This window comes from Kribbella sp. NPDC051936 (assembly GCF_040680955.1).
Taxonomy (GTDB): Bacteria; Actinomycetota; Actinomycetes; order Propionibacteriales; family Kribbellaceae; genus Kribbella.
The window spans coordinates 55,276-109,251 of sequence record NZ_JBFAXS010000014.1 but is presented as its reverse complement, the minus strand read 5'-3'; the positions used below and the strand labels follow the sequence as shown (position 1 = coordinate 109,251).

Below are 53,976 nucleotides of genomic sequence, written 5' to 3'. Positions count from 1 at the left end.
CGGAGTTCGGTCTCGAGGCCGTTGCGGCCGCCTTTCCCGCCCGACAGCCGGACGGTGTAGACCATGCCGTTGTCGGCCTCGGCGGCTTGCTCGCGATCGCACACGACCGTCGTCCTCCGTACCTGCGCGAGGCCGACCGGTCACCTGCACCAGTTCGGCATGAATCACCCGGACCGGATGAGGCATCTGCCCGGTACCCGCGATTCCATCGAAGGCGGTGATGACGACAGCTACGGGTCGCGCGCCCGCGACCAGGGAGGGAGAGCTCAGCTCATGGACGACCAGGCCGCGACGCCAATCCTCGACACCCTGACTGCGATGACGGCGGCATCGCTCATCGAGTCCAACCTCGACCCGCACACCCTGATGGTGGCGCGACTGGCCGCTCTCGTCGCCGTCGACGCACCCGCCGAGTCCTACCTGCTGAACATCGGCCCAGCCGCCGAGGCCGGCCTGACCGTCGAGACCGCCCAGTCGGTGCTGGTCACCGTCGCACCCATCGTCGGCGCGCCCCGCGTGATGTCGGCAACCCGGAAGATCGTCGACTCCCTCGGCGTCGTCGCGCTTGCTCTCAGCGACGCCGTCCTGACGGCCGCCGCCGAGGACGCCGCCAAGTCCCGGGCCGCACAAGCGGACGGGTCCAACGAATAGTCCCCGTTCACAGCACCCGTGTTGACCGGAAATCCCCGAGCTCCTCGGCGCTGTCAGCCAGCAGGACCTCGAGACAGTGCACGCCGTAGACAACTGCGCCAAGGTCACCCCCAGGCCCAGCGGGGGGACGCCAGTCGTCGCCTGCGAGGCGATCACCTGGGTCCACTTGAGCCCGGGCGGTGGCCCGCCGGTTCGGTGAGCGCGACAACGCCGAGGACGCCGCCACGGACGAGGGCGACTGTCCGACCAGCATCTTCGGTGGTCCGGGGGGTGCCCGTTCGGGCCGACTATTGCCCCGTCCCAGCGACAGCGCGAGTCAGTCCAGAGCTGGGTTAACGGCCCGCTGCGAGGCCGCCTCCGACCTTGCTCAGTGAAAGTAGCCACTGCAGATGAGTACGTCGGTCCGGTGGTTAGTCGTCGCGATGGGTGTGAATCGGCCGGATGCCGGCCGGGCGCTGTGCGTTGTCGAATATGTCCTGGTCGTTCAGCCAGGAGGTGATCACGTACGCGAGTTGACTGGAGTGACTGAAGTTGACGGCGTGAGCAGCTTGGTCGATCTGGACCACGCTCACGTGACCGGGTGCGGCCTGGCCAACCTCGCGTACTCGGCGCGGGGGTGGCATGAGGGGATCTCGTCCACCCAGTACGGCAAGGGTGGGAACCGGTGTGTGGAGCAGCCGCTCCAAGGACGGGAAGCGGGTGAGCTCATGAAACAGCCTGAGGCCATTGATCGGCCCGAACCGCAGATAGTCAGGCAGCGCGACCGGGATCATCCTCGGGCTCTCCCGGACTACGTCGAGAGCGAGTTGGCCGATGGCACGCGCGAGCGGCTGATTTTGCAGGCCGCCCGCAGGAGAGACCAGGACCAGGCGGTGCACCCTGTCCGGCGCCGCGTGAGCGACCTCCAGGCCGATTGGACAGCCCATGGAATTGCCCACCAGCACGGCTTGATCGACACGCAACCGGTCGAGGATGGCGATCAGCGCATGGGCTAGTTCCGGGATGTCGAGCACATGATCACGCCGCTCGCTGCGCCCGTAGCCAGGGAGATCGGGCACCACGTTGACCCAATGGTCTACGAGGAGGCGGGCTGTCGGCATGAGATAGCTGCCAGAGATGCCGAAGCCATGGACATGCACGATCGGCGGTCCACTCGCCTCGACGCTGCGGCGGCAGCGGACCGCGCAGCCCTGCACTGACAAGTACTCGTCAACCCAGCAATCCCTGCTCGACGAGTCCGACAGCCTCCTGCGCACCGGCCTACTCCTCCGATATCCCTGGTCCCCATTGAAGCCCAGCATCGGTGACCGGCTCCGCTGATGCGGTGCGGCCGATCCGTGGCGCCTTTCCACGACCAGAACTGACGCCGTCCGCTCCTCGCCCTGGCGGCGTGGAGCGGACGGCGGTCGGGTGGATCATTTTAGGACCTCAGCCAGCGTTTCGCTGTGTCGGCCCGTACTGCAAATTGAGGATTCGCGACCGAGGCTGCACTCATGACGGAGCAGTCTGAGACTGGCGGGATGCCCGAACGACGTGGGCTCGAACCGGAGATCGTCTGGCGAGTGTTGGCGCCCTCGCGGCGGCTCCGCCTCGCGCCAAGCAGGAGGGTCGCGCGCACGCCTGCTGGACCGGCTCGAGAGCTCGGTCCCGTGGCTGAGGTCCGATCAGGCGGGCGATGTGTCGCCAGGAAGCGATTACCGGAACCTGCGCAATTCCAGGCCGAGGCTGCGCAGGTCGCTCGCGTTGACTTCGCCCGCACGCGACCGTGCGTATTTCGGTGCCGTGGCAAGCCACAGAGTACAGACAGGGCCTAGGCCTTCAGGTAGGCATCGATCTTCGGTACCAGTTCGGCCAGGGGGCGGTGCATGTCCAGTTCGAGGTATTCGGTCGCCGGACGCTCGATCCGGGTCATCCATTCGTGGAACAGAGCTTCGCCGTCCACCGGATCGCCTGCCACGTCCTTCGGTAAGTCGTTGAGCGAAGGGCGGTGGCTTCTCAACCGTGGGCGTCGGCGGAGTCGCTCGTCGACGACCTGGAGATCGGTGACCTGGCACTCGATGTACTTGTACGTCGCGCCCTGGGCAGCGGCGATCGACATCCCCTCGGTGAGGATGCGGGGCCAGAAGCAAGGGCTGTCCATGACCACGTGATGACCCTGCGTGAGCAGATGCCGCGCCATCCCGTACATGGTCTCGTACGCCGCCTTCGTGCTGGCGGCAAGATCGAAGCCGGCGTCCAGGATGGCGCTCTTGATGACGTCGTAGTCGACGGCGACCGCTCCGTGGGCTGCCACGACGTGGGCGGCGACCGTGGACTTTCCGGAACCAGGGACGCCGGACATCTGCAGCAGAAACATAATGACGAACCACCCTAGCAACGGCGGAACCTGGTACCCCTCGCCGAGTCGTTGCGCAGTCCCCGGAGCCGACCGATCATGGGGCATCGATCGGGCGGTGCGTCGTCACCGCCTTGGGGGAAGGGGAATCGGAATGAGAAAGTTCGTGCTGCTCGTGGGGGCTGTGCTCGCGCTGATGCTGGGGTTGATCACTCCAGCGGCGGCCGCCACCCCGGGCGCCTTGACGCCGGCACAGGCGTCAGCCAACTGCGCTGCCTTCTTCGGCGTCGCGCAGGGCCCCGAGCCGTTGTCGGCCTGTCAGTGGGACATGCGGCGGATCGGGGTCGGTGCGGCGTCGTACGCCAACGCCACGGGTGCCGGCGTCAATGTCGGGGTGATCGACGGTGGCGTCGATCTGACCCATCCCGACCTGACCGGGCATCTGGACGTCGCCCGTTCCTGCTCGTTCATCTTCTCGACCACGCCGACAGCCGATCCGCAGGAGATCGCGAACGGGAACTGCGCCAACAAGGCCGCCGTCCAGGATCTGCAGGGCCACGGCACCCATGTGGCCACCACGATCGCGGGACGGCTCAACGGCACGGGTATCGCGGGGGTGGCCCCCGACGCCACGATCGTCGCGATCAAGGCCTGCACGATCGCGGGCTACTGCTTCGCCGACTCGGTCGCGGCCGCGCTCCGGTACGCCGGTGACCAGCGTCTCGACGTCGTCAACCTGAGCCTGTTCGCCGACCCGTGGCTGTACTTCTGCGGCAACGACGCCCAGCAGCGGGCGCTCCTGCAGGACCTGCAGAGCGCGTCGCGGTACGCACAGCAGCGCGGTGTCGTGATCGTGGCAGCGGCCGGCAACGAGGCGCAGGACCTCGGACACCCGACGACCGATGTCATCAGCCCGGACTGGCCGCCGGACGCGGCAGTCGAGCGCATCGTGCACAACAACTGCCGCGTCGCGCCGGCTGAACTCCCCGGTGTGGTTGCGGTATCGGCGTCCGGCGTGAGCACGCTTGCCAGCTACTCCAACACCGGCGGTCCGACCGTCGACGTCACCGCGCCAGGTGGCGACGCGGCTCAGACCCCGGGTACGACGTACGGCCGGATCCTCGCCGGCTGGTCGAGCACCGACGGAACCGGCCAGTGGGAGGCTCTGGCCGCTGCAGGACGCGGGGTCGAGGACGCCAGCGGAAATCGCTGGGTCTGGATCAGCGGTACGTCGATGGCCTCGCCGCACGTAGCCGGCGTGGCGGCCCTGATCCGGGAGTTGCACCCGAACTGGAGCCCAGGTGCCGTGGCGGCGCAGATCCGCCGCACTGCGACACCGACCGCTTGCCCGGCCAACTGGCCGGCCGATGACGTCCGCCAGTGCACCGGCGGACCGTCCAGCACCACCTTCTACGGCGCCGGAATGGTGAACGCCCTGGCGGCCACCTCCTGACGTCAGCCCGGTCAGCGGGGCGGGACATGTTCCCGCCCCGCTGTCATTCGGGGAGACCGGCCAGATCGGCCATCAGGTGCATGTGGTGGTCGAAGTAGCCGGAGCGGGCTTCGATCATGCCGTCGAGGCGGCCGAACACCTCGAAGTTGAGGACGCCGTACAAGTGCGTCCAGGCGACCAGCACGCGGTCTAGCTGATCCTCGGGTATGGCGCCGCCGCGGCCCGCGATGAGGCGATGCAGATCATCGTGGAGCGCCGAGGGCAGGTCGGCCGACGGCGGGTCGGCGTCGGCGACGATCGCGGCCAGCAGCAGGATCACCTTGGTCGCCGGCTCGACGGTGTCCGGTGGCGCCGCGTACCCGGGCACAGGGCTGCCGTAGATCAGGCCGTACTCGGCCGGATGCGCGAGTGCCCAGTCACGGACGCCGGAGCACACGGCGAGCCACCGGCCGCGGAGGTCGTCGCGCGGTACGGCGGACTCGGCGGCGCCCGCGGCATCGGCGAGGTCGTCGTAGGCGTCTATGATCAGCGCGGTGAGGAGCGCATCGCGGCTCGGGAAGTACCGGTAGAGCGCCGAGGCGACGATGTCGAGGTCGCGGGCAACCGCGCGCAGCGACAGGTTGGCGCCGTCGGTCGCGAGGTGCCGACGGGCGACCGCCTTGATCTCCTGACTCATCTCCGATCGGACGCGGGCGCGGAGCGACGGTGCTGACATGGCCTCAGTCTGACACAGGCCGAGAACGCTGGTGCGTAACGAGAACACTGTTCTTGACAAGACCCGCCGCAGTGCAGTGAACTGTTCCGAGAACAGTGTTCTCCACACGGAGGGGTCCCATGTCTCTGCAGATCGTCGTCGGCGCCGGGCCGGTCGGCACGGCCACCGCTCGCAGGCTCGCCGAGCGGGGCGAGCAGGTCCGCGTCATCACCCGCTCCGGCAGCGGCCCGGAGGGCGTCGAGCGGATCGCGGCGGACGCGACGGATGCCGCTCTGCTGGCCCGGTACGCCGAGGGCGCGTCGACGATCTACTCGTGCGCCGGCCCGCCCTACCACCGCTGGCCGACCGACTGGCCCCCGCTCGGAGCGGCGCTGGTCAAGGCGGCCGAAGCGAGCGGGGCCGTGCTCGTCACGACCGGAAACCTCTATGGGTACGGCGCCGTGGACCGGCCGATGACCGAGGACATGCCGTTGCGTCCGAACTCGATCAAGGGACAGGTGCGGGCCAAGCTGTGGACCGACGCCCTCGAGGCGCATCGCGCCGGGCGGATCCGGACCGCGGAGGTGCGGGGCTCGGACTACCTGGGCGCCGGTGCGCTGACGACGTTCAGCGTGATGGTGCTGCCCAAGGTGGTCGCCGGCAAGCGGGCGTCCGTACCGGCCGATCTGGACGCGCCGCACACCTGGACCTACGTCGGCGACGTCGCGCGCACGTTGATCGCGGTCGGCGACGACGAGCGCGCGTGGGGTCGCGCGTGGCACGTGCCGAGCGCGGAGCCGGTATCGGTCCGGGCCCTCGCGGCCCGCGCGGCCGACCTGGCCGGCGCACCGCCCGCGCGGATCGCCGCGATGCCGGTGACCGCGTTGCGTCTGGCCGGACTGTTCAACCCGGCAGCGCGCGCACTGGTCGAGACGCAGTACCAGTGGCGGCGCCCGTTCGTCCTCGACTCGACCGCCGCGACTGTTGCCTTCGGCATCAAACCGGCGCCGGTCGACGACGCACTCCGCGAATCCGTCGAGGAACTGCGGCGCTAGTACGGCGGAGAACGTCAGCGTCCGGTCGTACCGCGCTCGATGCGGTACAGCACGTTCGGACGCAGCGGACCTTCGGATGCGGAAGGGTTGTCGAAGTCGTCGGCAGGGTCGCGGGTCATGCCGATCCGGCGCATCACCGCCTGGGAACGATGGTTGAGAGCCGTCGTCACGGCAAGGATCTCGGGGAGTTCGAGAGCGTCGAAGCCGTACGTCAGCACCGCCAGCGCGGCCTCGGTGGCGTAGCCGTGGCCCCAGGCCGATCGGGCGAGCCGCCAGCCGATCTCCACTCCGGTGAACGGCATGTCGTCGTCCACCCGGTCCAGGCCCGCGAAACCGATGAACTCGCCCGTGGCCTGCACCTCGACGGCCCACCAGCCGTAGCCTCGCTGGTCGAACTCGGCCTGGAACGCTGCCACCGAGGCATCGCTCTGTTCGCGGGTCAGCAGGTCGCCCAGGTGCTCACGGACCTCGGGATCGGCATTCATCGCCGCCCATGGTTCGAGGTCGGAGTCTCGCCATCGGCGCAGGACGAGGCGATCGGTACGCAGTTCAGCCATGCCGTCCAGCCAACGCGAGCCGTGCCCCTCGAGGCAATCGTTTTTTCTGGAGCGGCGCCGGCGCCAACCGGGTGACGCCGGCCGGAGTCTCACCACCGGGGGCCTAGGCTGTGCGCGTCGACCGGAGAAGGGCAGTGATGAGTTCCAGGAGACCAAGCCGGTGGTTCCGCCGGCTCGTCGTCACGCTGGTGGTGCTGGCGGTCTTGGCGATCGTCGTCGATCGCGCCGCCGCGTACGTGGCGGAGAACCAGCTCGCGTCGATGGCCGACAAGGAGGCCAAGCAGTACGACGTACGCTCGGCCGGCACGTCGGTGAAGATCGGCGGCTTCGGGTTCCTGCCGCAGCTGGCCAAGGAGGACTTCTCCAAGGTCACCTTGACGATGGAGAAGCCGACGTTCTCCGGCGTCCCGGGTGAGGACCTGAAGGTCGAGCTGCAGAACGTGCACGTGCCGCGATCGCTGCTGACCCAGCAGTCCGGCGCGGTGACGATCGATACGACAGATCTGCAACTGCAGCTCTCGCCGCGCGAGTTGGCCCGGCTCGCCGTTCGCAGTACGGGGCTCGAAGGGCTGTCGCTGGCCGTCGTCGACGGCAGGCTGCACGCGAAGGCTTCGATCCGCGGCTTCAACCTCGACGTACCGATCACGCCGCAGGTCACGGACGGCCGCGTCGCACTGGCGCTCGGCCAGATGTCGGACTCGATCCCGTCGTACGTCCAGGACGCGATCCGCAGCCAGCTCGCGACCGGTATCACGCTGCCCGAGCTGCCGTTCGGCGCCCAGCTGACCGGGATCCGCGTCGTGGACAACTCGGTCGTCGTGACCGCGGCCGCGAAGGACCTGAAGTTCAACGGATGAGTCCCTTGGGTTGCGATGGTTCGCGATATATCGTCGAACTATCGCAATCACTTTTCGTGAGGGACGGGTGGTCCAGATGACCGGATCGGCGTACGCCGCGGGCTGGCCTTGGGCGCAGTTCGCGCGGCACTGTTCAACCTTCGACGACATCTTGGACGAGTTGCGCGCGGCGATGAGCGGTCACCGCGGGCACCAGGGGCATCGGGGGCATCAGCAGAACTTCGGGCCGCCGTGGGGCATGTTCGGCGGCGGCGGGCAGATGTTCGGGCCGCCGTGGGGACCGCCGCCGCGCTGGCGTGGACCGAAGGCGCGCCGCGGCGACGTCCGGGCGGCGATCCTCGCCGTGCTCGCGGAGCAGCCGATGAACGGCTACGGGATCATCCAGGAGATCGCCGAGCGCAGCGGCGGCGTGTGGAAGCCGAGCCCGGGCTCGATCTACCCGACGCTGCAGCAGCTCGAGGACGAGGGCCTGGTGACCGCGGACGCGGAGGTCGGGCGGCGGACGTTCCGGCTGACCGACGAGGGCCGCACGTACGTCGCCGAGCACCAGGACGAGGTGTCCGCGCCGTGGGAGGCGATGAGCGCTCCGTCGGGTGACGACGAGAACGGGTTCAAGCCGCTGTTCGGGCAGGTCGCGACGGCGATGTGGCAGATCCTGGCGAGCGGTACGCCGGAGCAGCAGGCGAGGGCCCGCGAGGCGGTCGCCGACCTGCGCCGGAAGCTGTACGGCATCCTCGCCGAGGAGGACGACGGCAACGAGCAGGACCGTTCATGAGCTCCGCCGATCGGGACCGCCCCCGGCGAGGCGGTCCCGGTGGCCGGCCACGCAGGCGCGGTCAAGGCTGGGACGGACAGGTCTGGAACGGGCAGGGCTGGTTCGGTGAGCCGGGCGGTCGTCCGCAGCAGCACGGCTGGGGCGGAGACTGGCACGGCCGCGGTTGGAGCGGCGAGTGGCGAGCCGCCGCCTGGAACACCGACCGCCCCGACGACGCCTCGGACAATGCCGGCCGCGACGCACGCTGGGCCGACGCCGGCCGCGACGACCCGTCAGGTGCGCAGACCCCGGAGCGGCCGCGAAGCGACGTGAAGCGGGTGCGCATCGGCGACGCCGAGCGGGACCGCGCCGTCTCGATGCTGAGCGAGCACTTCGTGGCCGGCCGGTTGACCCAGGCCGAGTTCGAGGAGCGGAGCGAGGTAGTGACACGGGCACGGTACGCCGACGACCTCGAGCCGCTGTTCGACGACCTGCCGGCATCGACGGAACTGCAGGTCGCGCCAGCCCCGGCCGCTCTCCGCCGTCGTACCGGTCCGCCGCCGCCGTTCCTGATGCTGGCGCCGTTCCTGATGATCGGCCTGGTGGTCACGTCGGTCGCGCTCACCGCGCCCTGGCTCCTCTGGGGCATGTTCTGGATCATCCTCATCAGCGGCATGTCCCGCAGGCGTCACTACCGCTGACCGACCCTGACCTAGAGCCGCCCCCGGGTCCGCGGGATCTCCTCCGCGAACTCCACGACGAACCCGTCCGGGTCGGCGACGTGGACCGTCCGGTGTCCCCACGGACGGTCCGCCGGCCCGCTCAGCACCGGTACGCCGGCCGCCCGCAGCCGCTCGGCGTACGCGTCGACGTCCTCCACCGGCACCACCACTTCCCCGCCCGCGCCCGGCGTCACCGCCCGCCCGGTCAACCACTCCGCCCGCCGGCGCTCGTACAACGCGAAACGCACTCCGCCGGCGTCGAACTCGGCGTAACCCGCATCCGTGAACTTGTACGCCAGCCCGGCCACGTCGCGGTAGAACCGCACGGACACGTCCAGGTCCTCGACGTACAAGATGACGTACCCGATCTCCATACCGCCAATTGTCGGCGCCGCGCCGTATCTTCGCGCGCAGATGATTGGATGACCTGTATGGCGACTGTTCTCCGCTACGCGGCTTTCACGTCCGACCCGGCCGGGGGGAATCCGGCGGGTGTGGTGCTCGACGCGGGTGGGCTCGACGACGCTGCGATGCAGGCGATCGCGGCCGAGGTCGGGTACTCCGAGACCGCGTTCCTCACCGGCGAGGGCGACGTCCGCCCGGTGCGGTACTTCTCCCCCAAGGCCGAGGTCCCGTTCTGCGGTCACGCGACCGTTGCGACCGCCGTCGCGCTGGCGGAGCGGACCGGCCCCGGCGAGATCGTCTTCGCGACACAGGCCGGTGAAGTCCCGGTGACCGTCGACGACAACCTGCGCGCCACACTGACCAGCGTCGAGCCGTACGTCGAGCCGGCCGGCGAGCTCGGCGACGTGCTCGACATCCTGCGCTGGTCACCCGACGACCTCGACCCCGCCCTGCCGCCGCGGATCGCGTACGCCGGGGCGCGGCATCTCGTGCTCAGTACGGCGACCAGGCAACGACTGGCCGACCTGGACTACGACTTCGACCGCCTGCTCGCGTACATGCTCGACCGCGACCTGACCACGCTGCAGCTCGTCTGGCGGGAATCGCCGGCCGTCTTCCACGTGCGCGACCCGTTCCCGGTGGGCGGTGTGGTCGAAGACCCGGCGACCGGCGCCGCCGCGGCCGCGTTCGGCGCCTACCTGCGGGAGCTCGGCGAATCGCGGCCGACGATCACCCTGCACCAGGGCGCGGACCTCGGGCGGCCGAGCCTCATCACGGTCGAGCTCCGCCCGGACGACAACCGCGTGCGGGTGAGCGGCAACGCCGTACCGATCACGGCACCCGCGTGAGCCACTCCTCGGTGCCGAACTTGGCGCCGACCCGCTCCTCGGCCTGCGCGACGGTGCCGGCCGAGATCACGCCGTCCGCCAGCCCGTAGCGGTTCCGGAAGGTGCCGACCATCCGCGAGATCACGTCCGCACGGTCGAGACCGGTCTGGCTGCGCAGCGGGTCGACGCGCTTGTTCGCGCTCGTGGTGCCCTTGTCGGACAGTTTCTCCCGCCCGATCCGCAGGACCTCGAGCATCTTGCCGGCGTCCATGTCGTAGGCCATCGTCACGTGGTGCAGCACCGCGCCGCCGGCGAACCGTTTCTGCGCGGCACCGGCGATCTTGCCCGCCGGCGAGGTGATGTCGTTGATCGGCTGGTACGTCGCCGCGATGCCGAGATCGTTGAGCGCGCCAATGACCCAGTCGTCGAGGAACGCGTACGACTCGACGAACGACAGGCCGGACACGAGCGACTCCGGCACGTACAGCGAGTACGTGATCGTGTTGCCCGGCTCCACGAACATCGCGCCGCCGCCGCTGATCCGCCGGACGACGGTGACGTCGTGGCGGGCCGCGCCCCCCAGGTCGACCTCGTTGCGCAGCGACTGGAAGCTGCCGATGATGACCGCGTTCGACGCCCATTCCCAGACCCGCAATGTCGGCGGCCGCTGCCCCGACCCGACCTCTTCGGTGAGCACCTCGTCGAGGGCCATCTGCAGCGCCGGATCCCGCGGTACGTCGTGCACGAACTCCCACTCGTGGTCGCGCCAGCCGGTCGCGCCGGTCACCGCCCGCCGGACCGCGACCGCGACGGCCTCGGGCGAGAACCCGAGCATCTCGACGCCGTCGCCGAGCGCGCCGCGCACCCGGGCCGCGATCTGGGCCGCGGACGTGTCCACCTGCAGACCGGCCAGCGCCCCGTTGATCCGCTCCAGCGCGTCGTCGGGCTCCAGGAAGAAGTCTCCGGAGATCTGCGCGTTCCGCACGTGGTCGTCGACCAGATCCAGGTCCGCGACGACGAGCTTCCCGCCCGGGACCTTGTACTCACCATGCATATTCAGCACCAACTTGCTCTGGTCAACAGTTGTTCCCGGGACGGATACTCCCACCCATGGGGGAGATGAGCATGAACAAGGCGATCCATGCCGCTGTCCGGCGGGATCTGGATCGGTTCCTGGACGCACTGGAACGGTTCCCGGCCGGGGACCGCACGCGGGCCGTGCAGCTGGCCACGGCCTGGCAGAACTTCGACAGTCAGCTCACCCGGCACCACGAGGGTGAGCACGAGATCGCGTGGCCGGCGCTGGAGAAACTCGGCGTCAGCCCGGAGTTGCTGACGCAGCTGGACGCCGAGCACGACACGATGGCGGCCGCGCTGGCGGCGTCGCGGACCGCGATGGGTACGTTGCGACGCACGGCGAGCGCGGAGGACGCCGCGGCCGCACACGCAGCGATCCAGGAGCTGCAACGGGTCACTGTCGAGCACCTCGAGCACGAAGAGGCCGAGATCGAACCGGTCTACCTGGCCAACGAGGGCTCGCCCGAGCTGAAGGCGATGGGTCGCGAGTTCGCGAAGGTCGGCCCGGCGCAGGGCGGAACCTTCTTCGCCTGGGCGCTCGACGGCGCCACCCCGGCGGAGTCCGCCGCCATCACCGGCACGGTCCCGAAGCCGGTCCTGGCCGTGATCGCCGGCGTCTTCGGCCGCTCCTACCGCAAGACGGTGGCCCCGACCTGGCGCGCCTGACGACGGACGGCTACGCGGCCGGCTTGAGGCGTACGGCGACCTGCCAGACGCGGGCGCGGACCGTGTCGATGTCGGCGGACGCGTCGACCTCGTGGTGGATGCCGCGGCCGGCGTAGAACTCGATCAGCGGAGCGGTCTGCTCGTGGTAGACCTCGAAGCGCCGGCGGATGACGTCCTCGGTGTCGTCCGAGCGGTGCTCGATCTCGGCGCGCCGGAGCAGCCGGTCGACGAGCGCGTCGGGCTCGACCTGCAGCACCAGGGCCGCATCGAGTGAGCGGCCCTGGCCGCTGAGGATGTCGTCCAGGACGCCGGCCTGCTCGAGCGTGCGCGGATACCCGTCCAGGACGAAGCCCGGACGGGCGTCCTTCGCGGCGAGGCGGTCGCGGACCATGGCGTTCGTGACCTCGTCGGGCACGTACTCCCCGGCGTCGAGGTAGCGCTGCGCGGTGCGGCCGAGTTCGGTGCCGTCCTTGATGTTGCGGCGGAACAGGTCACCCGTGGAGATGACGGGCACGCCGAGATGTCCGGCCAGGTGACCCGCATGCGTCCCCTTGCCCGCGCCCGGCGGTCCCATCAACAAGACAGTCGTCATGGCGCCCCTCCTGACCCCTGGTGAGTCCCCCAGATTATGGGACCGGCCGCGCCCGCGGTACGGCGTACGTCACTCCAAAATCCCGTCCTACGTCACATCCGCGCGTTACTGTCCGCAATCGTCGTCAGAACTCCATTTCCGGGCGCAGCTCGATGACGTCGCCCGGACCGGCGAACTTGGCCGCCAGCTCCTCGGCCCGGGCCCGGGTGGCGCAGTCCAGGACGAAGAAGCCGGCCAGCTGCTCCTTGGACTCGGCGTAGGGGCCGTCGGTGTTCACCGGGCGCTTGCCCTCCCAGCGATAGGTCCGGGCGGTCGATGGTGCGTCCAACGCCAGACCGGTGACCAGCTCGCCGGACGCGGACAGCTCGGTGAGCATCTCGTCGAACTCCTTGCCCATCGCGGCCCGCTCGTCCGCCGGGATCGCGCGGCCGACCTCGGTGAAGTCGATCGTCGGGTGACCCCACGGCTGCGGGTTGGAGTGGATCAGGACCACGTACTTCATGACAGAACCTCCTGTGTCGGTATCCCGTGCACCCCGGACGTCGGAGGCGCCGGCAGGCCCTCGACATTCTGCCCCGATGTATTCCAGCTCACATTCGGTCACACTCCGCCCATCGGGCTCCGTCAGCGCTGCAGAGGCACAACGAGGAACGGAGAAGCTGATGATCCTGGTGACAGGCGGTACCGGAACGATCGGCCGCCGGGTGGTCCCGCTACTGCAGGCGGCCGGCAGCAAGATGCGCGTCCTCAGCCGGCACGCGGACGACCGCGGCGACGGCGTCGAGTATCTGGCCGTCGACCTCCTGACCGGGGAAGGGCTGGACCGGGCTCTGGACGGCGTGGACGTCGTCCTGCATCTGGCCGGCGGCCCGAAAGGCGACGAGATCGGCACCCGGAACCTGGTCGCGGCAGCCGAGCGCGCGAAGGTCGGGCACCTGGTGCACATCTCGGTGACCGCGGTCGACCAGCTGCCGCTCACGTACTTCACGTCGAAGCTCGGCGCCGAGCAGGCGGTCCGCGGGTCCTCGGTGCCGTGGACCGTGCTGCGAGTCGCCCAGCTGCACGACTTCGCCTGGAACGCCGTACGGACGATGGCGAAACTGCCCGTCCTGCCGGTGCCCGGCGGCCTCCGGTTCCAGCCGGTCGACAGCCGGGACGTGGCCGAGCGGCTCGCCGAACTCACGCTCGGTGAGCCGCAGGGTCTCGTCCCCGATCTGGTCGGACCGAAGGTCTACAGCCTGGCGGAGCTGGCCCGCGACTACCTGCGAACCACCGGGCGGCACCGGTTGTCAGTGCCGATCCGCGTCCCGGGCAAGGCAGGCAAGGTGTACCGCGCGGGCGGCAACCTCACGCTCACCGGCGCCACCGTCGGCACTCACACCTGGGAGGAGTTCGTGGCGGCGCAGGTGTAGGGCTCCAGCAGTTCCACCAGGTCCGGCGTCCGCCGGCGCGCGATCCCGGCCAGGAAGTCGGCGACCTGGACCCGTGGATCAGATCTGGAGTCGACCTGGACGAACGACCGCAGCGGTCCCGGCTCCGCACCCGCGGCGAGGAACGCGCCCAGCCTGGCCACCCGGCCCGGTGTGAGCGCGCTCTGCTCGTCGTGCACCACGGCGACCTGGCGACCGTCGGCGCTCCAGTACAGCACCGTCTCGGCGAGTGCCGGGACCAGCGGCTCCAACGGCGGCGGAAGCTCCGGGTCCTCGTCGATCAGCCGCTGCATCACCTCCTCGACGCGGGACCGCGTCAGCCCGCCCAACGCCGGGACGTCGGCCGGCATCGTCGCGAAGAACCGGTCGACGGCGGCGTGGTCCATCAGCCGCACCCGCTTCGTCCGGGCCAGGTCCACGAAGGCGGCCAGGAACCCGGTCCGGCGCCGCAGCGCCGCGACGAGCTCCGAGTGGTCCGTACCGAGGCTGGTGCCGGCGCCGTACGACGGCTCCTCGGTGAACAGCTCGACCACCCGCGCGGCGACGTACGCGGTCTTGTCGATGACGTGGACATGGGCGTGCCCCTGCAAGGTGGTGAGCAGCCACTCGAGGGCGGGCCGCTGCTCGGGCCGCAGCAACTGGTTGGACTTGTACTCCGTCCGGCGGTGCAGCCGGGTTCGCAGGACGTCGATCACGTCGGCGGCCGCGGGGACGGACAGATCGACACTGGCATGGGTGATGACGGGTGAGGCGGGGTCGAGCAGGTTGGTTCCGGAGAACCCCGACTCGTCACACGCGACCTCGACCCAGGACTGAGACGTCATGGAAAGACCGGCTCCAAGGCTGATGGACTGCACGCTGAGGGGCCCGTCCACGGGACGGGCTTGATCGGACGCGCCGGGAGTCATCGGGCGCGGTGACGATCAGTGAGCGGCAGCAGCCTTGGCAGACATGCGACCCATCATGGTCCGGGTGCTCGCCGGACACCAGCGAATTCCTACGGTTTGCGGGCCAGGGCGACCAGGACGAGCCGGCCGGTACCGGACGCGTTCAGGGTCCGCTCGCCGTCCGGCCACCAGGAGGCGAGGTCGACCAGGCCTGGCCCGACCAGGTCGAGCCCGGTGACGAGCTCCGCGATCTCGTCGCGGGTCCGGAACCGGATGTGCGGGAACGCGTCGCGCAGCTTCTCCTCGATCGCGGTCGCGAACTCCGCCAGCCGGCCGCCGTCGCGCGGGTTGAGCGGATGCGTGAGCGCCAGGTAGGAGCCGGACGGCACCGCGGCCAGGTAGTCCGCGACGACACCGGCCGGGTCGGGGATCGAGTGCAGCACCAGGCCGAGCAGGATCCCGACGGGGCGGGTCAGGTCGAGCGCCTCGGTCACAGCGGGATGGGTGAGGACCGCGGCCGGGTCGGCGACGTCCGCGTCGGCGAAGAAGCTGCGCCGGTCGTCGGCGAGCAGCGCCTGGCCGTGCGAGACCGCGGTCAGGTCGTTGTCGACGTACACGACCTTCGCCGCGGCGTCGGCGCACAGCGCGATGTCGTGGGTGTTCAGCGCGGTCGGCAGGCCGGCGCCGAGGTCGAGGACCTGGTCGATCCCGCCGTCCGCGCTCATCCGGCCGATCGCGTCGGCCAGCCAGCGGCGGTTCTGCCGGGTCAGCTCGGAGATCTCGGGCGCGATCTTCAGCAGCTCCTGGACGAACTGCCGATCGACCTCGAAGTTGTTCTTGCCGCCGAGCAGCAGGTCGTAGACCCGGGCCTGGGAGGCGCGGGCGAGGTCGATCGCGGCCGCTTCGTCGGCGCGCGGCGGCCGGCGCGTGTCGTCGTGTCGGGGCATCGCCGCACCGCACCTCGATCCGTCAGCCGTGATCCGGAAAGCTGGATTCTCGGAAGGCTATCCATCCAGCCGTCCGCGGACCGCACCGGGGCCGCCGCCGATGAGTTTTACCCGCCTCGTTCGTCTCAACACCACCCGAACGAAAGGAACGACGATGGCGAAGGTTCTGTACTCGGTGACGATGTCGGTGGACGGCTTCATCACCGGCCCGGGCGGAGACATGCAGTGGATGCGCCCGCACCTCGGCCCCAACCCGGAGGTCGACGCCCTGATCCCCCGGATCGGGTCGCTACTGATCGGGCGCCGGTCGCACGACGGCGACGATCCGTACAAGGGCGAGGCCGGCGAGGGCGAGGCGTTCGGCGGTGGCTGGAGCGGACCGGCGTACGTCGTCACGCACCGGCCGCCGCCCGCGCCGGACGCCGGCGTGACGTACGTCGACGACTTCGCGAAGGCACTCGCCGAGGCCCAGGAGGCGGCCGGCGACAAGTACGTCAACGTCATCGGCGCGAACATCGCCAAGCAGTGCATCGAGGCCGGCGCGCTGGACGAGGTCCTGCTCCTCTACGCCCCGGTCATGCTCGGCGACGGCACCCGCCTCTTCGACCACCCAGGCGGCCGCACCGTCCGCCTGGAACGCCTCAGCACCACCGAGACCCCGCTCGCCACCAGCCTCTGGTTCAAGGTGCTCAGGTAATCCCTCAGAAGTCGGCAGCGGTGGAGTGCATGACGGCGCGGATCTCGACCGAGCGGCCGCTGGCTCGGCTGTCCGGTAGCAGGCGGGCGAGTTCGACGGCGCGGTCGCGGTTCTCGACGTCGATCACGTAGTACCCGTCGATCCGGTTCGGCTCGGCAGCCGGTAGGCAGACCGACAGTTGGCGGTCCGCGAGCAGTTCGCCGCCGACCAGTTCACCGGCGTCCTGGGCGACCCGCTCGAACTCGTCGCGCTGCAGCCGCGGCTCGCCCTCACCCTGCAGGATCAGTAAGAACTTCATCGGCGCTCTCCTCTCACAGGTACGACGGAGTCGAGCGCGCGGTCTTGACATGATGACCGGATGTTCGTGCAGACCGACCGGCTGATCCTGCGCCGCTTCACCCCCGCGGACGCCGAGCAGTTCGCCGCGTACCGCTCCGATCCGGCCGTCGCCCGCTTCCAGTCCTGGGACGCACCGGTGCCGCTCGACGACGCGCGGCGGACGGTCGAGCGGTTCGCGGAGGGCGATCCGGAGGAGCCCGGCTGGTTCCAGTACGCCGTCGACCTGAACGGCGTACTGATCGGCGATCTCGGGCTGAACCTGTCCGAGAACCTGATGCAGGCCGACCTCGGGTTCACGCTCGCGACGCAGTACCAAGGTCAGGGCTACGCGTCCGAAGCCGTGCGCGGGCTGCTGCACCACCTGTTCGTGGACCGCGAGCTGCACCGGGTGTCCGCCGAGGCCGACGCCCGCAACACCGCGTCGGCCCGGCTGCTCGAGCGCGTCGGCTTCACCCGCGAAGGACTGCGGCTGTCCAACTCCTGGTTCAAGGGCGAATGGACCGATGACGTCCTGTTCGGCCTGCTCCGCGACGACTACCTCAGCCGGCTGCCGCCCACGCCCGGGCCGTCAGCTTGACGGACCCGTCCGCCTCGATCGGCAGCCGCGCCCGGACCGCCTCCCGCAGTGCCTCCTGGTCCGCGGGATCCAGGCTGCGCAGGTACGCCGGCGCGACGCCCTGCCCGCCGAGGAACGGCTGCCAGTAGTCGTCGAACGACGCGAAGTCCGTCGGTACGACGATCTCGCGCGTCCGCACGTCGGCGAATCCGGCCTCGCGGAACATCCCCTCGAGGCCTTCCGCCGTACAGAACGGGAACCGGCGGCCCTCGTCGTGGTCCCGGTCCTGCGGCCGGACGTCGAGCATCCCGTCGAAGAAGTACCGCATCAGCTGCATGCCGCCCGCGTAGTCCCACACGTACGCGGCGACCGTCGTACCGATCTCCCGCATCCGGCGCAGCGCCTCGACCCGCTCAGGGACGAAGTTGAGCACCAGGCCCGCGACCACGACGTCGAACGGGCCATCCGGCAGCTCGGCCGCGGACCGGACCTCGAAGGACGCTCGCGGGTCCTGGACAGCCTGCCGGGCGTAGCCGATGAAGCCCTCCGACGGGTCGATCCCGAGCACCGACGCCGGATCGGCCGTCCCGAGGATCGTGCTGGTCAGCGCGCCGGTGCCGCAGCCGACGTCGAGCCAGCGCAGTCCGGCCGGCTGCTCCAGCCAGCCGACGAACTGCGGTGCGACGAGCCGGCTCCAGCGCCCGACGTACGACTCGTAGATTCCCCCGCTCGACCATTCAGTCACTTGCGCAGGATAGACGGCAGCGAGACCCCCGTCAGTCCTTCCGAGACCTGCCACAGCCGGGCGTTGAGCTCGGGATCCGTGGCGCTCTTCGGGTTGCGGACCAGCGTGGTCGGGCCGACCAGGCCGAAGCGTCCGGCGGGTCCGTAGTACTCGCCCGACTTGGCCGCGGGGTCGGCGGCGGCGTACAGCAGCGGCTCCGTGCCGATCTCGACGTCCTGCTTCGGAAGCGGGTTGTAGCGCATCATCAGCCGGTTGAGCAGCGAAGGGCGCTCGCGGCCGAGGGCTGCGCCGGCGGTCTGCAGGTTGGTGCGCGTGTAGCCGGGGTGCGCCGCGACGCTGACCAGGCCCCAGTCCCGGTCGACCGACAGCTTGGCGAGGTGGTTGCTGAGCATCAGGTCGGCGAGCTTGGACTGCGCGTACGCCGAGGTCGGGCGGTAGCGCCGCTCCCACTGCAGGTTGTCGAAGCCGATCCTGCCCAGGTACGCCGCGCCGCTCGACATGGTCGCGATCCGCGGGGCCGGGGCGGCCAGGATCAGCGGCAGCAGACGGACGGTGAGCGCGAACGGGCCGAGGTAGTTCGAGCCGAACTGCAGCTCGAAACCGTCCTTGGTGGTCATCCGGGCCGGCGGCGTCATCACGCCGGCGTTGTTCACCAGCAGGTCCAGGTGCTGCTCGTCGGCCGCGAGCTTCTCGGCGAACTCCTGGACCGAGGCGAGATCCGCGAGGTCGATCCGCCGCACCTCGAGCTGGGCGTCCGGCTGCTCGGCGAGGATCTCGGCGCGCGCCGCCGCACCCTTGGCCGGCGTCCGGACCGCCAGCACCACCCGCGCACCGGCGGCCGCGAGCCGCTTGGCAGCCTCCTTGCCGGTCCCGCTGTTGGCGCCGGTGACGACGACGAGCTTGCCGGACTGGTCGGGGACGTCGTACATGATCCACACTCCATAAAAGACTGATGGTCTGTTATGACTCGACGTTATCAGACCGATGGTCCGATAACAACAGACCATCGGTCTGTAGACTGTGGGCATGACTTTCCAGCGCGCCCGGAGTGCCGAGCAGCGAGCCGAGCGGCGGCGGGCGATCCTCGCCACCGCAGCCGCGATGCTGACCGAGATGCCGGTCGCGGACGTCAGCCTGAACGAGCTGAGCCGGCGCGTCGGTCTGGCGAAGTCGAACGTGCTGAACTACTTCGACTCCCGCGAGGCCGTCCTGCTCGAGCTGTCGAGCAGCGAACTGGCGGCCTGGGTGGAGGATCTGGCGAGCGCGACGGCGGACCTCTCCCCCGCCGCGGAGACCAGCGAGCGGGCGGAGCGTCTGCTCGCGACGATCGTCGGCACACTGGCGAAGCGGCCGGTGCTCTGCGACCTGATCAGCTCACAGGCGGCGGTGCTGGAGCGCAACATCACGACCGGGACCGCGCTCGCGTTCAAGCGCGCGGCCGCGGTCGCGTTCGAAAGGATGATCGCGGTGATCGCCGGCGTCCTGCCCGAACTGGGGCCGGACGGGGCGGGCCGCTTCATCGCCCACGCGAGCCTGCTCGCGGGCGCGCTGTGGTCCCACTCCCATCCGGTCCCGGCGATCCTGGCCGCCTACGAGGCCGATCCGGGCCTGGCCGCACTCCGGCTGGAGTTCGAGCCGGCCCTGACCGACGGCCTTCGAACCTTGCTGTACGGCGCGCTGCCGCGTCAGGGCAGGTAGTAGTTCGGGTTCGGCAGCTTGAAGGTGCGGTCGGCGTAGCCGCCCTTCAGGTCGGAGAACTGGTCGCCGAAGTTCGCGACGATGTCGTAGCCGAGGGACTCGATGTGCGCGCGGGTGGCCGACTTGTAGTGGATCGTCGTGCACGCGCCGTTCGGGTCGTTCGCGCAGGCCTGCTTGAGGTAGTCCGGGTAGTTCGCCACGGCGGGCTTGGTGAACAGGCCGTCCTCGCCGTTGCTGAGCGTTGTCGGCTTCGGGTAGCCGGCGTCGATGCCGATACCGTCCGCGGTGAGGTTGCCGAGGGTGGCCTGCTCCTGCGCGGCGCCGCGCCCGGTCAGGAAGAAAATCGCGTATCCCTCACGTTCGGCGGTCTTCACCATGTCGACCATGCCCGGGACGGCCGGGAACCGCTGGTTCAGCACGTAGTCGGCGTTCGTGGCCGGGTTGAACGCCCAGTTGCTGAAGATCTCGTAGTTCCAGGTGGCCAGCGTGGTGTCGTCGACGTCGAGCACGATCGCCTTGGTCTTTGCGCCGGTGTGATGCGAAGCGGAGATCCAGTGCGTGCCCGCCGCGGCCGCCTTCTGCGCTTCCTTCGCGTAGTTGCCGTCCGCCGCGAACGTGCCGGAGCCGAGCGGGTCGCCGTAGTAGTTGCGCAACTGCTGGCGCAGGACGTCGATGTTGGTGACCTGCTTCTCGCTGTGCGGCGTCGACGTCTGGATCGCGGGCTGCTGCGTCGCGACACCGGCCGAGTACGCGACCCCGCCGACGACCGATGTCATCGCGACCGCCGCGACGCTGCTCAGAACCATGCGGCGGGACGGCCGGCGCCAGGTACGGGATGCCCGGAATGCCCGGAATGCCCGGAATGTCATGGTGACCCCTCCAAAACCGGAAAAGCTTGCGAGAGGCACGCTAACTCCATCCGTGGCCGATGTACCTGCCGCACGCCGCAACTCCAGGGGAAACCTGCGTTCAGACAGACTTCACGTAGCGGTGGCACGGGACCGGGATGCTGCCGGTGCCGACGGTCGCCGGGTAGTCGAACGCGCCGCCGTCCCGCCAGCCGTTGCGCTCGTAGAACCGGCGGGCCCGCGCGTTACCGGTCGCGACGGCGAGCCAGGCTTCTTGGTGGCCCGCTGCGCGCACCTGGCGCTCGGCTTCGGTGAGTAGCTTCCCGGCTACGCCCGACCCGCGATGCGCGCCCGCGACGTACACCTGCTCGACCTCGTCCCCCACCACCATCACGAATCCCGCGACCTCGTCCCCGGCGACGGCTACGGTGGTGTCCCCGATCCGTTCTGCCGCGCGGGTCCAGAACGATTCCTCGGTCCGTACGGCGACCAGTTCGTCCGGCACATGCCCCAGGTGCCCGTCACGCCAGCCGGCGTACCAGATCGCCGCCACCGCCTCCGCGTCCCCGGCAACAGCAGGTCTCACAGTCATGCCGTCAGGGTAAGCACCAGCGAGGCGCACGCCATGCCCAGGAAGAAGACCGCGAGGAAGAACTGTGCCGTGAAGTCCGCGACGCGCACATGCGTGTACAGCGCGCAGACGAAGAACAGCACCAGTCCGATCGCGGCGGCGGCCGTCAGCGCCGGCGACCCCACCAACAGACCGGCGAGCAGGCCCAAGGCACCGGCCGTCTTGAGGGTCCCGATCGGGAAGCTGAGCCAGGACTCCGGGACACCGGCCTTCACCATCCCGGGCAGGATCGCTTTCCAGTGCAGCAGAGCGGCGGTGCCGGAGAACGCGTTGATCGCGACGGTCACCAGGACGACGAGCCGTAGCGTCATCAGATCTCCACGTGGGTGAGCTTGTCGGGGTTGGTGATCGCGTAGATGCCGGTGACTTGGTTGCCCTCGACATCGAGTACGACGACGGCGAACGGCGTGTCGCCGGACAGCAGCAGGGCGGACGGATCGCCGTTCACCCGTCGGTAGCGCACGTCGAGGGACGGCACCGGGCGCCGGACCCGGTCGCCGATCAGCAGTGGGCCGATCCGGTCCCGGCCGAGCACCGGGTGCAGCCCGGCCGCGCGTGCCTTGCCGCCGCCGTCGGCCCACAGCGTGACGTCCGGCGCGAGCACCTCCAGCAACGCGTCGAGGTCGCCGCCGACGACCGCGTCGACGAACCGCTGCGTCACCTCGAGCCGCACCTGCGGATCCGCGACGAACCGCGGCCGTCGCGCCTGGACGTGCTCGCGGGCGCGGTGGGCGAGCTGCCGTACGGCGGCCGGTGTCCGCCCGAGGATCTCCGCGACCTCGGTCAGCTGGTACCCGAACACCTCGTGCAGCACGAACACCGCCCGCTCCAGCGGCGACAGCGTCTCCAGGACGACGAGCACCGCGAGCGACACCGCCTCGCTGCGCTCCACCGGGTCGATCGGCGTCACGACGGGCTCGGGCAGCCAAGGCCCGACGTACTCCTCTTTGCGGCGGCTGATCGACGTACGCCGGGCCAGTGCGGCGTTCACCGCGACGCGCACGAGGTACGCCCGCGGGTTCTGGACGCCGGACCGCCCCGACCAGGCGAGCCAGGTCTCCTGCAGCACGTCCTCGGTGTCCGCGACGCTGCCCAGCACGTTGTACACGATCGAGAACAGCAGCTCCCGGTGCTCGAGGAACTCCTCCGTTGGGTTCATACCGCTTATGAGGTTTCCGGCCGGCGAAGTGTGACATCGCCCCGGTGAACCCGGCGCGACCCTACGCTGACTGCGCCGGGCTCATCGAGGAGAACAATGGCTACTGGTCTGATCCACCCCGACGATCCGTGTTTCTCCTGGACGGACTCGGTCGCCGAAGCCGTCAGTGAGACCACGAACCGCCCCATCCGCTGGCGCGGCATCGACATCGTGCAGAAGCCGGCGGGATGGACGCCGCGCGACCCCAAGGACGACCTGCGGCAGCTGAGCATCCCGCTGTTCCTGCCCGAAGACCAGGCCGACTCGATCCGCGACGCACACGCCCGCAGCGCGGCAGGGCTTCCGGTGCGGGACCAGGCGAAGCTGGTGCAGGCGACTGCGTACATGACGGCCCAGTCGGCCGGACTGAGCAGCCCGGAGCCCGACCACATCGGCGGGATCTGGGAGGTCGAGGCCGCGCTCGACACCGGTCTGGCCGACGTCTGGACGCAGGAACGACTGGCCGAGGTCTGGCCGAAGACCGAGTCCGCGAAGTTCCTCCCGGCCGACCAGGTGCCGGACCTCACCTTCCCCGGCCGGGATCCGGCGGCCGCGGCGGCGGCCCGGGCGCTGCTGACCGAAGTCGTCCGGCAGCAAGGCGGTACGCCGGCCGGACCCGAGGACTTCGCCGCACTCTCCGACTGGATGCTGTCGGTGAAATCCGACCAGCGCTGGGAAGCAGTGATCTCGCTGCTTCCGGGCACCGACGAACTGTCCGAGGGCGAGCACTGGCGAGCGCTCGGCACTCTGCGGCGCGACTTCTCCGCGGCCGTCGAGCAGGGCAAGCCGGAACTCGCGGCCGACTCCGTCCGGACGGTCGCAAAGAAGGTGGATCCGCTGCTCAGGCGGCTCACTCAGGACCCGGCGATGACGCCGCTCACTCCGGGTCGTACGCCAGGTTCGGCCGCAGCCAGCGTTCCACCTCCGCGACCGGGAGCCCACGACGGACGGCGTAGTCCTCGATCTGATCGCGGCCGAGACGTCCGACGCTGAAGTACCGCGACGCCGGGTGCGCGAAGATCAGCCCGCTCACCGCGGCGGCCGGCGTCATCGCGAACGACTCGGTCAGCCCGAGCCCGATCTTGTCCGCGCCGAGCAGCTCGAACAGGTCCAGCTTCTCGGTGTGGTCCGGGCTGGCCGGGTAGCCGAGCGCCGGCCGGATACCGCGGAACCGCTCCGCGTGCAGGTCCTCCAGCACCGGCTCCGCGTCCGGCTCGAACCACGCCCGCCGCGCCTCCAGGTGGATCCACTCCGCGAACGCCTCGGCGAGCCGGTCGGCCAGCGCCTTCACCATGATCGCCCGGTAGTCGTCGTTGCGGTCCTCGTACGACTTCGCGAGCGCCTCGGCGCCGTGGATCGCGACACCGAACCCGCCGAGGTGGTCCCCGGCCGGTGCGATGTAGTCCGCCAGGCAGCGATTGGCCCGGCCGGCGGGCTTCTCGGTCTGCTGGCGCAGCATCGGGAACGACCTGTCCAGCCCGTCCAGGACGATGTCGTCGCCCTCGCTGTGCGCCGGCCAGAACCCGTACACGCCCTCGGCGGTGAACGACCCGTCGGCGATGATCTCGTCCAGCAGGGTGTTCGCGTCGTCGAACAGCTCCCGCGCGACCGGCTGCTCCAGGATCGCCGGGTACTTCCCCTTCAGCTCCCAGGCCAGGAACAGGAACTGCCAGTCGACCATCTCCCGCAGGGTCTCGATCGACGGCGACACGTGCCGCAGCCCGGTGAACGCCGGCACCGGCAGCTCGCCGTACTCGACCGGCTCCTTGTTCGCCCGCGCCTCGGCCAGCGTCAGCATCGGGGCGCGCTGCTTGTTCGCATGCTGCTCCCGGAGCCGCTCCTGCTCGATACTGTTGCTCTTGGCAAGCTCTACGGCGCGGTCGGCGTCGAGCAGGTCGGACACCACACCGACCACCCGCGACGCGTCCAGCACGTGCACCGTGGTGTTCTCGTACGCCGGGGCGATCCGGACCGCGGTGTGCTGCTTGGACGTGGTCGCGCCGCCGATCAGCAGCGGCAGCTTCAGCCCGCGCCGCTGCATCTCGTCGGCCACCGACACCATCTCGTCGAGGGACGGCGTGATCAGCCCCGACAGGCCGACCGCGTCCGCGCCCTCGGCCACCGCGGTGTCCAGGATCCGTGCCGCCGGCACCATCACGCCGAGGTCGATCACCTCGTAGTTGTTGCAGCCGAGCACCACGCCGACGATGTTCTTGCCGATGTCGTGGACGTCGCCCTTCACGGTCGCGAGCACGACCTTGCCCTGGCCGCGGACCATCTCCGCGCGCCCCTCGCGGCGGGCCTGCTCCTTCTCCTCCTCCATGAAGGGCTCGAGGTAGGCCACCGAGCGCTTCATCACGCGCGCGCTCTTCACCACCTGCGGCAGGAACATCTTGCCCGCGCCGAACAGGTCGCCGACGATCTTCATCCCCGCCATCAGCGGACCCTCGATGACCTCCAGCGGACGCGGCAGCTGCTGCCGCGCCTCCTCGGTGTCGTCCTCGATGTAGTCGACGATGCCGTGCACGAGCGCGTGCGACAGCCGCTCCTCGACCGAGCCCTCCCGCCAGGTCAGGTCGATCTCGCGCTGCTTGCCCTTGCCCTTGACGTTCTCGGCGAAGGCGACCAGCCGGTCCGTGGCGTCGTCGCGGCGGTTGAAGATGACGTCCTCGACCAGCTCCAGCAGGTCCTTCGGGATGTCCTCGTAGACCGCGAGCTGGCCGGCGTTCACGATGCCCATGTCCAGGCCGACCTTGCCGGCGTGGTACAGGAACGCGGAGTGCATCGCCTCGCGGACGATGTCGTTGCCGCGGAACGCGAACGACAGGTTCGAGATCCCGCCGCTGATGTGCACGCCCGGACAACGCGCCTTGATCAGCGGCAGCGAGTCGATGAAGTTCTTCGCGTAGTCGTTGTGCTCGGCCATGCCGGTCGCGACGGCCAGCACGTTCGGGTCGAAGATGATGTCCTCGGCCGGGAACCCGATCCCGGTCAGCAGGTCGTACGCCCGGCCGCAGATCTCCACCTTGCGCTCGACCGTGTCGGCCTGGCCCTGCTCGTCGAAGGCCATCACGACCGCGCCGGCGCCGTAGTCGCGGATCTGCCGGGCGTGCGCGAGGAACTCTTCCTCGCCCTCCTTCAGGCTGATCGAGTTCACCACGCCCTTGCCCTGCACGTGTTTCAGCCCGGTCTCCAGCACCGACCACTTCGAGCTGTCGATCATGATCGGGATCCGGGCCACCTCGGGCTCGGTCGCGATCAGGTTCAGGAACGTGGTCATCGCCTGCTCGCTGTCCAGCAGGTCGGCGTCCATGTTCACGTCCAGCAGGTTCGCGCCGCCGCGGACCTGCTCCAGCGCCACGTCGACCGCGGCCTGGTGGTCGTCGCCCTCGATCAGCCGGCGGAACTTCGCCGACCCGGTGACGTTGGTCCGCTCGCCGATCATCACGAACCCGGTGTCCGGCCCGATCCTGAACGGCTCGAGCCCGGAGAACCGGGTGGTGTGGTCGGTCCGTACGACGTCGCGCGGCGCGAGGCCGCGCACCGACTCGGCGATCCGCTCGATGTGCGCGGGCGTCGTACCGCAGCAGCCGCCGACGATGTTGACCAGGCCGGACTCCGCGAACTCCTGCAGCAGCGCCGAGGTCTGGTCGGGCGTCTCGTCGTACCCGCCGAACGCGTTCGGGAGGCCCGCGTTCGGGTGCGAGGCGACGTACGTGCCGGCGAACCGCGCGAGGTCGGCGACATGCGGGCGCAGCTGCGCGGCGCCGAGCGAGCAGTTGACGCCGACGACCAACGGGTCGGCGTGCTCGACCGAGCTCCAGAACGCCTCGACGGTCTGCCCGCTCAGGGTCCGGCCGCTCAGGTCGACGATGGTCACCGAGATCCACAGCGGCAGCTGCGGCGCGACCTCGCGGGCCGCGGCGACGGCGGCCTTCGCGTTCAGCGTGTCGAAGATCGTCTCGATCAGCAGCAGGTCGACACCGCCCTCGGCGAGCGCCGCGATCTGCTCGGCGTACGCGTCCTTCACCTGCTGGAAGGACACCGCACGGTACGCCGGGTCCTCGACCCGCGGGCTCAGCGACAGCGTCACGTTCAGCGGGCCGATCGACCCGGCGACGAACTTGTTGCCGGCCTCGTCGGCGGCCTGGCGGGCCAGCCGCGCGCCGGCGACGTTCATCTCGCGGACGTAGTTCTGCAGGCCGTAGTCGGCCTGGCCGATGCTGGTCGCGGTGAACGTGTTCGTGGTGGTGATGTCGGCGCCGGCCGCCAGGTACTGCCGGTGGACGTCGAGGATCAGATCCGGCCGGGTCAGGTTCAGCAGGTCCGGGTCACCGGTCACGTCGTGCGTGTGGTTGCCGAACCTATCGCCGGTGAAGTCCGCGGTCTGCAGCTTGGCGCCCTGCAGCATCGTGCCCCAGGCGCCGTCAAGGACCGCGATCCGCTGATCCAGCAGCTCCCGCAGCGCGGTTTCACTCATCTGCCAACCCCTCCAGAAGAAGAACTCTCCGGAGGCGCCCTTGCAGTCGGTGACCCAGGTCGAGCGTGGCGGACCTGGGTCCGTTGCAGCGCCTCTCGGCCTGGATGCTCCATGTTAGTGGCGTCACACCTGACGCCAAGCGCCCTGTCCACATTCTAGGACGGGTGTTCAATCAGTGGATGAGACGCTGGACCGCCGGCGCGTAGAGGGCGACGACGATTTCCAGGCCGGCGGCGGCGATCGGGCCGGTCTTGTCGATCGCGAGCGCGGCGCCGAGGCCGAGCAGGTGCGCGGTGATCAGGCCGGCCCGCAAGTCGGCGTCCGGGCCGGTCAGGCGGGCGGCGAAGGCCCGGGTCACCTGATCGCGGAAGTGTTCTCGGATCAGCGCGCGTTCGTCGCCCTTGCCGGCCGCGAACACGACGCGGACGAGCAGGTCCTGGTCGTTCTCGCGGCGGTACCCGACCAGGGTGCGGACGGCGTGCTCACCGAGTCGCTCGTTCGGCGCGCCGAGCAGCAGCTGGGCCGCCTCGGTGAAGTCCGCGACCCGCTCGAAGAGCGCTTCCTTGCCGCCGAAGTGCTTGACGATCAGGGCCGCGCTGACACCCGCTTCGGCGGCGACCCCGCGCAACGTGACCGCGTCGTACGGCTCCCGCGCGAACGCCTTGCGGGCCGCGCGGAGGATCGCCGTCCGCCCGGGATCGGTCACGGCGTCGTGACCTCGTACGCCGGCGCGGGACGCCGGACCGGGATCAGCAGCACCAGCCCGGCGGCGACCAGGGCCGCGGCACCCGCGATCACGAACACGATCAGGTAGGCCGACAGCGCCGGCGCGACCCGGCCCGCGTTCGTGAGCGTGATGTTGGCGAGCACGGTCGCGACGATCGTGCTGCAGATCGCCTGCCCGATCGTGCGCATCAGCGTGTTGAGTCCGTTCGCGGCGGCCGTTTCGGTCACCGGCACAGCATGCATGATCAACGCCGGAAGTGCCGAGTACGCCACGGCCGTTCCGGCGCTCACCACCGTCGCGCCGACGACGATCCCCGCGACGTTGCCGCTGGTGAACAGCCGCACGACGTACCCGGCCGCCATGATCACGGACGCGATCGCCAACGTGAACCGCGGCCCGCGAGCGGCGGAGATCCGTGCGGACACCGGCGACAGCAGCACCATCGCGACACCGCCGGGCAGCAGACACAGGCCACTGACCACGATGGATTCGCCCAGCCCGTACCCCGTCCAGGTCGGCTCCTGCACCAACTGGGCCGTGGACAACGAGTTGGCGTAGAACGCGAAGCCGATCAGCAACGCGCCGAGGTTCGTGAACAGCACCTGGGGTCGCGCGGACACCCGGAGATCGACGAGTGGGCTGGTGGTCCGCAGCTCGTACCAGCCCCACAACGGGATCAGCAGCACCGCGGCGCCGTACAGACCGACGATCGTCGGCGTACTCCAGGCGCTGCTCTTCGACACCGCGAGCAGCAGGCAGACCAGGAACCCGCTCAGGCCGAGCGCGCCGACCACGTCGAAGCGGCCGCTGGTGCGAACGGCCGACTCCGGCACGATCAGCAGCACCAGGACGATGTCGAGCAGGCCGAGTCCGAGGTTGATCCAGAACATCGTGTGCCAGTTCGCGTACTCGACGACGAGCGTCGCGGCCGGGATGCCGAACGCGGCCCCGATGCCGAGGGTCGAGCTCATGATCGCGATCGACGGGATCACCCGGCGCGGCGGCAGCTCGTCGCGCAGGATGCTGATGCCGAGCGGTACGACCGCGACCGCGGCGCCCTGGAACGCGCGGCCGACGATCAGGACGCTGAGGTTCGAGCTGCTCGCGCAGAGCAGGGAGCCGACGACCATCGAGGACAGGGCGATCAGCAGCACGCGGCGTTTGCCGTACATGTCGCCGGCGCGGCCGAGCAGCGGCGTGAACACCGCGCCGGTGAGCAGCGTGACCGTGATCAGCCAACTGACGTCGGACGCCGGGCTGTGGGTGATCGCGGGCAGTTCGGGGAGCAGGGGGACGACGATCGTCTGGCTGATCGAGACCAGGACGCCGCAGAACGCGAGCGCGGCGAGGATCAGGCGGGGGCGAGCGGGCACGGTCGGCGGAGTCCTCACGGTGGTGAACAGTTGTTTACTCGAGGCATCGTAAACGCTCGTTCACCCCATCCGGAAGTGGACCGGGAAACCGCTCACCGATTGGACCAGGGTGAGCGGTGAACAGTTACCTACCGTGGTGCGCATGAGGATCTTCGTCGCCGGCGCGACCGGCGCAATCGGCCGCCGCCTCGTCCCGCTCCTGGTCGCCCACGGGCATCAGGTCACCGCGCTCAGCCGTCGGGCCTCGGCTGTCGACGGCGTGACGACCGTCGCCGGCGACGTGTACGACGCGGAGCGGCTGCGGGAGTTGGTCGTGGCGGCGCGGCCGGAGGTGGTGATGCACCAGCTGACCGACCTCGGGTCGCGGGACTTCGCCGCGAACAGCCGGCTCCGCCGCGAGGGCACCCGCACCCTGGTCGACGCCGCACTCGATGCCGGCGTACGGCGGATCGTCGCGCAGAGTATCGCGTGGGCCTACGAGCCCGGTCCGACGCCCGCGACCGAGGCCACCCCGCTGGACCTGCACGCCACGGACCCCCACCGCCGCACGACGGTCGAAGCCGTCGCCGCTCTCGAGACGATCACCGCCGAAGCGCCCGAGTGGGTCGTCCTCCGCTACGGAATGCTCTACGGGCCCGGCACCTGGTACACCAAGGGCGGTCTGATGGCCGACCTGGCCGCGGCCGGAAAGCTCCCCGCCGGGCCCGACGTGACGAGCTTCCTCCACGTCGACGACGCCGCCGGCGCGGCTGTCGCCGCCTTGTCCTGGCCGTCCGGCCCCGTCAACGTCGTCGACGACGAGCCGGCTCCCGCCGATGCGTGGGCCCCGGCGTTCGCCGAATCGGCCGGCGCGCCCACACCGACGTACGCCGGTCCACGAACCCCGTGGGCCCGCGGCGCCTCCAACACCCACGCCCGCACCCTCGGCTGGACCCCCACCCACCCCACCTGGCGAGCCGGGTTCGTGTAACGGGCGCGAACGAGAGATCGGGCCCGGCGCTCCGAGGGGGAGAGAGCGCTCGGGCCCGATCTCGACGGTCCGCTGCAGCGAGGGGAGCGCTGGGGTCAGCGGACCGGGCCGGTGATGAGTTCGATGGTTGCCTTGTGGGTCTGGCCGGCCTGGTCGGTCCAGCCGACCTCGACCTTGTCGCCAGGGTGCTGCTGGTTGAGCAGCTCGGACAGGGCGTCCGGCGACTCGACGGTGTGCCCCGCGAACGAGGTGATCACGTCGCCCGCCTCGATCCCGGCCTCGTCCGCGTGGCCGTTCGCGACCACGTCGCCGACGACGGCACCGGAGGCACCGGTGGTCGGCACGACCGAAATCCCGAGCATCGCCGAGTCACCGATGTGGACGTCGGCCGACGCCTTCCCGTTCTCGATCTGGTCGGCGATGTCGAGCGCCTGGTTGATCGGGATCGCGTACCCCTCGGTCGTCGTCCCGCTGCCGTCGCCCTGCCCCGAGCCGTTGCCCTGCCCCGAGCCGTTGCCCTGGCCCGATCCGTTGCCGGACCCGTCGCCCGAGCTGTCACCCGGCCCGTTGCCGAAGCCGTTGCCGTTACCGAAGCCGCTGCCGTTGCCGGTCCCGTCGCCGTTGCCGAACGGGAAGCCGTTGCCGTCGCCGGTGCCGCCGTCACCCCAGGCCGCGAGCGTCGCGGTGGCGCCCTGTGCGGTGGACGCGGCGGTCTGTCCCGGCCGGCCCTGCCCGCCGTTGTTGCCGCCGTTGCCGGCCACGTCCACGCCGACCACCTCGCCGTTCGCGTTCGCCAACGGCCCGCCGGAATCGCCGGCCTGGATGTTCGCGTCGGTCTGGATCAGGTTCGTCAGGTTCTCCGGGTCCTGCCCGTTCTCGTCGGTCGCGGTGATCGCCTGGTTGAGTCCGGTCACCTTCCCGGCCGCGTAACTCGGCGTCCCGCCGACGCCGCCCGCGTTGCCGACGCCGACCACCTGGTCGCCGAGCTTCACCTGGTCGGAGTTCCCGGTCTTCGCGGTCTGCAGGCCGGACGCGTCCTTCAACTTCAGGACGGCGATGTCGTGCGCCTCGTCGTACCCGACGACGCTCGCGTTGTACGTCTTGCCGTTGCCGATGTCCGTCACGGTGATCGACGTCGCACCCTCGATCACGTGGTGATTGGTGAGGACCTCGCCGTCGGAGGTGAGCACGATGCCGGTACCGGCCGCCCGCGCGTTCTCGTAGCCGAGGACGGTGTTCACGTCGACCAGTCCCGGTGACACCTGAGCTGCCACGGCCGCCGCGTCGAACGCCTTCTGGGACAGCTGCGAGCTGTTCGTGCCGGCCCGCTGGTCGAGGCCCCAGGCAACCGAACCGGCGACGAGCACCGCGGCCAGCCCGAGCGCCCCGGCACCGAGCAGCCGCCGTCCGCGCTTCTTCGGCGCCGGAGGCTGCCCCCCGAACGGGTACTGCGGCGGCCCGTACTGCGGCCCGTACTGAGGCCCGTATTGAGGTCCGTACTGGTACTGCGGTCCGTACGGCTGCCCCTGCTGCGGCACCTGCTGGTACTGCGGGTACTGCTGCCCGCCGTGCTGCGGCCCGTTGTACGCTCCCGGTCCAGCGCTCTCGTTCATCTGCTGTCGCCCTCCTCGGCCAGTTCCCTCTGCCTTCGAGTAGAGCTCGCCAGGCTGAGAACTCCATCGGGCCGGCCAATGAATCAGCTGAGAATCTGCTGCACCGCCGTCACCACCGCGCGCCGCCGCAGGGCCGGGTCCGGCAGCTCGACGCCGAGCTCCGGATTCATCGACGACCAGCTCGTCGCGATCGCCTGGATCAGCGACAGCAGGCTGACCGGGGTGAAGCGCTTCGGCACCGCCCGCCGGCGCATGCCGCGCTGCAGCTCGTCCAGCCGGCTCCGGTTGACCGCGACGATCGCCTCCAGCGGACGACCGTCCGGCCGCTCGAGCCGGTACCAGACCGAGAGCCGCAACCGGTCCGGGTGCTCCTCGAAGTAGTCGAACACCCGCCCCGCGTACGCCGGCAGGTCGTCGACGTCGAACCCGACCTCGTCCAGGTACTTCTCCAGCGACGCGCTGAACACCGCGTCGAACAGGTCGTCCTTGTTCCCGAAGTACGCATAGAGCATCGCCTTGTTGCAGCCGGCCACCTCGGCGATCCGGCTCACCCGGGCGCCGGCGATCCCGCGCGCCGCGAACTCCTCGGTGGCGGCCTCCAGGATGCGGGCCCGGGTCCGGTCTGCGTTCCGTTGCTGCATACCGCGAGCTTACCAACCAACTGGTTAGTTGATTTCCAACCAACCGGTTGGTTAGATAGAGGTCATCCAACCGAACGGTTAGTTAGGAACGGAACATGAGCAAGATCTGGCTGGTCACCGGCAGCTCGCGCGGCCTGGGTCGCGCGCTGACCGAGGCGGTGCTCGCAGCCGGCGACCGCGTCGTCGGCACCGCACGCAAACCCGAGCAACTCGACGACCTGGCCGCGAAGTACGGCGACCAGCTCCGGGCGGTCGCCCTGGACGTCACGGACGCCGGCGCCGCACGGGCCGCCGTCCGGACGGCGGTCGAGGAGTTCGGCGGGCTGGACGTGGTGGCGAACAACGCCGGCTACGCGAACAGCGCGTCGATCGAGGAGATGGCCGACGACGACTTCCGGGCGCAGGTCGAGACGAACCTGTTCGGCGTCGTGAACGTGACGAAGGCCGCGCTGCCGGTGTTCCGCGAGCAGCGCAGCGGGCACTTCCTGCAGTTCTCGTCGATCGGCGGCCGCGCCGGCGGGACACCGGGGATGGGCGCGTACCAGACCGCGAAGTTCGCCGTCGAAGGCTTCTCCGAGGTGCTGACCAACGAGGTGCGCCCGTTCGGCGTGAAGGTGACGATCGTCGAGCCGGGCGGCTTCCGGACCGACTGGGGCGGGTCGTCGATGGAGCTCGCCGACGTCCACCCCGACTACGAGACCACCGTCGGGGAGATGCACCGGCGCCGGATCGAGATGGACGGCAAGCAGCCTGGCGACCCCGCGAAGGCGGCCCAGGCGATCCTCCAGGTCGTCGCGCTCGACAACCCGCCGCTACGGCTCCTGCTCGGCACCGACGCCCTCACCCTTGCGGACAGCTCGTCGCGTTCCCGCGCCGACGAGGCCGCCACCTGGGCCCACCTCAGCACGTCGACCGACTTCAGCTGACGCATCTGCTGGGTGGGCGTCCGCGGGTCAGCCGCGGAGGTCGTGGAAGAAGGCCCGGACGTCCGCGACCAGCTCCTCCGGGACTTCGAGCGCCGCGAAGTGCCCGCCGTGGTCGAGGTCCGTCCAGCGGGTGACGTTGTTCGACGTCTCGCAGTACCGACGGATCGCGACGTCATGGGCGGTTGCCAGGACAGCGGTCGGGACGCCGGAGCTCGGGCGCGGTGCCCAGGAGCGCGGCTGGGCGTAGCCGATGTACGCCGCCGAGCCTCCGGTGCCGGTCAGCCAGTACATCATCACGTTGGTCAGCAGCCGATCCTTGCTGATGATCTTCTCCGGCAGGGTCTCGGCCGGATACGTCCAGGCCTTGAACTTGTCCATGATCCAGGCGAGCTGCGCCACCGGTGAGTCGACCAGCCCGTACGCCACTGTCTGCGGCCGGGTCGACTGGATGGAGATGTAGCCGAACTCGTCCTTCATGAACTGGCCGATCCGCGCCATCTTGTCCTGCTCCAGCGGAGTGAGCGTCTGCAGTTCCTCCTCGGACATCTGCAGCGGCGGCAGGTTCGTCCCGCCGTTGGTGTGGACGCCGACGACGTGCGACGGCGCCGCCCGCCCGACCTCCGGCGACACCGAGCCGCCCAGGTCGCCGCCCTGTACGCCGTACCGCTCGTAGCCGAGCTCCGCCATCAGCGCCGCCCAGACGCGCCCGATCCGCGGGAACGTCCAGTCGCCGTCCGCCGTCGGCCCGGAGAAGCCGAACCCGGGCAGCGACGGGATCACCACATGGAACGCGTCCGACGCCTGGCCGCCGAACGAGACCGGGTCCGTGAGCGGCCCGATCAGGTCGAGGAACTCGACGATCGACCCCGGCCAGCCGTGCGTGAGCACCAGCGGCAGCGCGTCGGGCTCCGCGGACCGGACGTGGATGAAGTGGATCCGCTGGCCTTCGATCTCGGCCGTGAACTGCGGATACGAGTTCAGCTCCTTCTCGGCGGCGCGCCAGTCGTACGACGTACGCCAGTAGTCGACCAGCGACGCGAGCCAGGAGACCGGGACGCCGGTGTCCCAGTCGTCGCCGGGCAACGGAGCGGGGAGGCGGACGCTCGCCAGCTTGGCGGCGAGGTCGTCGAGGGTGCTCTGCGGGATGTCGATGCTGAACGGCTTGATCATGTCTCCACCCTGACAGCCGATTAGGACAGCTTCAGTCCTAGCTGGCTGGCAGACTGACAACATGATCGAGACGTCCGCGCGACTGCTCAAACTGCTGAGCCTCCTGCAGCAACCCAAGGAGTGGAGCGGCGCCGCCCTGGCCGGCGAGCTCGGCGTCGGAGTCCGGACGGTACGGCGCGACGTCGACAAGCTGCGCAACCTGGGCTACCCGGTCGACGCCGTCCCCGGGGTGGCCGGCTACCGCCTCGGCGCGGGCGCTGCCCTCCCCCCGCTGCTGCTCGACGACGAGGAGGCCGTCGCGGTCGCGGTCGGACTGCGCGCGGCCGCCCAAGGAACCGTGGCCGGCACCGAAGAGGCATCGGTGCGCGCGCTGACGAAGCTGGAGCAGGTGCTGCCGTCGCGGCTGCGCTATCGCATCGAGCTGCTCCAGCAGATCACGGTCACACCCGCGAGCGGCCCGTCTGTACAACCCGACGTGCTGCTGGCCGTGGCCGCCGCCAGCCGCGACCATCAGCGGCTGCGGTTCGACTATTGCAACCACGACGGTACGGCGACCGCGCGGACGACGGAGCCGCACCGTCTCGTGCACACCGGGCGCCGGTGGTACCTCGTCGCGTGGGACGTCGACCGCGACGACTGGCGCACGTTCCGCGTCGACCGGATCGCGCCGCGGATCCCGACCGGCCCGCGCTTCACCCCGCGCGAGGTGCCGGAGCTGGCGACCACCAACCGAGGGGTCGCGTACGGCGGCTACCGCTACCGGGCGCGCGTCGTGGTGCACGCGCCCGCCGCGGAGGTGGCCGACCGCTACGGGCCGAACGTCGCGTCGGTGACGCCGATCGACGAGGCGACGACGCTGGTGGAGACCGGCGCGAACTCGCTCGACCAGGTCGCGCTGTACCTCGGCATCCTCGGCCTGCCCTTCGAGGTCCAGGACCCGCCGGAGCTGGTCCACGCGATCCGCGAACTCACGACGCGCCTGTCAGCATCGATCGCGGGGGCCTGACCGGTACCGTTCAGACATGCAGGATCGGTACGTCGAGACCGTGCTGGGCCGGATCCGGGTGCGCGTCGACGGGTCGGGGCCCGCGATGCTGTTCTGGCCGAGCCTGTTGATGGACGGCACCCTGTGGTCCGCGCAGGCCGCACATTTCGCGGACCGTTACCGGGTGATCCTGGTCGATCCGCCCGGGCACGGCGGCAGTGCGCCGCTCACCGGGCCGTTCACGTTCGAGCAGTGCGCCGACGTGATCCTGGCGATCGTCGACGACCTCGGCGTCGACCGGATCCACCTGATCGGCAACAGCTGGGGCGGGATGATCGGCGGCACCTTCGCGGCCCGGTATCCGGACCGGCTCGGGATCGCGGTCCTGATGAACGCCACCGCCTCCCCGGCCGGACGGCGGCAACGGTTCGAGTACGGCGTGCTGGTCGGCGCGGCGCGGCTGCTCGGCGGGATCCGCGGACCGCTCACCGGGCCGGTGCGCGACGCCTTCCTCGGCCCGACCGCGAAACGCGAGAAGCCCGAGGTCGTTGCCAGGGTCAACGAGCTGGCGCGCACGGTGGACATCACGTCCGGCCGGCACGCCGTCACCAGCGTGGTCCCGCACCGGCCCGATCAGCGCGCCCTGTTCGGCAGCATCCGGACGCCGGTGCTCGTGGTCGCGGGCGCCGAGGACCCCACCTTCGGGGTCGCGGAGACCGAGGAGATGGCCGACTCGATCCCGGGCGCGCGGTTCGTCGTCCTCGAGCAGTCCGCCCACCTCGCGGCGCTCGAGTCGCCGCAGGAGGTGAACGCCCTGATCGACGACTTCCTCGCCGATCAGGGCGATGCCGAGGATTAGCTGACGACGGCTCCGGTCTTCGGGTCCAGGATCAGCTTCGCGGTGTTCGGGTGCGCCCGCCAGCTGAACATGCTGTTCAGGCTGCCGGCACGCTCGTCGAACGAATGGTCGCCGATCCGGCCGGTCCGCCAGTTGTCCTCGATGAACTTCAGGATCGAGGTCTGGTCGGTCAGCGTGTGGTCGACGTGGTTGGTCTTCGCGTACGGCGAGACGACGAGCAGCGGCAGCCGCGGACCGTACCCGCAGCGGTCGGCGTACCCGCCGGACACCGGCTTCGTCCCGCACAGCGCACTCTGGTCGAGCGCGGCGTCCTTCGAGCCGTTCACGCTCGGCGGCGTGACGTGGTCGTACCAGCCGTCGGAGTCGTCGTACGCGATGACGACCGCGGTCGACGACCAGTCCTTCGACTTCTGCAGCGCGTTGAGCTCACGGACGACGAACGCCTGCTCGTCCAGCGGGTCGGAGTAGCCGGCGTGGCCGTCCTGGTACTCGCCGGCCTTCAGGAAGCTGACCGCCGGCAGGTTGTTCGCCGCCAGCGCGGCGTCGAAGTCCGACGTGTCGTACTGGTGGTTGGCCTGGTCGGTGTGCCCGATCGCGGCGACCGACGACGGCGGCAGGTGCTTCGGGTTCGCCGTGGACTTGTAGTACTCGAACGGCTGGTGGTGCGGGCTGTAGTCCGTCGACGCGTTGCCGCCGACGTTGGTGTGCTGCGCGCCGCAGACCGCCTTGCCGTTGGCGGATCCGGTCGGCTTGAAGCCGCCCTGGAACCAGCCCCACGTGACGTGCTTCTGGTTGAGCAGGTCGCCGATGTTCTGCCCGTGCATCACGGCCAGGTTGTTCGCCGACTTGCCGTTGTTGTTCGAGCAGTCGTCGTAGAACGGGTCGGGGTCGTTCGTGACGGTGCCGATCCCGTGCGCGTCCGGCGACTGGACGGCGTACGCGTCGGTCGTCGGCTGCTCCGTCTTCGGGTCGTACGCCTGCGCGCCGTGGGTCTGCCCGGAGATCAGGTTCAGCGCGCCCGGCGTGGACGGGCCGTACACGGTGCCGAACGAGTTGTCGCTCATCGAGAAGTGCTGCGCGTAGTTCCACAGCGCGGTGACGGTGTTGCCGTCGTAGTAGTCCATCACCAGACCCGGCTCGCCGAACAGGACGGGCTGGCCGGTGCACTTGTCGGTCTCGGTGTTCTCGACGAACTTGTCGTCCTTGCCGCCGTCGACGGCTTTCTGCTCCGGCCCGTAGCCGTGGTTCTGGTCGCAGGTCAGCGCCTGCGCCGGCGACAGCCGCTTCGGGTCGTACATGTTGGGGTTGCCGGTCAGCAACTTCCCGGACAGGCCGTTCACCTTCGGCGTGTGCCGGGCCGCCGTGAACGGCGTACCGTCGGTGTTGGCGGCCTTGGGGTAGGTGCCGAAGTAGTGGTCGAACGACACGTTCTCGCCGAAGATCACCACCAGATGCTGGATCGGGGTGGTGGGGCGGACCACCTGATGCCAGTCGGCGGGGTTCGCCACCGGGTACGTCGCAGCGGCGTTGGTCACCTGCTGGGCGGCGCCGGGGGCGCTACAGGCGGCCAGCAACAAGCCCGTCGCAGCTGCAACGGCTGTGGCGGCGACAGGGAGTCTTGCGCGCATGCCTTTCCTCCTGAAGTAACTCATCCGAGCAACGACCGCCCGAAGTGGTCGCTGCCGTCCCGAACACCGGGAAGCACAAAGAAGTAGCCGCCGCCGACCGGCCGGATGTAGTCGACGAGGGGCTCGTCGGCCAGCCTGGTCTGCACGGCCTCGAACTGCCGGGCGATGTCCTGCTGGTAGGCGCAGAACAGCAGCCCCATGTCCAGGTCACCGACCGCGTCGGCGCCCTTGTCGTAGTTGTAGCCGCGGCGCAGGAACTGGCTGGCCGCGGTCTCCACTGTCCGCGGGTTGGCCCTGCGGATGTGGCTGGTCAGCGGGATCGCCGTACCGGTCGGGTCGGCCGCATAGTCCGGGCGATCGGTCTCGCTGCTGCCGTCCAACGGCGCTCCGGAGTCGCGGCGGCGGCCGAACATGTTCTCCTGCTCGCCGACCGGCACCCGGTCCCAGAACTCGACCAGCATCCGGATCTGGCGCAGCACCTGGTAGCTGCCGCCCTCGGTCCACGCCGGCTCACCGTTCCCTGTGCCGACCCAGACGAGCTTGTCGTGGTCGGCCGGCGCCGGCTGGACGATGCCGTCCTTGAACCCCATCAAGTTGCGCGGCGTACCGGCCGGCCGCGGCAGGCTCCGGAAGCCGTCGACCCGCCAGCGCAGCTGCATCGCGCCGCGCGTGTGCCGCGCAACGTCCCGCAGCGCGTGCAGCACGGTGTCGGTCTCCGACGCGCACAACTGCAGGCTCAGGTCCCCGTGGCACAAGCTCTCGTCCAGGCTGTCGTTGGGGAACTCCTTCATCACCGTCAACCTCGCCGGCTTGCGATCCTCCAGGCCGTACCGCTCGTCGAACAGCGAGGCTCCGACGCCGACGGTGACGGTCAGGTCGTCGCCGGGCATGTCCGGACCGAGTACGCCGGAGTCGGCCGGCGGGGCGGTAATGCCGAGCGGCGCCGGTGCGCCGCCCGCCGTGAGCAGTCGCGCCCGGTCCGTCAGCGTCCTGAACAGGTCGGTCAGCTCATGCTTGCCGACAGCAATCACATCGAAGGACGCGAAGATCGCCTGCTTCTGCTGGGCGGTCGTGACACCGGCCTGGTGGACGCCATGGAACGGCACCGCGGTCGGTGTCGCCGAGTCGGCAGACGCCGGCAGCCCGGCGACCACCGCCGCACCGGTGCCGGCGAGCGCGCCACGGAGGAAGGACCGACGCCCGACGCCCGTCACGATGCCCTCCGGACTTCGCAGATGGTGGCGACCGGTGCCAGCTTTTCCAGCAGCTCGCCGACGGCGCCGTTGAGCTGTTCCCGAGTCGTCCGGTCCAGCCGTTCGACCGGGGTGCCCTGATGCGCCGTCAGCAGCGCGCGCACTCGGTCTTCCCACTTCTGCACCTCAGGCAGACCGGCATAGCGGGGTTTCAGCACCGGGTTGAGGACGGCCAGCACGTTCGCCGTGCCGTTCAGGTTGGCCAGCGCGGTGTTCAGCGACGTACCGCTGCCCTGGTCGTTCTCGCCGGTCAGCTCGAACTGGAGCGCATTCTCCATGATCTCGTGCGCACGCAGCCCGAGGTCGTTCGGATCCACCTGCTCGTCAGGTAGATCCTTCTGCAAACCGTGGACATCAGCCGCCAATTGATCCGCGACAGGCTTCAGCCCGGCGGCCGAAGCCTGGTGCCACAGGCCCTTCTCCAGCCGATGGAAGCCCGAGCCGGAGCCGTCGATCTTGTCCGCGAAATCTCCGAACGCATCGTAGGCCGCACCAAGGGAGTTGTACGCCAGATGCGCCGGCAGCCAGTCGGCGCGAGCAGCCGCCAGGTCACCGGCGTCCACATCAGTACGCAGCTTGTCCGTCTTCACGACCAGGTCTGCGACACCGCGAGAGACACCGGCCTGATACTTCTTCACCAGCGGCAGCAGGTCGTTCTTCGTGACAGGTACGACGGCCGGGCCGCCCGCCGCGTCGCCGGTCAGCGTGACGGTCGGGCCGGTGATCACATCGGTGTCCTCGATCAGGCAGCGGATCGCGTACCGTCCGGCGCCGAGCTGCACCTCCATCGAGGCGCTCGTGTTCGGGCCCAGCCCTTCCACCTCGCCGTACACCTTCGAGGTGTCGAGCTCGACCACATCCACCTCGGCAGCCGCGTCGCCGGTGTTGTGCACGACAAGCGTCTGCCGACCGGCCTTGGTACCGGTCCAGCCCTGTCCGCACTGACTGCGCGACACCGTGATCCCGGTCGAGGCAGCGCTCGCGTCGGCCGAGCTCTTCCACGGTCGCCACACCGTCACCGCGAGAAGGGTGCCCAGGACAACCACTGCGACAGCCGCCGGCACGGGACGTGGACTGCGCACGACGGAGGGCTCCTGGGGATCGGCGATTTATATTCGCCGGTAATGCTAATTCCGCGATCGCCGCCCGAAGGCCTTGTTTGCCCAGGCGTCACGCACTGTTCGTCAACGACGGGCCGGAACTGAGAGCCGGCTGAGATCGGAAGCCACTACGATCTCCCCCGCGAACTCGGCGGCGGCCTCCTCGTGGAAACGCTCGGGCTCCAGATACCGCTGGGAGAAGTGCGTCAGCACCAGCTTCCGGACACCGCACTCGGCCGCGACCCGGGCGGCCTGCCGGGCGGTGAGATGCCCGAAACGCCGCGCGAGCTCGGCTTCGGACGACAGGTACGTCGACTCGATCACGAGCAGATCTGCGCCGTCGGCCAGCCGCAGCACGTTCTCGCACAGCCGCGTATCCATGACGAACGCGAACCGTTGGCCGGGCCGCGGTTCGCTGACGTCCTCCACCCTGACAGTACGGCCGTTCACCTCCAACGACCCGGCCCGTTGCAGACGCCCGACGGCCGGTCCGGTGACGCCGTACGCCGCGAGCTTGTCCGGCAGCATCCGGCGGCCGTCCGGCTCGATCAACTGGTACCCGAAGGACTCGATCGGGTGCTCCAGCCGGCGCGCCCACAACTGCCCGAAGGAGCCGACGGACAACAACCCGTCCTCCTCGACCGGCTCCTCGAGCAGCTCGGCCCGCTCGTAGAACGACGCGGCGTACCGCAACCGCGTGAAGTACGTCTGCCCCGATGCGGGATAGTGCGCCCGCACCGGATGCGGTACGTCGTCCAGCGACAGCCGCTGCACCACGCCCGGCACCCCGAGGCAGTGATCGCCGTGGAAGTGCGTCACGCACAACCGGGTGATCGCACCGGCGGCGATCCCGGCGAAGATCATCTGCCGCTGCGTCCCCTCGCCGGGATCGAACAGGAACCCCTCGTCGTCCCAGCGCAGGAAGTACCCGTTCTGCGTCCGTTCGCGGGACGGCACCTGGCTGCCGGTCCCGAGCACGACGAACTCACGCAAGCGCGGCCACCGACGTCGGCGGCCGGCGCTCGGCCCGATCGGCAACCTCCGCGGGAGTCATCAGTCCGTGGGGTTCAGGCTGGTGCCCAGCGCCTGCCAGTCCAGCACCGGCGCCGCCAGCTTGCTGATGGTGGCCAGCAACCCCAGCCGGGCCGCCCGGAGCTCCGGGTCCTCGGCCATCACCAGGATCTCGTCGAAGAACGCGTTCACCGGCTCGACCAGCACCGTCGCGGACGCGACGAAGTCGGCCAGCGCGGTCGGCGCGACGCCGATCTTCTGGACCGCCTCGTGCAGCACGACCTCGGCGGGCTCGGTGAGCTTGCCGGCGTCGTACTCCGCCGCGGTGCCTTCCGGCACGATCCGGCGGACCCGCTGGAGCACCGCGACCAGATCGGCGAACTCGCTGTTGCCGACCAGGCCGTGCAGCGTCTCCAGGGTCTCGTCGGCGACCACCGGAGCAGTTGCCAACGGCAACACCGCGGCCACCTGCAGGTGGTCGTCGCCGCGGTCGAGCAGCTGCTGCTCGTACCGCCGGACGGTGAAGTCGGCGACCTCGTCGAGGGAGTCGGCCGGTACGTCGATGCCCTGCGCGCCGATCTCGTCCGCGGCCGCCTTCAGCCCGATCGGCAGCGTGATCGCCCGCAGCTCGGGGTGCTCGCGCAGGATCGCGACCACACCGGTCGCGGCGCGCCGGAGCGCGAACGGGTCGGAGCTTCCGGTCGGCTTCGCCCCGATCCCGAACAGGCCGGCCAGCAGGTCGAACCGGTCGGCGAGCGCGAGCAGCGCGCCCGGCGTCGTGGACGGCACCGGGTCGCCGGCCGACCGCGGCAGCTCCATGTCGAACAAGGCCTGCGCGACCGCCTCGGTCTCACCGGCGCGCCGGGCGTACTCGCGCGCCATCGTGCCGGCCAGGCTGGTCAGCTCGACCACCATCTGCGAGCCCAGGTCGAACTTCGCCAGCTCGGCCGCCCGCTGCAGCGTGGTCAGGTCGTCGCCGCCCAGCTCGACGACCTCGGCGAGCTTCGTGGCCACCCGGGCGATCCGGCCGGCGCGGTCGGCCATCGAGCCGAGCCGCTCCTCGAACGCGAGCTTGTCCAGCTCGGCCTTCATCGACTCGAGCGGGGTGTCGAGGTCGGCCCGCCAGAAGAACGCGGCGTCCTCGTAGCGCGCCCGCAGGACCGCCTCGTTGCCGGCCCGCACCACGTCCTCGTCCACCGAACCGTTGGCCACGGCAACGAAGTGCGGCAGCAGCTTGCCATCGGCGTCCCGGACCGGGAGGTAGCGCTGGTGCTTGCGCATCACGGTCGTGAGGATCTCGCCCGGCAGATCCAGGTAGTCGGCCGCGAAGCCGCCGAGGATCGGCGTCGGCTCCTCGATCAGGTTGACGATCTGGTCGACCAGCGCGGCCTCGCCTTCGACGTCGACGGTGCCGCCGACGGTCTTCGACAGCTCGGTCGCCGCGGCCACCACCGTCGAGCGGCGACGCGCCGGATCGGCCTCGATCCCGTGGATCCGGAGCAGGTCCAGGTACCCCTCGGCGGAGGCGATCTCGACCTTCGGCTGCGCGGCGGTCCGGTGCACCCGGGTCGTCCGGCCGGCCGCCAGGCTGGACACGGAGACCGGGACGATCTCGTCGCCGAGCAACGCGACCAGCCAGCGGATCGGCCGGGTGAACGACAGCTTGGCGTCGTTCCACCGCATGTTCTTGTCGGAGCGCAGCCCGGCGACGATCTCGCTCAGGACGCCGCTCAGCACCTCGGCCGCACCGCGGCCCGGGTCCGGCTTGGTGACCGCGACGTACTCGACGCCGTCGACGTCCAGGTCGTGCAGCTCGCTCTCGTCGACCTTCTGACCGCGGGCGAACCCGGCGGCGGCCTTCGTGATGTTGCCGTCGGCGTCGTACGCGGCCGACTTCCGCGGACCGCGCACCACCCGCTCGGCGTCCGGCTCACCGGCCTGCACCTCGGCGACGAACGCCACCACCCGGCGCGGCGTCGCGTACGTCGTGATCTTCCCGTGGCCGAGCCGCGTCGCGGCCAGCTTCTCCTCCAGCGCGGCCTGCACCGCCGCGGCGGTCTTCGTGACCTCGGACGGCGGCATCTCCTCGGTGCCGATCTCGAACGTCAGCTGCCGGGTCCCGCTGATCTTCGGGAACTCGGTCGGCTCCGGCGCGGCCGGCGGGAGCTCGGCGAGACCCAGCGGGTGCTTCAGCTCCTCGCGGCGCTCCGCCCACAGCCGCGACACCTCGCGGGCCAGCGTGCGCATCCGGCCGAACGCCTTCGCGCGCTCCGTCGTACTGACCGCGCCGCGGGCGTCGAGGACGTTGAACGTGTGCGAGCAGCGCAGCACCTGGATGTGCGCGGGCACCGGGAGCCGGTCGTCGATCATCCGGCGCGCCTCAGCTGCGTACTCCTCGAACAAACGCTTCTGTGACTCCACGTCCGCGTCGTCGAGGTAGTAGCGGCTCATCTCGTACTCCGCCTGGCCGAAGGCCTCGCCGTACGAGATGCCCGGCGCGTAGGCGATGTCCTTGAAGTGCGAGACGCCCTGCAGCGCCATCATGATCCGCTCGATGCCGTAGGTGATCTCCACCGACACCGGGTCCAGCGTCATCCCGCCGGCCTGCTGGAAGTACGTGAACTGGGTGATCTCCAGGCCGTCCAGCCAGACCTCCCAGCCGAGACCCCAGGAGCCGGTCGCCGGGTTCGCCCAGTTGTCCTCGACGAACCGGACGTCGTGCGCGTCGATGTCGATACCGAGCGCGGTCAGGCTGTCCAGGAACAGCTCCTGCGGGTTGCCCGGGTCCGGCTTGAGCACCACCTGGAACTGGGTGTGCGTCTGCAGCCGGTTCGGGTTCTCGCCGTACCGGCTGTCGTCCGGCCGGACACTCGGCTCGACGTACGCCACCCGCCACGGCTCGGGACCGAGCACCCGCAGGATCGTCGCCGGGTTCAGCGTCCCGGCACCGACCTCGGTGTTGAACGGCTGCACGACCATGCAGCCACGGTCGGTCCAGTACTTCGTCAGCGCGAGCAGCGCGTCCTGCATGGTGAGCACAGCAAACCTCGAGCCATCGTCGGGGGGATCTCGCAGCGAAGTCTATTAGGCGTGCGCGGGTGCCGGCTCCCGGATCTACTATCGGCGGGTGACGGTAACGGATGCGCAGGGGGCGGTCGACGCGGTCTGGCGGATCGAGTCGGCGCGGATCGTCGCGGGCGTCGCGCGGATCGTGCGGGACGTCGGGCTCGCGGAGGAGCTGGCGCAGGACGCTCTGGTGGCGGCGCTGGAGCAGTGGCCGGAGTCCGGCGTACCGAACAACCCCGGCGCCTGGCTGATGGCGATCGCCAAGCGGCGGGCGATCGACCTGATCCGGCGCAAGGAGACCTACCAGCGCAAGCTCGCCGAGATGGGCCACGAGCTGGAGATCGACGGCGACAGCGTCGAGGACGACGTGGAAGCGATCCTCGAGGACCACATCGAGGACGACCTGCTCCGGCTGGTGTTCACCGCCTGCCACCCGGTGCTCACCATGGACGCACGGGTGACCCTGACGCTCAAACTGCTCGGCGGCCTGAAGACCGACGAGATCGCCCGGGCGTTCCTCTCCCCGGAGGCGACGATCGCGCAGCGCATCGTCCGCGCCAAGCGCAACCTGGCCAAGGCCGAGGTCCAGTTCGAGGTGCCGTCCGGGCCGGACCTGCTGGAGCGGCTCCAGTCCGTGCTCGAGGTCGTCTACCTGATCTACAACGAGGGCTACTCGGCGACGGCCGGCGACGACTGGATGCGGCCGGCGTTGTGCAACGAGGCGATGCGGCTCGGCCGGCTGCTCGTCGAGCTGATGCCGACCGAGCCCGAGGTCCTCGGGCTGCTGGCGCTGATGGAACTGCAGTCGTCGCGGGCGAACGCGCGCGTCGGCGCCGACGGCGAGCCGGTGCTGCTGCTCGACCAGGACCGCCGCCGCTGGGACCGGCTGCTGATCCGCCGGGGCCTCGAAGGAATCGACCGTGCCTGGGCCCTGGAGAAGCCGCCCGGCCCGTACCTGCTGCAGGCCGCGATCGCCGCTTGCCACGCCCGCGCGGCCGACCCCGAGGACACCGACTGGGCCCGGATCGCCGGCCTGTACGCCGTCCTCGCGCAGGTCACCCCGTCACCGGTAGTGGAGCTGAACCAGGCGGTCGCGATCTCGATGGCGTTCGGCCCGGAACAAGGCCTGCGGGCGGTCGACCTGCTCGCGGACGACCCGTCGCTGAAGGACTATCACCTGCTGCCGAGCGTCCGCGGGGACCTGCTGTTCAAGCTCGGCCGGCTCGATGAGGCACGGGCAGAGTTCGAGAGGGCGGCGGCGCTCACCCGCAACGAGCGCGAGCGCAAGCTGCTCCTGGAGCGCGCCGCCGCCTGCTGACCCTCGACGTACAGATCTACGGTGCAGCGCTACTTGTGCCGGCGCGCCATCCAGGCCACCGCGCCCGCGCCGAGAACCACCGCGCCGCCGACGGCGGCCGTCACCTTCGGGTGGCTCTTGCTCTTCTGGGGCAGGCCCTTCATCGCGTCCGGTACCTGCTTCATCAGCTGACCGGTCTGCCCGGCCGCGTCCGAGACGCGATGCCCGGCGCTCGCCGCGGTCTCCTTCATCCGGTTCGGCACGTTCAGCCGCCGGCTGATTTCCTGGACCGTGTCGGCCAGGTGCTGCCTGGTGTGGTCGAGGTCCTCGCGGAGCGTCTGGCTCTCCGTCATCGGCTCCCGGTGTGCAGCGTTCTTCGTGGTGCTCATGGGGTGCTCTTCCCTTCTGGCTGGTGGCCCTTGAGCGCTTCCAGATCCTCGTGCACGCCGTCGACGGCACGTTTCGGGACGGGCGGGGCGGCACGACTGACGTGCCGCTTGCCGAGCAGTGCGGCCACAGCCGCGATCACGAACAGGACCGCTGCGACGATCAGCGCCGACAACCAGGCGGGCAGCGCGGTCGCGAGCCCGAGGATCGCCGCCGCGATCAGGACGCCGAGGCCGTACAGCGCGATCGCCCCGGCCCCACCGAACAACCCGGCGCCGACACCGGCCTCCTTACCCTTCTCCTTCAGCTCGACCTTGGCCAGTTGCACCTCGTCGCGCACCAGCTGGCTGAGGTCACTGGTCGCCTGGCTCACGAGCCAGCCGATGTTCGCTTCCCGGCCGTTCAGCTCCGTGAGTCCGGTCTCACGCCGGACCAGTTCCGGACGTGTGGTCATGGCCGCCTCCCGTACTCGATTGCCGCACCGGTACCCAGACGCACCGGTCGTCACGCAGCGGATCCGCTCGAAAGTGATCTGCGTCACACCCTGTCGAACGGCGGGTCCCGGTGCTCGACGCAGTGGTGAGATCGTCACCCACCGGGAGGAAACCATCATGAACACCGTGGTCTCGAAGGACGGCACCACCATCGCCTACGACCGGCGCGGCGACGGCCCGGCCCTGGTCCTCGTCGACGGCGCGCTCTGCTCCCGCGCGCAGGGTCCGATGCCCGAGCTCGCCGAGGCGCTGGCGGACCGGTTCACCGTCCACAACTACGACCGGCGCGGCCGCGGCGACTCCGGCGACGCGAACGAGTACTCGGTCGAGCGCGAGATCAAGGACCTGGCCGCCGTGATCGAGGCGGCCGGCGGGTCGGCGTACGTCTACGGCTCGTCGTCCGGTGCGGCACTGGCGTTGCGGGCGGCGGCGGCCGGGCTGCCGATCGAGAAGCTGGTCGCGTTCGAGCCGCCGTACGTCGTCGACGACAGCCGCAAGCAGATCCCGCGCAGCTGGGTGTCCGACCTCCAGGCCCTCGAGCCGAACGACGCGATCAAGTACTTCTTCACCAAGGGCATCGGGCTGCCCGGGGCCTTCGTCACGATGATGAAGCTGATGCCGGCCTGGAAGCCGATGAAGGCGATCGCACACACCTTGCCGTACGACGCCCAGGTGCTCGGCGGCAACTGCTTCGGCGACCCGATGGACGCCACCCAGTGGGCCGGGATCGAGCAGCCGGTGCTGGTCGTGAACGGCGGCAAGAGCCCGACCTGGATGAAGAACTCGACCCGGGCGCTCGCAGCGGCGGTACCGGGCGCCGCACACACCGAGGTGCCGGGTCAGAACCACGTCATCAAGGCGGCGGCGATCGCCCCGGTGATCGCCGGGTTCTGTGCCTGACACGCGAAGGGCGTCCGGCTGCACGCCGGACGCCCTTCGTCGTACTGCGGGGTGTGTCAGGCGCCGGTGATCAGGGCGCCGGCGCCGGCGCGGGCCGCGTCGAACCGAGCCTGGGCGTCGGCCCAGTTCACGACGTTCCACCACGCCTTGACGTAGTCGGGCTTCACGTTCTTGTACTGCAGGTAGAACGCGTGCTCCCACATGTCCAGCATCACCAGCGGGATCTGGCCGGCCGGCAGGTTGCCCTGCTGGTCGTACAGCTGGTGGACCAGGAGCTTCCCGGCCAGCGCGTCCCAGCCGAGGATGGCCCAGCCGGAGCCCTGGATGGTGGTCGCCGCCGCGGTGAAGTGGCCCTGGAAGGCGTCGAACGAACCGAACGCGTCGTCGAGCGCCGCGCCCAGCTCGCCGTCCGGCTTGTCGCCACCGTCCGGCGACAGGTTCTTCCAGAAGATCGAGTGGTTGACGTGACCGCCGAGGTTGAAGGCGAGCGTCTTCTCCAGCCCGACGATCGCGCCGAAGTCACCCTTCTCGCGGGCCTCGGCCAGCTTGTCGAGGGTGTCGTTCAGACCCTTCACGTAGGTCGCGTGGTGCTTGTCGTGGTGCAGCTCCATGATCTCGCCGGCGATGCTCGGCGCGAGTGCGCCGTAGTCGTAGGGGAGGTCGGGAAGCGTGTACGTGGTCAACTCTGCTCCTTCGTCAGGGCCCCGCGCGAGGGCCGATATCTCCGATGTCCTGTCTCAGCGGCACCAGCTTGAAACTTCAACCACGGTTGAGGTCAAGTCGCCACGCGGACGAACGCGGCGTCCCGACCGGTGCCCGATGCGACCGCCCGCACACCCCGGCGTACGCACCGAACACCCCCAGCTTCACATACTCTCCCCGACAACCCACGCGCGAGTCTCACCTCGACCGGCGGACGGCTTCCAGCAGGTCGCGCAGCGTCTTCGCGAACGCCTCCGGACGCTCCACGAAACCGGTGTGGTCGCCGGGGAAACGGGTCGGCTCGACGCCCAGGCCGGCGGCGAGCGCGGTCGAGGTCCGGTCGCAGAGCTGACCGGTGGACTCCGCGCCGATCCCGACCACGACGTCGGCCGCGCGGAGCCGGTCGAAGTCCGGCAGCCAGCTGATCGACTCGCGCATCTCGTGGCCGAACCAGAACCGCTCGGTCGCCAGCTGCTCGGGGTCGCGGTCGGCGCCGAACATCATCTCCACGACCTCGTCGGGCAGCTGGATGTTCGCGACCGCGAAGAACTGCTTCCAGGCGCCGGTCACGTCCCCGGCGAGGTAGTCGGCCATCAGCTTCTCCGACTTCGCCAGCAGCTCGTCCGCATCCGGCAGCAGCCGGTCCAGCGGCGGTTCGTGGGCGATCACGGTCCGGACCAGCTCCGGGTGGTCCTGCGCCAGCGCCAGCGCGCTGACCGCTCCCCCGCTGGAGCCGAGGACGACGGCGGGCCCGGCGTCGACGTGCCGGATCAGCCGGGCCAGGTCGTCGGCCCGCTGCTCGGGCCGCGACGTACCGCCGGCCTCGAGCGTGCTCCGCTTCACGCCGCGCGGATCCGTCGTCAGCACGGTGTGGTCGGCCGCCAGCAGCTCGGCCAGCGGCGCGAACGCTTCCGCGTCCATGGGCGCGCCGACCAGGACCACCAGCGGTCCTGATCCGCGCACCTCGTAGTACAGCTCTGCGTCGGAAACCTTCAGTGTGTTGTTCATGGCAGTGCCACGAACGGGACCGCCCCGAATGGACAGTCAGCTCGAGAAGACGTCCGCGTCCGGTCCGAAGTCGGCTTCCTCGACGACCCGGCGGACCTCGACCTCCTGGCCGAGGGCCTCGGCCAGCCGGGCCGCCCACTCGATCGCCTCGTCGCGGTTGCGGACCTCGACGACGATCATCCCGCCGACCAGCTCCTTGGTCTCCGCGAACGGGCCGTCGGTCACCGTGCGCTTGCCGCCGTCGACACTGACCCGGGCGCCGAGCGAGCTGCGGTGCACGCCTTCGGCGAACAGCAGGACGCCGGCCTTCGACAGGTCCTCGACGACCCCGCCGACCGCCTCGGCCACCTCCGGCGCCGGCAACTTCCCGGCCTCGCTGTCGGCGTCCGCCTTATTGATGATCATGTAACGCATCGCTGCCGCTCCTCGTGGTTTCGGTTCATCACTTACTCTCACGTCGAGCAGGCCCCCGCCGGATCGACACCCTGGGCTCAGAACATTCCCTGGTCACCTCGTACGGCCTGCGCGGACTCCGGCCCGACGGTCAAGCTGAGCCGGCCATTTGAGGGGTTGACCCCTGAGCTTGCCGGTTGACCCTGCGGCATGCGAGGGGTCAACCGGCCATCTGAGGGGTCAACCCCCCAGCCGTGCAGTGACTGCGACGGCACTAGTTGGGCTGGTCGCCGGCCGGGTTGTAGGCGCAGGCGTCGGCCAGGTTCTGGGTCGGGCCCGGGGGTGCGGTGGTCGTCGGGGCGGCCGGCTTGCGGGTGGTGGGCGGCTCGGCCGGGGTGGCCGGTGGGGTGGTCGTCGGCGGCGGCGTGGACTCGAGGGCGTTCTCGACGGTGTCGCGGAGCGCCTGGTAGTCGGGGTGCAGGTACTTCAGGCGGAGCTTCTCGGAGTCGAGCGTGACGTTCGAGACCGTCCCCGACTTCACCTTCAGGGCCAGCTGCACCATCGCGGGCAGCAACTCCTGCGGGATGTCGGTCCGCAGCAGGTGCTGGCCGGCGCGGGCGATCGCCTTGTACTTCGTGACGAGCGTCTGCGGATCGGCCGCGTCGACGATGCTCTTGATCACGCACCGCTGCCGGATCTGCCGCTGGTCGTCGTCGGCGCCGTACCGCCCGCGGGCGAACCACAGTGCGTGCCGTCCGTCGAGGTGCTGGTCGGGTCCGGGTTCGATCCACTCCTTCGGCGGGATGTGCGAGCTGCTGATGCCGCCCATCGCGACCCGCTCGTTGACGTTCACCCGGATCCCGCCGAGCGCGTCGACGATCTCCGGGAAGCTCTGCAGGTTGACCTGCAGGTAGTAGTCGAGCTTCAGCCCGATCGCCTCGCCGACCGACTGCTTCAGCACGTCCGCGCCCTCGTTGTCCGACGGCCCGAGGATGCCCGGGTGTGCGTCCGGCACGTTCTGGTACATCGCGGTCAGCATCCACTCCAGCCGGCCGTCCAGGCTCAGCCCCTCCTTGCCGAAGCCCGCCGGGTAGTACTTGTACAGCGGCGAGTCCGGCGGGAACGGCATGAAGGTCAGGTTCCGCGGCAGCGAGATCAGCGCCGTGTTCCCGGTCCTGGTGTCGATGCTCGCGACGATCACGGTGTCGGTGCGCACACCCTCGCGGCTGGGCGCGTCGTCCCCGCCGAGCAGCAGCAGGTTCAGCCGCTGCTTGTTCTCCCACGGGTCCTTGGTGTTGACCGTCGACGGCCGGGTCGCGCTCTTGCTCTCACCCTGCGCCTGGAAGACGTCCTGCACCAGCGTCCGCTGCGCCAGCACGCTCTGGACACCGACCGCGGCCGGCGCGGCGATCGCGAAGCACAACAGCCCGACGAACAGCGCGCCGAAGGCCCGGCCGCCGGCGCCTCCCGTTGCCGGGCGCAACGACCGGTGCGACGCCACGACGACCACGATCCAGGCGAACGCGAGCGCGCCGATCGCCACCGACATGATCAGCAGCCGGCTCGGTACGACGGTGGCCGCGAGCACCTCGGTACGCCGGGTCAGACCGACGTACACGCCGAGCCCGACCAGGCCGAGGAAGAGCGTGAGCACGAACGCACCGATCCGCCGCCGCCCGCCGATGATCAGCCCGAGTCCTGGAAGGAGCGCGCCCAACAGGGTGGATCCCAGCAAGTTCGGCATCGACCGCGGCCGCTTCGCCGTCGCGCGCGCAGTCCCCATCGGCACCCCTGTCTCCCCGTCGATCCCCCGCTATCAGTGTGCCCCGAAGGATGCACGCTGTACCTGTTCAGACGTGTTACAGGGTCAATCGGTTGTCAAACGGTCAGATGAGCGCCGTCGAACCCGTCGGTCTCGACGAGCGACCGGACCACGGCGGCGATCCGGTCCGGCGGCGTCCACCGGCTGGTGTCGGCGCCCGGCATCGCGGCGCGGTTCGCGGGGGTGTCGATGGTGCCGGGCAGGATGGTGTTCACCCGGATGCCGTCACGCGCGTACTCCGCGTGCAGGGCGTCGGCGAACGCGATCACCCCGGCCTTGGCGGTGATGTACCCGGCCGCGCCGGAGAACGGGTGCTGCGCCGCGCGGCTCGACGTACAAACGATCGCTCCACCACCGGCCGCGACCAGGTGCGGCAGGACCTCCCGGGTGATCAGGTACGTCGGCCGCAGGTTGAGCCGCAGGATGCTCTCGAAGTCCTCGACCGGCGTCTCGTGCACCCGCGCGCCGGACGCGAACCCGCCGACGAGATTGACCAGGGCGGTCAGCGGGGCGTTCTCGTCGGACGCGGCGAGCGCCACGACGTCCGCCGTACCGGCCGGGTCGAACGGGTCGGCGACGATCGGGTTCAGCGCCGGGTCGGTGCCGAGCCGGGCGAGCGACTCCTCGGAACGCCCGGGGACGACGACCCGCCACCCCGCGCGCAGGAACTCCGCGGTCACCGCCACGCCGAGCGCACCGGTGCCACCGGCAACCACCACTGTGTTGGTCATGGCGGCCAGCCTAGGTCCAGCCGGGACTAATCAGGTCGCGGTGGGGACGGGGCGCGGCTAGGTTGGGCGGTTGTGCGGATTCTGATGCTGGGCGGGAACGGGTTTGTCGGGCGCGCGATCGTGGACGACGCGCTGGCCCACGGCCACGAGGTGACGTCGTTCAGTCGCGGGAAGAGCGGGGCGCCGCTGCCCGCGGGCGTGCCGCAGCTGATCGGGGACCGCGAGGCCGGGGACTACGCGGCGCTGCGGACCGGTGAGTGGGACGCGGTGGTGGACACCAGCGGGTTCCGGCCCCGGGACGTCGACCAGGCCATGGACGTGCTCGGCGACCGGGTCGGGCGGTACGTGTTCGTCTCGAGCCACGCGGTCTACGTCCGGGACCTGCCGGCCGGGACCGACGAGACCGCGCCGCGCCGTGAGCCGCTGCGCGATGCCGACGTGCTCACGAACGACACATACGGCCCCTGCAAGGTCGCCTGTGAGGACGACGTCGTCGAGCGGTACGGCGATCGCGCCACGCTCGTCCGCCCCGGCCGGGTCACCGGGCCCGGCGACTCCTCCGGTACGGCGCTGTACTGGATCCGCCGCGGCGCCCGGGGTGGACGGATCGCCCTCCCGACCAGTCCTGAGGCCCCGCTGCAACTGGTCGACAGCCGCGACGTCGCCGGCCTGATCCTGCGTCTCGTCGCCGACAACCGCTCGGGCGCCTACAACGCCGTCGGCCCCGACTCCACCATCGCCGAACTGATCCACACCGCGGCCGACCTGTCCGGCACAACCGCCGACATCATCCCGATCCCGTTCGACGCCGTACCGCCGCGCTTCCCGCTGATGGACCCCGAAGCCGAGTGGGGCGAACGCCGCCGCAACCCAGCCAAGGCCCGCGCCGCCGGCATGCCCGTCACTCCCCTCCGCCAGACCGTCGCGGACGTCCTCCGCTGGGACCGCGACCGGGGCGTCCCACCCCTCGCCATCGGCCTCACCCCAGACGCCGAGGCCACCCTCCTCGCCCACCACAATTTGCCTGGCTGACCCACCAAATTCCGGGTTCTGCACCCTGGTTGCGGGTACAGAACCCCTCATTTCGCTGGCTGACCAGCCAAATTCGGGCGGGCGGCCTACTCGGGCAGCGCGAGGGTTCGGCCGGCGTCCCGGGCGGCGTTGATGGAGCGGGTGAGGGTGTCCTTGAGGGCGGCTGCCTCGTCGGTGAAGCCTTGGACCACGGACGTGTCGCCTACGGGTTCGGTGCGGGCGAGGAGTTCGATGTAGCGGTCGCCGTCCTCCAGTGCCGCCTCGGCGCGCAGGGCGGCGTCGGCGGAGCGGACTCGGTCGGCGTACTGCTCCAGCAGGTCCACCTTGCGGGTGATCGCCTGTGCCGAGAGCGCGAGTGCCCGGCGCTGCGGGCCGAGGACGGCGTCGAGCTCAGCGGTCGCCATGCCGCGTGCGACGTCCGCCTGCCTGGCGCGCAGTACGGTCTGCTCGCGGAGGACCTGCGCGATGTCCCACAGCTGCTCCGGCAGGACCAGCTCGTTCTGCACCTCGTCGAGCAAACCGCGCCGGGTGACCGTTGCCTCAAGCACCGTTTTCACCGCGCGCTGCGCCCGGGTCAGCAGCCGCGCGGCCTGGTCGTCGAAGTCCTGCGGCAGCAGGTACTTCCGGTGCTGCAACCGGACCGCCTTGTGCCCGCGGTCCTCGACTGCCGTCTTCACCAGGATGCCGCCGGTCGCCAGCACCGCGACCCCCGCCAGCCCGACGGATCCCCACGCGGCAACGGACGCCGGCAGCGTGGCGGCCATGATGATCAGCGCCAGGATCCATC

General features: G+C 70.2%; 56 protein-coding genes and 1 riboswitch (1 of these 57 only partly in view). Of the genes, 20 read left to right on the top strand and 36 right to left on the bottom strand.

Going from position 1 to position 53,976, the window contains the following annotated elements; genetic code table 11:
• The first annotated feature begins 273 nt into the window (after positions 1-273).
• On the top strand, positions 274-651 hold the full coding sequence (locus AB0L64_RS38790) for a carboxymuconolactone decarboxylase family protein (RefSeq protein ID WP_363717961.1): 378 nt from the start codon (positions 274-276) through the stop codon (positions 649-651).
• Positions 652-1,061: 410 nt separating this feature from the next.
• Here the strand turns inward: AB0L64_RS38790 and AB0L64_RS38785 are convergent, their stop codons facing one another.
• Positions 1,062-1,907 (bottom strand): alpha/beta fold hydrolase, encoded by an 846-nt coding sequence (locus AB0L64_RS38785; RefSeq protein ID WP_363717960.1) that lies wholly within the window; start codon positions 1,905-1,907, stop codon positions 1,062-1,064.
• Positions 1,908-2,461: 554 nt separating this feature from the next.
• Complete coding sequence (locus tag AB0L64_RS38780; protein WP_363717959.1) at positions 2,462-3,007, bottom strand: AAA family ATPase; 546 nt, start codon at positions 3,005-3,007, stop codon at positions 2,462-2,464.
• 133 nt (positions 3,008-3,140) lie between these two features.
• On the opposite strand from AB0L64_RS38780, the gene AB0L64_RS38775 reads away from it, so the two are divergent.
• Positions 3,141-4,439, top strand: a complete 1,299-nt coding sequence (locus AB0L64_RS38775; RefSeq protein ID WP_363717958.1) for a S8 family serine peptidase — start codon at positions 3,141-3,143, stop codon at positions 4,437-4,439.
• Between the two features lie 43 nt (positions 4,440-4,482).
• Here AB0L64_RS38775 and AB0L64_RS38770 read toward each other — a convergent pair whose 3' ends face one another.
• Positions 4,483-5,154 (bottom strand): TetR/AcrR family transcriptional regulator, encoded by a 672-nt coding sequence (locus tag AB0L64_RS38770; protein WP_363717957.1) that lies wholly within the window; start codon positions 5,152-5,154, stop codon positions 4,483-4,485.
• A 119-nt stretch (positions 5,155-5,273) separates the two neighbouring features.
• Between AB0L64_RS38770 and AB0L64_RS38765 the strand changes: the two genes are divergently transcribed.
• Positions 5,274-6,188, top strand: a complete 915-nt coding sequence (locus AB0L64_RS38765; RefSeq protein ID WP_363717956.1) for an NAD-dependent epimerase/dehydratase family protein — start codon at positions 5,274-5,276, stop codon at positions 6,186-6,188.
• Between the two features lie 14 nt (positions 6,189-6,202).
• On the opposite strand, the gene AB0L64_RS38760 is transcribed toward AB0L64_RS38765, so the two are convergent.
• Complete coding sequence (locus AB0L64_RS38760; RefSeq protein ID WP_363717955.1) at positions 6,203-6,745, bottom strand: GNAT family N-acetyltransferase; 543 nt, start codon at positions 6,743-6,745, stop codon at positions 6,203-6,205.
• 137 nt (positions 6,746-6,882) lie between these two features.
• On the opposite strand from AB0L64_RS38760, the gene AB0L64_RS38755 reads away from it, so the two are divergent.
• The 3 genes from AB0L64_RS38755 to AB0L64_RS38745 all read left to right on the top strand — a co-directional run bounded on the left by AB0L64_RS38755 (position 6,883) and on the right by AB0L64_RS38745 (position 9,057).
• The gene (locus AB0L64_RS38755; RefSeq protein ID WP_363717954.1) at positions 6,883-7,602 is read left to right on the top strand and encodes a DUF2993 domain-containing protein; all 720 of its coding nucleotides are present in this window, start codon (positions 6,883-6,885) and stop codon (positions 7,600-7,602) included.
• A 76-nt stretch (positions 7,603-7,678) separates the two neighbouring features.
• Positions 7,679-8,377, top strand: a complete 699-nt coding sequence (locus AB0L64_RS38750) for a PadR family transcriptional regulator (protein ID WP_363717953.1) — start codon at positions 7,679-7,681, stop codon at positions 8,375-8,377.
• Positions 8,374-9,057 (top strand): DUF1707 domain-containing protein, encoded by a 684-nt coding sequence (locus tag AB0L64_RS38745; RefSeq protein WP_363717952.1) that lies wholly within the window; start codon positions 8,374-8,376, stop codon positions 9,055-9,057. Before AB0L64_RS38750 ends, AB0L64_RS38745 begins: the two co-directional genes overlap by 4 nt.
• A gap of 11 nt (positions 9,058-9,068) precedes the next feature.
• Here the strand turns inward: AB0L64_RS38745 and AB0L64_RS38740 are convergent, their stop codons facing one another.
• The gene (locus AB0L64_RS38740; RefSeq protein WP_359927019.1) at positions 9,069-9,452 is read right to left on the bottom strand and encodes a VOC family protein; all 384 of its coding nucleotides are present in this window, start codon (positions 9,450-9,452) and stop codon (positions 9,069-9,071) included.
• 57 nt (positions 9,453-9,509) lie between these two features.
• Between AB0L64_RS38740 and AB0L64_RS38735 the strand changes: the two genes are divergently transcribed.
• Positions 9,510-10,331: a PhzF family phenazine biosynthesis isomerase gene (locus AB0L64_RS38735; RefSeq protein WP_363717951.1), complete on the top strand. Its 822-nt coding sequence runs from the start codon at positions 9,510-9,512 to the stop codon at positions 10,329-10,331.
• Here AB0L64_RS38735 and AB0L64_RS38730 read toward each other — a convergent pair.
• On the bottom strand, positions 10,315-11,364 hold the full coding sequence (locus AB0L64_RS38730; RefSeq protein WP_363717950.1) for a lipoate--protein ligase family protein: 1,050 nt from the start codon (positions 11,362-11,364) through the stop codon (positions 10,315-10,317). The two genes, AB0L64_RS38735 and AB0L64_RS38730, sit on opposite strands and share 17 nt — an antisense overlap.
• A 71-nt stretch (positions 11,365-11,435) precedes the next feature.
• Between AB0L64_RS38730 and AB0L64_RS38725 the strand changes: the two genes are divergently transcribed.
• Positions 11,436-12,053: a hemerythrin domain-containing protein gene (locus AB0L64_RS38725; protein ID WP_363717949.1), complete on the top strand. Its 618-nt coding sequence runs from the start codon at positions 11,436-11,438 to the stop codon at positions 12,051-12,053.
• A gap of 10 nt (positions 12,054-12,063) precedes the next feature.
• On the opposite strand, the gene AB0L64_RS38720 is transcribed toward AB0L64_RS38725, so the two are convergent.
• Complete coding sequence (locus tag AB0L64_RS38720) at positions 12,064-12,645, bottom strand: adenylate kinase (protein ID WP_363717948.1); 582 nt, start codon at positions 12,643-12,645, stop codon at positions 12,064-12,066.
• Positions 12,646-12,769: 124 nt separating this feature from the next.
• Positions 12,770-13,147, bottom strand: a complete 378-nt coding sequence (locus AB0L64_RS38715) for a YciI family protein (RefSeq protein WP_359927032.1) — start codon at positions 13,145-13,147, stop codon at positions 12,770-12,772.
• A 160-nt stretch (positions 13,148-13,307) separates the two neighbouring features.
• Here AB0L64_RS38715 and AB0L64_RS38710 point away from each other — a divergent pair, with 160 nt between their 5' ends.
• Positions 13,308-14,057 (top strand): NAD(P)H-binding protein, encoded by a 750-nt coding sequence (locus tag AB0L64_RS38710; protein ID WP_363717947.1) that lies wholly within the window; start codon positions 13,308-13,310, stop codon positions 14,055-14,057.
• Here AB0L64_RS38710 and AB0L64_RS38705 read toward each other — a convergent pair.
• Entirely contained in the window at positions 14,021-14,899 is an 879-nt protein-coding gene (locus AB0L64_RS38705; RefSeq protein WP_363717946.1) for a DUF3800 domain-containing protein, read from the bottom strand. The genes AB0L64_RS38710 and AB0L64_RS38705 overlap by 37 nt on opposite strands.
• A gap of 173 nt (positions 14,900-15,072) precedes the next feature.
• Positions 15,073-15,909, bottom strand: a complete 837-nt coding sequence (locus AB0L64_RS38700) for an SAM-dependent methyltransferase (RefSeq protein ID WP_363717945.1) — start codon at positions 15,907-15,909, stop codon at positions 15,073-15,075.
• A gap of 154 nt (positions 15,910-16,063) precedes the next feature.
• Between AB0L64_RS38700 and AB0L64_RS38695 the strand changes: the two genes are divergently transcribed.
• Positions 16,064-16,606: a dihydrofolate reductase family protein gene (locus AB0L64_RS38695; RefSeq protein ID WP_363717944.1), complete on the top strand. Its 543-nt coding sequence runs from the start codon at positions 16,064-16,066 to the stop codon at positions 16,604-16,606.
• 4 nt (positions 16,607-16,610) lie between these two features.
• On the opposite strand, the gene AB0L64_RS38690 is transcribed toward AB0L64_RS38695, so the two are convergent.
• Entirely contained in the window at positions 16,611-16,904 is a 294-nt protein-coding gene (locus tag AB0L64_RS38690) for a hypothetical protein (protein ID WP_363717943.1), read from the bottom strand.
• 60 nt (positions 16,905-16,964) lie between these two features.
• Here AB0L64_RS38690 and AB0L64_RS38685 point away from each other — a divergent pair, with 60 nt between their 5' ends.
• Positions 16,965-17,522, top strand: coding sequence for a GNAT family N-acetyltransferase (locus AB0L64_RS38685; RefSeq protein ID WP_363717942.1), 558 nt, complete (start codon positions 16,965-16,967; stop codon positions 17,520-17,522).
• Here AB0L64_RS38685 and AB0L64_RS38680 read toward each other — a convergent pair.
• A complete protein-coding gene (locus tag AB0L64_RS38680) occupies positions 17,485-18,246 on the bottom strand; it encodes a class I SAM-dependent methyltransferase (protein WP_363717941.1) in 762 nt (253 codons plus the stop codon). The genes AB0L64_RS38685 and AB0L64_RS38680 overlap by 38 nt on opposite strands.
• Positions 18,243-19,175 (bottom strand): SDR family oxidoreductase, encoded by a 933-nt coding sequence (locus AB0L64_RS38675; protein WP_363717940.1) that lies wholly within the window; start codon positions 19,173-19,175, stop codon positions 18,243-18,245. Before AB0L64_RS38675 ends, AB0L64_RS38680 begins: the two co-directional genes overlap by 4 nt.
• 97 nt (positions 19,176-19,272) lie before the next feature.
• Here AB0L64_RS38675 and AB0L64_RS38670 point away from each other — a divergent pair, with 97 nt between their 5' ends.
• Complete coding sequence (locus AB0L64_RS38670; protein ID WP_363717939.1) at positions 19,273-19,944, top strand: TetR family transcriptional regulator; 672 nt, start codon at positions 19,273-19,275, stop codon at positions 19,942-19,944.
• Here the strand turns inward: AB0L64_RS38670 and AB0L64_RS38665 are convergent.
• From AB0L64_RS38665 to sigJ, 4 genes are all read right to left on the bottom strand, one after another.
• Positions 19,932-20,813 carry an HAD family acid phosphatase gene (locus AB0L64_RS38665; RefSeq protein WP_363717938.1) on the bottom strand — a complete coding sequence of 294 codons (882 nt, stop codon included), beginning with the start codon at positions 20,811-20,813 and terminating at the stop codon, positions 19,932-19,934. The two genes, AB0L64_RS38670 and AB0L64_RS38665, sit on opposite strands and share 13 nt — an antisense overlap.
• A gap of 100 nt (positions 20,814-20,913) precedes the next feature.
• Positions 20,914-21,384 carry a GNAT family N-acetyltransferase gene (locus AB0L64_RS38660; protein WP_363717937.1) on the bottom strand — a complete coding sequence of 157 codons (471 nt, stop codon included), beginning with the start codon at positions 21,382-21,384 and terminating at the stop codon, positions 20,914-20,916.
• A complete protein-coding gene (locus AB0L64_RS38655) occupies positions 21,381-21,734 on the bottom strand; it encodes a DoxX family protein (protein ID WP_363717936.1) in 354 nt (117 codons plus the stop codon). The genes AB0L64_RS38660 and AB0L64_RS38655 overlap by 4 nt, the downstream gene beginning before the upstream one ends.
• Positions 21,734-22,582 carry an RNA polymerase sigma factor SigJ gene (sigJ, locus tag AB0L64_RS38650; protein ID WP_363717935.1) on the bottom strand — a complete coding sequence of 283 codons (849 nt, stop codon included), beginning with the start codon at positions 22,580-22,582 and terminating at the stop codon, positions 21,734-21,736. The genes AB0L64_RS38655 and sigJ overlap by 1 nt, the downstream gene beginning before the upstream one ends.
• Before the next feature lie 96 nt (positions 22,583-22,678).
• Between sigJ and AB0L64_RS38645 the strand changes: the two genes are divergently transcribed.
• Positions 22,679-23,614 (top strand): hypothetical protein, encoded by a 936-nt coding sequence (locus AB0L64_RS38645; protein WP_363717934.1) that lies wholly within the window; start codon positions 22,679-22,681, stop codon positions 23,612-23,614.
• Here AB0L64_RS38645 and metH read toward each other — a convergent pair.
• The 3 genes from metH to AB0L64_RS38630 all read right to left on the bottom strand — a co-directional run bounded on the left by metH (position 23,499) and on the right by AB0L64_RS38630 (position 29,201).
• Positions 23,499-27,101: a methionine synthase gene (gene metH / locus AB0L64_RS38640; protein WP_363717933.1), complete on the bottom strand. Its 3,603-nt coding sequence runs from the start codon at positions 27,099-27,101 to the stop codon at positions 23,499-23,501. The genes AB0L64_RS38645 and metH overlap by 116 nt on opposite strands.
• A 25-nt stretch (positions 27,102-27,126) precedes the next feature.
• Positions 27,127-27,204, bottom strand: a riboswitch (S-adenosyl-L-homocysteine riboswitch).
• 69 nt (positions 27,205-27,273) lie between these two features.
• A complete protein-coding gene (locus AB0L64_RS38635) occupies positions 27,274-27,807 on the bottom strand; it encodes a TetR family transcriptional regulator (protein WP_363717932.1) in 534 nt (177 codons plus the stop codon).
• Entirely contained in the window at positions 27,804-29,201 is a 1,398-nt protein-coding gene (locus AB0L64_RS38630) for an MFS transporter (protein WP_363717931.1), read from the bottom strand. Before AB0L64_RS38630 ends, AB0L64_RS38635 begins: the two co-directional genes overlap by 4 nt.
• A 142-nt stretch (positions 29,202-29,343) precedes the next feature.
• Here AB0L64_RS38630 and AB0L64_RS38625 point away from each other — a divergent pair, with 142 nt between their 5' ends.
• Complete coding sequence (locus tag AB0L64_RS38625; protein ID WP_363717930.1) at positions 29,344-30,171, top strand: NAD-dependent epimerase/dehydratase family protein; 828 nt, start codon at positions 29,344-29,346, stop codon at positions 30,169-30,171.
• 95 nt (positions 30,172-30,266) lie between these two features.
• Here AB0L64_RS38625 and AB0L64_RS38620 read toward each other — a convergent pair whose 3' ends face one another.
• Positions 30,267-31,784 carry a trypsin-like peptidase domain-containing protein gene (locus tag AB0L64_RS38620; RefSeq protein WP_363717929.1) on the bottom strand — a complete coding sequence of 506 codons (1,518 nt, stop codon included), beginning with the start codon at positions 31,782-31,784 and terminating at the stop codon, positions 30,267-30,269.
• Between the two features lie 83 nt (positions 31,785-31,867).
• Complete coding sequence (locus tag AB0L64_RS38615) at positions 31,868-32,425, bottom strand: TetR family transcriptional regulator (RefSeq protein ID WP_363717928.1); 558 nt, start codon at positions 32,423-32,425, stop codon at positions 31,868-31,870.
• A 95-nt stretch (positions 32,426-32,520) separates the two neighbouring features.
• Here AB0L64_RS38615 and AB0L64_RS38610 point away from each other — a divergent pair, with 95 nt between their 5' ends.
• Complete coding sequence (locus tag AB0L64_RS38610; RefSeq protein WP_363717927.1) at positions 32,521-33,351, top strand: oxidoreductase; 831 nt, start codon at positions 32,521-32,523, stop codon at positions 33,349-33,351.
• Positions 33,352-33,378: 27 nt separating this feature from the next.
• On the opposite strand, the gene AB0L64_RS38605 is transcribed toward AB0L64_RS38610, so the two are convergent.
• Positions 33,379-34,521 carry an epoxide hydrolase family protein gene (locus AB0L64_RS38605; RefSeq protein WP_363717926.1) on the bottom strand — a complete coding sequence of 381 codons (1,143 nt, stop codon included), beginning with the start codon at positions 34,519-34,521 and terminating at the stop codon, positions 33,379-33,381.
• A 61-nt stretch (positions 34,522-34,582) separates the two neighbouring features.
• On the opposite strand from AB0L64_RS38605, the gene AB0L64_RS38600 reads away from it, so the two are divergent.
• Both AB0L64_RS38600 and AB0L64_RS38595 read left to right on the top strand, forming a co-directional pair.
• Entirely contained in the window at positions 34,583-35,527 is a 945-nt protein-coding gene (locus AB0L64_RS38600; RefSeq protein WP_363717925.1) for a YafY family protein, read from the top strand.
• A 16-nt stretch (positions 35,528-35,543) separates the two neighbouring features.
• Entirely contained in the window at positions 35,544-36,365 is an 822-nt protein-coding gene (locus AB0L64_RS38595) for an alpha/beta hydrolase (protein ID WP_363717924.1), read from the top strand.
• Here AB0L64_RS38595 and AB0L64_RS38590 read toward each other — a convergent pair.
• The 5 genes from AB0L64_RS38590 to AB0L64_RS38570 form a co-directional block, all read right to left on the bottom strand.
• The gene (locus AB0L64_RS38590) at positions 36,362-37,993 is read right to left on the bottom strand and encodes an alkaline phosphatase family protein (protein WP_363717923.1); all 1,632 of its coding nucleotides are present in this window, start codon (positions 37,991-37,993) and stop codon (positions 36,362-36,364) included. The genes AB0L64_RS38595 and AB0L64_RS38590 overlap by 4 nt on opposite strands.
• 20 nt (positions 37,994-38,013) lie before the next feature.
• Positions 38,014-39,207 (bottom strand): iron uptake transporter deferrochelatase/peroxidase subunit, encoded by a 1,194-nt coding sequence (gene efeB, locus AB0L64_RS38585; protein ID WP_363717922.1) that lies wholly within the window; start codon positions 39,205-39,207, stop codon positions 38,014-38,016.
• On the bottom strand, positions 39,204-40,265 hold the full coding sequence (locus AB0L64_RS38580) for a peptidase M75 family protein (protein WP_363717921.1): 1,062 nt from the start codon (positions 40,263-40,265) through the stop codon (positions 39,204-39,206). The genes efeB and AB0L64_RS38580 overlap by 4 nt, the downstream gene beginning before the upstream one ends.
• A 165-nt stretch (positions 40,266-40,430) precedes the next feature.
• Entirely contained in the window at positions 40,431-41,339 is a 909-nt protein-coding gene (locus AB0L64_RS38575; RefSeq protein ID WP_359927105.1) for a ribonuclease Z, read from the bottom strand.
• Positions 41,340-41,399: 60 nt separating this feature from the next.
• On the bottom strand, positions 41,400-44,387 hold the full coding sequence (locus AB0L64_RS38570) for a glycine--tRNA ligase (protein WP_363717983.1): 2,988 nt from the start codon (positions 44,385-44,387) through the stop codon (positions 41,400-41,402).
• 97 nt (positions 44,388-44,484) lie between these two features.
• Here AB0L64_RS38570 and AB0L64_RS38565 point away from each other — a divergent pair, with 97 nt between their 5' ends.
• On the top strand, positions 44,485-45,741 hold the full coding sequence (locus AB0L64_RS38565; RefSeq protein WP_363717920.1) for an RNA polymerase sigma factor: 1,257 nt from the start codon (positions 44,485-44,487) through the stop codon (positions 45,739-45,741).
• A gap of 29 nt (positions 45,742-45,770) precedes the next feature.
• Here AB0L64_RS38565 and AB0L64_RS38560 read toward each other — a convergent pair whose 3' ends face one another.
• Together AB0L64_RS38560 and AB0L64_RS38555 are read right to left on the bottom strand one after the other, a co-directional pair.
• A complete protein-coding gene (locus AB0L64_RS38560) occupies positions 45,771-46,109 on the bottom strand; it encodes a DUF3618 domain-containing protein (RefSeq protein WP_363717919.1) in 339 nt (112 codons plus the stop codon).
• A complete protein-coding gene (locus AB0L64_RS38555) occupies positions 46,106-46,561 on the bottom strand; it encodes a phage holin family protein (RefSeq protein ID WP_363717918.1) in 456 nt (151 codons plus the stop codon). The genes AB0L64_RS38560 and AB0L64_RS38555 overlap by 4 nt, the downstream gene beginning before the upstream one ends.
• A 157-nt stretch (positions 46,562-46,718) precedes the next feature.
• On the opposite strand from AB0L64_RS38555, the gene AB0L64_RS38550 reads away from it, so the two are divergent.
• Positions 46,719-47,501 carry an alpha/beta hydrolase gene (locus AB0L64_RS38550; RefSeq protein ID WP_363717917.1) on the top strand — a complete coding sequence of 261 codons (783 nt, stop codon included), beginning with the start codon at positions 46,719-46,721 and terminating at the stop codon, positions 47,499-47,501.
• 56 nt (positions 47,502-47,557) lie between these two features.
• Here the strand turns inward: AB0L64_RS38550 and AB0L64_RS38545 are convergent, their stop codons facing one another.
• From AB0L64_RS38545 to AB0L64_RS38525, 5 genes are all read right to left on the bottom strand, one after another.
• On the bottom strand, positions 47,558-48,184 hold the full coding sequence (locus tag AB0L64_RS38545) for a superoxide dismutase (protein ID WP_355701171.1): 627 nt from the start codon (positions 48,182-48,184) through the stop codon (positions 47,558-47,560).
• Positions 48,185-48,401: 217 nt separating this feature from the next.
• Entirely contained in the window at positions 48,402-49,211 is an 810-nt protein-coding gene (locus AB0L64_RS38540; protein WP_363717916.1) for an alpha/beta hydrolase, read from the bottom strand.
• 36 nt (positions 49,212-49,247) lie between these two features.
• The gene (locus AB0L64_RS38535; RefSeq protein WP_363717915.1) at positions 49,248-49,625 is read right to left on the bottom strand and encodes a YciI family protein; all 378 of its coding nucleotides are present in this window, start codon (positions 49,623-49,625) and stop codon (positions 49,248-49,250) included.
• A 253-nt stretch (positions 49,626-49,878) separates the two neighbouring features.
• Positions 49,879-51,387, bottom strand: a complete 1,509-nt coding sequence (locus AB0L64_RS38530) for an LCP family protein (RefSeq protein WP_363717914.1) — start codon at positions 51,385-51,387, stop codon at positions 49,879-49,881.
• A gap of 95 nt (positions 51,388-51,482) precedes the next feature.
• A complete protein-coding gene (locus AB0L64_RS38525; RefSeq protein ID WP_363717913.1) occupies positions 51,483-52,157 on the bottom strand; it encodes an SDR family NAD(P)-dependent oxidoreductase in 675 nt (224 codons plus the stop codon).
• A gap of 72 nt (positions 52,158-52,229) precedes the next feature.
• On the opposite strand from AB0L64_RS38525, the gene AB0L64_RS38520 reads away from it, so the two are divergent.
• Positions 52,230-53,189, top strand: coding sequence for an NAD-dependent epimerase/dehydratase family protein (locus AB0L64_RS38520; protein ID WP_363717912.1), 960 nt, complete (start codon positions 52,230-52,232; stop codon positions 53,187-53,189).
• A gap of 86 nt (positions 53,190-53,275) precedes the next feature.
• Here the strand turns inward: AB0L64_RS38520 and AB0L64_RS38515 are convergent, their stop codons facing one another.
• On the bottom strand, positions 53,276-53,976 hold the 3' portion of the coding sequence (locus AB0L64_RS38515; RefSeq protein WP_363717911.1) for a hypothetical protein. The gene runs 175 nt beyond the window's last position; 701 of the gene's 876 nt are visible here — the last part of the coding sequence; its start codon lies off the right edge, out of view; it ends in the stop codon at positions 53,276-53,278.

Excerpts from the sequence above, each read along its gene's own strand:
- AB0L64_RS38675 (WP_363717940.1), bottom strand. The coding sequence starts at position 19,175 with ATGTACGACGTCCCCGACCAGTCCGGCAAGCTCGTCGTCGTCACCGGC.
- AB0L64_RS38710 (WP_363717947.1), top strand. The coding sequence starts at position 13,308 with ATGATCCTGGTGACAGGCGGTACCGGAACGATCGGCCGCCGGGTGGTC.
- AB0L64_RS38735 (WP_363717951.1), top strand. The coding sequence starts at position 9,510 with ATGGCGACTGTTCTCCGCTACGCGGCTTTCACGTCCGACCCGGCCGGG.
- AB0L64_RS38670 (WP_363717939.1), top strand. The coding sequence starts at position 19,273 with ATGACTTTCCAGCGCGCCCGGAGTGCCGAGCAGCGAGCCGAGCGGCGG.
- AB0L64_RS38550 (WP_363717917.1), top strand. The coding sequence starts at position 46,719 with ATGAACACCGTGGTCTCGAAGGACGGCACCACCATCGCCTACGACCGG.
- AB0L64_RS38690 (WP_363717943.1), bottom strand. The coding sequence starts at position 16,904 with ATGAAGTTCTTACTGATCCTGCAGGGTGAGGGCGAGCCGCGGCTGCAG.
- AB0L64_RS38790 (WP_363717961.1), top strand. The coding sequence starts at position 274 with ATGGACGACCAGGCCGCGACGCCAATCCTCGACACCCTGACTGCGATG.
- AB0L64_RS38685 (WP_363717942.1), top strand. The coding sequence starts at position 16,965 with ATGTTCGTGCAGACCGACCGGCTGATCCTGCGCCGCTTCACCCCCGCG.
- AB0L64_RS38755 (WP_363717954.1), top strand. The coding sequence starts at position 6,883 with ATGAGTTCCAGGAGACCAAGCCGGTGGTTCCGCCGGCTCGTCGTCACG.
- sigJ (WP_363717935.1), bottom strand. The coding sequence starts at position 22,582 with ATGAACCCAACGGAGGAGTTCCTCGAGCACCGGGAGCTGCTGTTCTCG.
- AB0L64_RS38540 (WP_363717916.1), bottom strand. The coding sequence starts at position 49,211 with ATGAACAACACACTGAAGGTTTCCGACGCAGAGCTGTACTACGAGGTG.
- AB0L64_RS38765 (WP_363717956.1), top strand. The coding sequence starts at position 5,274 with ATGTCTCTGCAGATCGTCGTCGGCGCCGGGCCGGTCGGCACGGCCACC.
- AB0L64_RS38730 (WP_363717950.1), bottom strand. The coding sequence starts at position 11,364 with ATGCATGGTGAGTACAAGGTCCCGGGCGGGAAGCTCGTCGTCGCGGAC.
- AB0L64_RS38660 (WP_363717937.1), bottom strand. The coding sequence starts at position 21,384 with ATGACTGTGAGACCTGCTGTTGCCGGGGACGCGGAGGCGGTGGCGGCG.
- AB0L64_RS38590 (WP_363717923.1), bottom strand. The coding sequence starts at position 37,993 with ATGCGCGCAAGACTCCCTGTCGCCGCCACAGCCGTTGCAGCTGCGACG.
- AB0L64_RS38760 (WP_363717955.1), bottom strand. The coding sequence starts at position 6,745 with ATGGCTGAACTGCGTACCGATCGCCTCGTCCTGCGCCGATGGCGAGAC.
- AB0L64_RS38535 (WP_363717915.1), bottom strand. The coding sequence starts at position 49,625 with ATGCGTTACATGATCATCAATAAGGCGGACGCCGACAGCGAGGCCGGG.
- AB0L64_RS38605 (WP_363717926.1), bottom strand. The coding sequence starts at position 34,521 with ATGATCAAGCCGTTCAGCATCGACATCCCGCAGAGCACCCTCGACGAC.
- AB0L64_RS38780 (WP_363717959.1), bottom strand. The coding sequence starts at position 3,007 with ATGTTTCTGCTGCAGATGTCCGGCGTCCCTGGTTCCGGAAAGTCCACG.
- AB0L64_RS38655 (WP_363717936.1), bottom strand. The coding sequence starts at position 21,734 with ATGACGCTACGGCTCGTCGTCCTGGTGACCGTCGCGATCAACGCGTTC.
- AB0L64_RS38705 (WP_363717946.1), bottom strand. The coding sequence starts at position 14,899 with ATGACGTCTCAGTCCTGGGTCGAGGTCGCGTGTGACGAGTCGGGGTTC.
- AB0L64_RS38700 (WP_363717945.1), bottom strand. The coding sequence starts at position 15,909 with ATGCCCCGACACGACGACACGCGCCGGCCGCCGCGCGCCGACGAAGCG.
- AB0L64_RS38615 (WP_363717928.1), bottom strand. The coding sequence starts at position 32,425 with ATGCAGCAACGGAACGCAGACCGGACCCGGGCCCGCATCCTGGAGGCC.
- AB0L64_RS38595 (WP_363717924.1), top strand. The coding sequence starts at position 35,544 with ATGCAGGATCGGTACGTCGAGACCGTGCTGGGCCGGATCCGGGTGCGC.
- AB0L64_RS38770 (WP_363717957.1), bottom strand. The coding sequence starts at position 5,154 with ATGTCAGCACCGTCGCTCCGCGCCCGCGTCCGATCGGAGATGAGTCAG.
- AB0L64_RS38745 (WP_363717952.1), top strand. The coding sequence starts at position 8,374 with ATGAGCTCCGCCGATCGGGACCGCCCCCGGCGAGGCGGTCCCGGTGGC.
- AB0L64_RS38530 (WP_363717914.1), bottom strand. The coding sequence starts at position 51,387 with ATGGGGACTGCGCGCGCGACGGCGAAGCGGCCGCGGTCGATGCCGAAC.
- AB0L64_RS38570 (WP_363717983.1), bottom strand. The coding sequence starts at position 44,387 with ATGCAGGACGCGCTGCTCGCGCTGACGAAGTACTGGACCGACCGTGGC.
- AB0L64_RS38725 (WP_363717949.1), top strand. The coding sequence starts at position 11,436 with ATGAACAAGGCGATCCATGCCGCTGTCCGGCGGGATCTGGATCGGTTC.
- AB0L64_RS38775 (WP_363717958.1), top strand. The coding sequence starts at position 3,141 with ATGAGAAAGTTCGTGCTGCTCGTGGGGGCTGTGCTCGCGCTGATGCTG.
- AB0L64_RS38555 (WP_363717918.1), bottom strand. The coding sequence starts at position 46,561 with ATGACCACACGTCCGGAACTGGTCCGGCGTGAGACCGGACTCACGGAG.
- AB0L64_RS38645 (WP_363717934.1), top strand. The coding sequence starts at position 22,679 with ATGGCTACTGGTCTGATCCACCCCGACGATCCGTGTTTCTCCTGGACG.
- AB0L64_RS38625 (WP_363717930.1), top strand. The coding sequence starts at position 29,344 with ATGAGGATCTTCGTCGCCGGCGCGACCGGCGCAATCGGCCGCCGCCTC.
- AB0L64_RS38600 (WP_363717925.1), top strand. The coding sequence starts at position 34,583 with ATGATCGAGACGTCCGCGCGACTGCTCAAACTGCTGAGCCTCCTGCAG.
- AB0L64_RS38715 (WP_359927032.1), bottom strand. The coding sequence starts at position 13,147 with ATGAAGTACGTGGTCCTGATCCACTCCAACCCGCAGCCGTGGGGTCAC.
- AB0L64_RS38750 (WP_363717953.1), top strand. The coding sequence starts at position 7,679 with ATGACCGGATCGGCGTACGCCGCGGGCTGGCCTTGGGCGCAGTTCGCG.
- AB0L64_RS38695 (WP_363717944.1), top strand. The coding sequence starts at position 16,064 with ATGGCGAAGGTTCTGTACTCGGTGACGATGTCGGTGGACGGCTTCATC.
- AB0L64_RS38560 (WP_363717919.1), bottom strand. The coding sequence starts at position 46,109 with ATGAGCACCACGAAGAACGCTGCACACCGGGAGCCGATGACGGAGAGC.
- AB0L64_RS38525 (WP_363717913.1), bottom strand. The coding sequence starts at position 52,157 with ATGACCAACACAGTGGTGGTTGCCGGTGGCACCGGTGCGCTCGGCGTG.
- AB0L64_RS38720 (WP_363717948.1), bottom strand. The coding sequence starts at position 12,645 with ATGACGACTGTCTTGTTGATGGGACCGCCGGGCGCGGGCAAGGGGACG.
- AB0L64_RS38665 (WP_363717938.1), bottom strand. The coding sequence starts at position 20,813 with ATGACATTCCGGGCATTCCGGGCATTCCGGGCATCCCGTACCTGGCGC.
- AB0L64_RS38740 (WP_359927019.1), bottom strand. The coding sequence starts at position 9,452 with ATGGAGATCGGGTACGTCATCTTGTACGTCGAGGACCTGGACGTGTCC.
- metH (WP_363717933.1), bottom strand. The coding sequence starts at position 27,101 with ATGAGTGAAACCGCGCTGCGGGAGCTGCTGGATCAGCGGATCGCGGTC.
- AB0L64_RS38610 (WP_363717927.1), top strand. The coding sequence starts at position 32,521 with ATGAGCAAGATCTGGCTGGTCACCGGCAGCTCGCGCGGCCTGGGTCGC.
- AB0L64_RS38620 (WP_363717929.1), bottom strand. The coding sequence starts at position 31,784 with ATGAACGAGAGCGCTGGACCGGGAGCGTACAACGGGCCGCAGCACGGC.